Annotated in this window: 48 protein-coding genes (1 of these 48 only partly in view); 33 read left to right on the top strand and 15 right to left on the bottom strand. The window is 71.5% G+C overall.

Annotated features, from left to right (window positions below; translation table 11 throughout):
- The first annotated feature begins 172 nt into the window (after positions 1 to 172).
- The 3 genes from ACWEEU_RS19545 to recX all read left to right on the top strand — a co-directional run bounded on the left by ACWEEU_RS19545 (position 173) and on the right by recX (position 3244).
- Positions 173 to 970, top strand: coding sequence for a thioesterase family protein (locus ACWEEU_RS19545; RefSeq protein ID WP_451733848.1), 798 nt, complete (start codon positions 173 to 175; stop codon positions 968 to 970).
- 243 nt (positions 971 to 1213) lie between these two features.
- Positions 1214 to 2335: a recombinase RecA gene (recA, locus tag ACWEEU_RS19540; RefSeq protein WP_385747722.1), complete on the top strand. Its 1122-nt coding sequence runs from the start codon at positions 1214 to 1216 to the stop codon at positions 2333 to 2335.
- A gap of 3 nt (positions 2336 to 2338) precedes the next feature.
- Entirely contained in the window at positions 2339 to 3244 is a 906-nt protein-coding gene (gene recX, locus ACWEEU_RS19535; RefSeq protein ID WP_451733846.1) for a recombination regulator RecX, read from the top strand.
- Between the two features lie 108 nt (positions 3245 to 3352).
- Here recX and ACWEEU_RS19530 read toward each other — a convergent pair whose 3' ends face one another.
- The 8 genes from ACWEEU_RS19530 to ACWEEU_RS19495 all read right to left on the bottom strand — a co-directional run bounded on the left by ACWEEU_RS19530 (position 3353) and on the right by ACWEEU_RS19495 (position 9905).
- Entirely contained in the window at positions 3353 to 3769 is a 417-nt protein-coding gene (locus ACWEEU_RS19530) for a rhodanese-like domain-containing protein (protein ID WP_451733844.1), read from the bottom strand.
- Positions 3766 to 4332, bottom strand: coding sequence for a cysteine dioxygenase (locus tag ACWEEU_RS19525; protein ID WP_451733842.1), 567 nt, complete (start codon positions 4330 to 4332; stop codon positions 3766 to 3768). Before ACWEEU_RS19525 ends, ACWEEU_RS19530 begins: the two co-directional genes overlap by 4 nt.
- A gap of 62 nt (positions 4333 to 4394) precedes the next feature.
- Positions 4395 to 4442 (bottom strand): hypothetical protein, encoded by a 48-nt coding sequence (locus ACWEEU_RS19520; RefSeq protein WP_359100516.1) that lies wholly within the window; start codon positions 4440 to 4442, stop codon positions 4395 to 4397.
- Positions 4443 to 4577: 135 nt separating this feature from the next.
- Positions 4578 to 6200 carry an FAD-dependent monooxygenase gene (locus ACWEEU_RS19515; RefSeq protein ID WP_451733840.1) on the bottom strand — a complete coding sequence of 541 codons (1623 nt, stop codon included), beginning with the start codon at positions 6198 to 6200 and terminating at the stop codon, positions 4578 to 4580.
- 232 nt (positions 6201 to 6432) lie between these two features.
- Entirely contained in the window at positions 6433 to 7308 is an 876-nt protein-coding gene (locus ACWEEU_RS19510) for an amino acid ABC transporter permease (protein WP_451733838.1), read from the bottom strand.
- Complete coding sequence (locus tag ACWEEU_RS19505; RefSeq protein WP_451733836.1) at positions 7305 to 7970, bottom strand: amino acid ABC transporter permease; 666 nt, start codon at positions 7968 to 7970, stop codon at positions 7305 to 7307. Before ACWEEU_RS19505 ends, ACWEEU_RS19510 begins: the two co-directional genes overlap by 4 nt.
- 132 nt (positions 7971 to 8102) lie before the next feature.
- Positions 8103 to 8942, bottom strand: a complete 840-nt coding sequence (locus ACWEEU_RS19500) for a glutamate ABC transporter substrate-binding protein (RefSeq protein ID WP_385747737.1) — start codon at positions 8940 to 8942, stop codon at positions 8103 to 8105.
- 186 nt (positions 8943 to 9128) lie between these two features.
- Positions 9129 to 9905: an amino acid ABC transporter ATP-binding protein gene (locus ACWEEU_RS19495; protein WP_385747739.1), complete on the bottom strand. Its 777-nt coding sequence runs from the start codon at positions 9903 to 9905 to the stop codon at positions 9129 to 9131.
- A 294-nt stretch (positions 9906 to 10199) separates the two neighbouring features.
- Here ACWEEU_RS19495 and ACWEEU_RS19490 point away from each other — a divergent pair, with 294 nt between their 5' ends.
- A complete protein-coding gene (locus ACWEEU_RS19490) occupies positions 10200 to 10889 on the top strand; it encodes a response regulator transcription factor (RefSeq protein WP_385747741.1) in 690 nt (229 codons plus the stop codon).
- Positions 10890 to 10898: 9 nt separating this feature from the next.
- A complete protein-coding gene (locus ACWEEU_RS19485; RefSeq protein ID WP_451733834.1) occupies positions 10899 to 12296 on the top strand; it encodes an ATP-binding protein in 1398 nt (465 codons plus the stop codon).
- A 26-nt stretch (positions 12297 to 12322) separates the two neighbouring features.
- Here the strand turns inward: ACWEEU_RS19485 and ACWEEU_RS19480 are convergent, their stop codons facing one another.
- Positions 12323 to 13321: a TAXI family TRAP transporter solute-binding subunit gene (locus tag ACWEEU_RS19480; protein WP_451733832.1), complete on the bottom strand. Its 999-nt coding sequence runs from the start codon at positions 13319 to 13321 to the stop codon at positions 12323 to 12325.
- A 134-nt stretch (positions 13322 to 13455) separates the two neighbouring features.
- On the opposite strand from ACWEEU_RS19480, the gene ACWEEU_RS19475 reads away from it, so the two are divergent.
- The 3 genes from ACWEEU_RS19475 (at position 13456) to ACWEEU_RS19465 (ending at position 16298) form a co-directional block, all read left to right on the top strand.
- Positions 13456 to 13860, top strand: coding sequence for a pyrophosphohydrolase domain-containing protein (locus tag ACWEEU_RS19475; RefSeq protein WP_451733830.1), 405 nt, complete (start codon positions 13456 to 13458; stop codon positions 13858 to 13860).
- 57 nt (positions 13861 to 13917) lie between these two features.
- The gene (miaB, locus tag ACWEEU_RS19470) at positions 13918 to 15444 is read left to right on the top strand and encodes a tRNA (N6-isopentenyl adenosine(37)-C2)-methylthiotransferase MiaB (protein WP_385747749.1); all 1527 of its coding nucleotides are present in this window, start codon (positions 13918 to 13920) and stop codon (positions 15442 to 15444) included.
- A 143-nt stretch (positions 15445 to 15587) separates the two neighbouring features.
- Positions 15588 to 16298: a class III extradiol dioxygenase subunit B-like domain-containing protein gene (locus tag ACWEEU_RS19465; RefSeq protein WP_385747751.1), complete on the top strand. Its 711-nt coding sequence runs from the start codon at positions 15588 to 15590 to the stop codon at positions 16296 to 16298.
- Between the two features lie 10 nt (positions 16299 to 16308).
- Here ACWEEU_RS19465 and ACWEEU_RS19460 read toward each other — a convergent pair whose 3' ends face one another.
- Positions 16309 to 16566: an antitoxin gene (locus ACWEEU_RS19460; RefSeq protein WP_385747753.1), complete on the bottom strand. Its 258-nt coding sequence runs from the start codon at positions 16564 to 16566 to the stop codon at positions 16309 to 16311.
- Between the two features lie 172 nt (positions 16567 to 16738).
- Between ACWEEU_RS19460 and miaA the strand changes: the two genes are divergently transcribed.
- The 6 genes from miaA (at position 16739) to hflX (ending at position 25143) form a co-directional block, all read left to right on the top strand.
- Positions 16739 to 17677: a tRNA (adenosine(37)-N6)-dimethylallyltransferase MiaA gene (miaA, locus tag ACWEEU_RS19455; protein WP_385747755.1), complete on the top strand. Its 939-nt coding sequence runs from the start codon at positions 16739 to 16741 to the stop codon at positions 17675 to 17677.
- A 108-nt stretch (positions 17678 to 17785) separates the two neighbouring features.
- Positions 17786 to 18289, top strand: a complete 504-nt coding sequence (locus ACWEEU_RS19450) for a hypothetical protein (RefSeq protein WP_385747779.1) — start codon at positions 17786 to 17788, stop codon at positions 18287 to 18289.
- A gap of 120 nt (positions 18290 to 18409) precedes the next feature.
- Entirely contained in the window at positions 18410 to 19297 is an 888-nt protein-coding gene (dapF, locus tag ACWEEU_RS19445; protein ID WP_451733827.1) for a diaminopimelate epimerase, read from the top strand.
- A gap of 283 nt (positions 19298 to 19580) precedes the next feature.
- Positions 19581 to 21716 (top strand): RelA/SpoT family protein, encoded by a 2136-nt coding sequence (locus ACWEEU_RS19440; RefSeq protein ID WP_385747759.1) that lies wholly within the window; start codon positions 19581 to 19583, stop codon positions 21714 to 21716.
- A 181-nt stretch (positions 21717 to 21897) separates the two neighbouring features.
- Complete coding sequence (locus ACWEEU_RS19435) at positions 21898 to 23415, top strand: M1 family metallopeptidase (RefSeq protein WP_451733825.1); 1518 nt, start codon at positions 21898 to 21900, stop codon at positions 23413 to 23415.
- A 237-nt stretch (positions 23416 to 23652) separates the two neighbouring features.
- Positions 23653 to 25143 (top strand): GTPase HflX, encoded by a 1491-nt coding sequence (gene hflX, locus ACWEEU_RS19430; RefSeq protein ID WP_385747763.1) that lies wholly within the window; start codon positions 23653 to 23655, stop codon positions 25141 to 25143.
- A gap of 86 nt (positions 25144 to 25229) precedes the next feature.
- On the opposite strand, the gene ACWEEU_RS19425 is transcribed toward hflX, so the two are convergent.
- Positions 25230 to 26447, bottom strand: coding sequence for a trypsin-like serine peptidase (locus ACWEEU_RS19425; RefSeq protein WP_451733823.1), 1218 nt, complete (start codon positions 26445 to 26447; stop codon positions 25230 to 25232).
- Between the two features lie 289 nt (positions 26448 to 26736).
- Between ACWEEU_RS19425 and ACWEEU_RS19420 the strand changes: the two genes are divergently transcribed.
- From ACWEEU_RS19420 to ACWEEU_RS19405, 4 genes are all read left to right on the top strand, one after another.
- Positions 26737 to 28182, top strand: coding sequence for a diaminobutyrate--2-oxoglutarate transaminase family protein (locus ACWEEU_RS19420; RefSeq protein WP_451733821.1), 1446 nt, complete (start codon positions 26737 to 26739; stop codon positions 28180 to 28182).
- A gap of 378 nt (positions 28183 to 28560) precedes the next feature.
- Complete coding sequence (locus tag ACWEEU_RS19415) at positions 28561 to 30516, top strand: IucA/IucC family protein (RefSeq protein ID WP_451733819.1); 1956 nt, start codon at positions 28561 to 28563, stop codon at positions 30514 to 30516.
- Entirely contained in the window at positions 30411 to 31220 is an 810-nt protein-coding gene (locus ACWEEU_RS19410; protein WP_451733893.1) for a GNAT family N-acetyltransferase, read from the top strand. The genes ACWEEU_RS19415 and ACWEEU_RS19410 overlap by 106 nt, the downstream gene beginning before the upstream one ends.
- 173 nt (positions 31221 to 31393) lie before the next feature.
- A complete protein-coding gene (locus tag ACWEEU_RS19405; RefSeq protein ID WP_385747771.1) occupies positions 31394 to 33370 on the top strand; it encodes an ATP-dependent DNA helicase in 1977 nt (658 codons plus the stop codon).
- Between the two features lie 191 nt (positions 33371 to 33561).
- Here ACWEEU_RS19405 and lexA read toward each other — a convergent pair whose 3' ends face one another.
- Entirely contained in the window at positions 33562 to 34341 is a 780-nt protein-coding gene (lexA, locus tag ACWEEU_RS19400) for a transcriptional repressor LexA (RefSeq protein WP_385747773.1), read from the bottom strand.
- A 626-nt stretch (positions 34342 to 34967) separates the two neighbouring features.
- Between lexA and nrdR the strand changes: the two genes are divergently transcribed.
- Both nrdR and ACWEEU_RS19390 read left to right on the top strand, forming a co-directional pair.
- On the top strand, positions 34968 to 35519 hold the full coding sequence (nrdR, locus tag ACWEEU_RS19395; protein WP_385747775.1) for a transcriptional regulator NrdR: 552 nt from the start codon (positions 34968 to 34970) through the stop codon (positions 35517 to 35519).
- A gap of 160 nt (positions 35520 to 35679) precedes the next feature.
- Positions 35680 to 38574, top strand: coding sequence for a vitamin B12-dependent ribonucleotide reductase (locus ACWEEU_RS19390; protein WP_385747777.1), 2895 nt, complete (start codon positions 35680 to 35682; stop codon positions 38572 to 38574).
- A 277-nt stretch (positions 38575 to 38851) separates the two neighbouring features.
- On the opposite strand, the gene ACWEEU_RS19385 is transcribed toward ACWEEU_RS19390, so the two are convergent.
- On the bottom strand, positions 38852 to 39385 hold the full coding sequence (locus tag ACWEEU_RS19385) for a TerD family protein (RefSeq protein ID WP_385742781.1): 534 nt from the start codon (positions 39383 to 39385) through the stop codon (positions 38852 to 38854).
- 147 nt (positions 39386 to 39532) lie between these two features.
- Between ACWEEU_RS19385 and ACWEEU_RS19380 the strand changes: the two genes are divergently transcribed.
- From ACWEEU_RS19380 to ACWEEU_RS19360, 5 genes are all read left to right on the top strand, one after another.
- On the top strand, positions 39533 to 40138 hold the full coding sequence (locus ACWEEU_RS19380) for a YdbC family protein (RefSeq protein WP_361117428.1): 606 nt from the start codon (positions 39533 to 39535) through the stop codon (positions 40136 to 40138).
- Positions 40139 to 40218: 80 nt separating this feature from the next.
- Positions 40219 to 40878: a histidine phosphatase family protein gene (locus ACWEEU_RS19375; protein ID WP_451733815.1), complete on the top strand. Its 660-nt coding sequence runs from the start codon at positions 40219 to 40221 to the stop codon at positions 40876 to 40878.
- 105 nt (positions 40879 to 40983) lie between these two features.
- Positions 40984 to 41889, top strand: a complete 906-nt coding sequence (locus ACWEEU_RS19370; protein WP_385742785.1) for an ADP-ribosylglycohydrolase family protein — start codon at positions 40984 to 40986, stop codon at positions 41887 to 41889.
- 117 nt (positions 41890 to 42006) lie between these two features.
- The gene (locus ACWEEU_RS19365) at positions 42007 to 42708 is read left to right on the top strand and encodes a ribonuclease HII (protein ID WP_385742787.1); all 702 of its coding nucleotides are present in this window, start codon (positions 42007 to 42009) and stop codon (positions 42706 to 42708) included.
- Positions 42709 to 42776: 68 nt separating this feature from the next.
- Entirely contained in the window at positions 42777 to 43409 is a 633-nt protein-coding gene (locus ACWEEU_RS19360; RefSeq protein WP_385742788.1) for a hypothetical protein, read from the top strand.
- 205 nt (positions 43410 to 43614) lie between these two features.
- Here ACWEEU_RS19360 and ACWEEU_RS19355 read toward each other — a convergent pair whose 3' ends face one another.
- Positions 43615 to 44235 carry a hypothetical protein gene (locus ACWEEU_RS19355; RefSeq protein ID WP_018547365.1) on the bottom strand — a complete coding sequence of 207 codons (621 nt, stop codon included), beginning with the start codon at positions 44233 to 44235 and terminating at the stop codon, positions 43615 to 43617.
- Between the two features lie 333 nt (positions 44236 to 44568).
- Between ACWEEU_RS19355 and ACWEEU_RS19350 the strand changes: the two genes are divergently transcribed.
- The 7 genes from ACWEEU_RS19350 to ACWEEU_RS19320 all read left to right on the top strand — a co-directional run bounded on the left by ACWEEU_RS19350 (position 44569) and on the right by ACWEEU_RS19320 (position 55425).
- Entirely contained in the window at positions 44569 to 46719 is a 2151-nt protein-coding gene (locus ACWEEU_RS19350) for a RecQ family ATP-dependent DNA helicase (protein WP_451733811.1), read from the top strand.
- 191 nt (positions 46720 to 46910) lie between these two features.
- A complete protein-coding gene (locus ACWEEU_RS19345) occupies positions 46911 to 48425 on the top strand; it encodes a DUF4192 domain-containing protein (protein WP_451733809.1) in 1515 nt (504 codons plus the stop codon).
- A gap of 131 nt (positions 48426 to 48556) precedes the next feature.
- The gene (locus tag ACWEEU_RS19340) at positions 48557 to 49315 is read left to right on the top strand and encodes an NUDIX hydrolase (RefSeq protein ID WP_385742794.1); all 759 of its coding nucleotides are present in this window, start codon (positions 48557 to 48559) and stop codon (positions 49313 to 49315) included.
- A gap of 193 nt (positions 49316 to 49508) precedes the next feature.
- Positions 49509 to 51314 carry an ATP-binding cassette domain-containing protein gene (locus tag ACWEEU_RS19335; protein ID WP_451733807.1) on the top strand — a complete coding sequence of 602 codons (1806 nt, stop codon included), beginning with the start codon at positions 49509 to 49511 and terminating at the stop codon, positions 51312 to 51314.
- Positions 51315 to 51475: 161 nt separating this feature from the next.
- Positions 51476 to 52363, top strand: a complete 888-nt coding sequence (locus ACWEEU_RS19330) for a FadR/GntR family transcriptional regulator (RefSeq protein ID WP_356092658.1) — start codon at positions 51476 to 51478, stop codon at positions 52361 to 52363.
- Between the two features lie 530 nt (positions 52364 to 52893).
- On the top strand, positions 52894 to 54423 hold the full coding sequence (locus tag ACWEEU_RS19325) for an RNA polymerase sigma factor (protein ID WP_385742798.1): 1530 nt from the start codon (positions 52894 to 52896) through the stop codon (positions 54421 to 54423).
- 123 nt (positions 54424 to 54546) lie between these two features.
- The gene (locus ACWEEU_RS19320; RefSeq protein ID WP_451733804.1) at positions 54547 to 55425 is read left to right on the top strand and encodes a S1 family peptidase; all 879 of its coding nucleotides are present in this window, start codon (positions 54547 to 54549) and stop codon (positions 55423 to 55425) included.
- 109 nt (positions 55426 to 55534) lie between these two features.
- Here the strand turns inward: ACWEEU_RS19320 and ACWEEU_RS19315 are convergent, their stop codons facing one another.
- On the bottom strand, positions 55535 to 55765 hold the full coding sequence (locus tag ACWEEU_RS19315; RefSeq protein ID WP_199583870.1) for a DUF7455 domain-containing protein: 231 nt from the start codon (positions 55763 to 55765) through the stop codon (positions 55535 to 55537).
- Between the two features lie 439 nt (positions 55766 to 56204).
- On the opposite strand from ACWEEU_RS19315, the gene ACWEEU_RS19310 reads away from it, so the two are divergent.
- On the top strand, positions 56205 to 57671 hold the 5' portion of the coding sequence (locus ACWEEU_RS19310; RefSeq protein ID WP_385742802.1) for a DNA gyrase/topoisomerase IV subunit B. 657 nt of this gene lie beyond the right edge of the window; only the first 1467 of its 2124 coding nucleotides appear in the window; the start codon lies at positions 56205 to 56207; the stop codon falls past the right edge of the window.

Genomic DNA, 57671 nt, shown 5'->3' with positions numbered 1-57671 from the left:
CCTGGGGTGCCTGGGGTGCCTGGGGTGCCTGGGGTGCCTGGGGTGCCTGGGGTGCCTGGGGTGCCTGGGGTGATCGGGGTTCGGGGTGACCGAGGGGCCGCGTGCCGCTCCAAGATCCGCTACTGGCACGCTGGCCCTGCCCGATCCGTTCGGCCGAGAGGTGAGTGTCTTCGTGAGCACCGGCAGCTATTACGAGCCCATCGACGAGCACCGCTACAAGCCCACCGCGCACGCCGGCGGTGCCTGGGACACCGACGAACAGCACTTCAGCCCGCTGGGCGGTCTCGTCGTCCACGCCATCGACCGGCACATGGCCGGTCGGCCCGACAGCGGTCTGGTCCCGTCGCGGATCAGCTTCGACATCCTCGGGCGCCTGGCGCTCGACGAGTGCGAGATCCGGGTGGAGGTCATCAGGCCCGGTCGCACCATCGAGCTGGTCGAGGCCGTCGTGCTCATCGCGGAGCGGCCTGTCGTGCGTGGCCGTGTGTGGTTCCTCGCGGCCGGTGACACGGCGGCGGTGGCCGGGGGCGGGCCCGAACCGCTCACGCCGCCCGACGCGCTCGCGCCCTGGCCGATGGCCTCCCTCTGGCCGGGCGGCTACATCGCCTCCATCGACGTGCGGCCGGTCGCGCCCCCGAGCCCCGGCCGCGCGACCGTCTGGATCCGGAGCGGGCTCGACCTCGTCGCCGGACAGCCCGCGAGCCCCCTCGCCTCGTACGTCGCCCTCGTGGACACCGCCAACGGCATCGCCGTCCGTCAGCCGCCCACCGAGTGGATCTTCCCCAACGTCGACCTGACGCTCCACCTCCACCGCACCCCCGAGGGTCCCTGGACCGGCCTCGACACCTCGGTGGCCTTCGGACCCACGGGCCAGGGCGTGACCAGCACGGTGCTCCACGACATCCACGGCCCGGTCGGCCACGCCCAGCAGATGCTGACGGTGCGACCGGCCGGCGGGGGCGGGCGGTAGCCGAGGGGCGGACGGGGCTCGCTCGGCGGCGCCGCTTCACCCCCGGGCGGCGCTTGACACGAAAATCGAACATCCATTCTGATGGAAGCTCGGGCGAGGCTTCTGGCGGGTGTTCCGTGGTGGTTCGGGTAGAAACATCCCCCAGTTATCCACAGGCCGGACCGACGTCGGGGCGCATTGTCAGTGGCAGGCGTTAGCGTCTTTGACGTGAAGCGATCGACTCAAGCAAACCGGGTGGAACCCATGGCAGGAACCGACCGCGAGAAGGCGCTCGACGCCGCGCTCGCACAGATTGAACGACAATTCGGCAAGGGCGCTGTCATGCGCATGGGCGAGCGGTCGATGGAGCCCATCGAGGTCATCCCCACCGGGTCGACCGCCCTCGACGTCGCCCTCGGCGTCGGCGGCCTGCCGCGCGGCCGTGTCGTGGAGATCTACGGCCCGGAGTCCTCCGGCAAGACGACCCTGACCCTGCACGCCGTGGCCAATGCCCAGAAGGCCGGCGGCCAGGTCGCCTTCGTGGACGCGGAGCACGCCCTCGACCCCGAGTACGCGAAGAAGCTCGGCGTCGACATCGACAACCTGATCCTCTCCCAGCCCGACAACGGCGAGCAGGCGCTCGAGATCGTGGACATGCTGGTCCGCTCCGGCGCCCTCGACCTCATCGTCATCGACTCCGTCGCCGCGCTCGTCCCGCGTGCGGAGATCGAGGGCGAGATGGGTGACAGCCACGTCGGTCTCCAGGCCCGTCTGATGAGCCAGGCGCTCCGGAAGATCACCAGCGCGCTCAACCAGTCCAAGACCACCGCGATCTTCATCAACCAGCTCCGCGAGAAGATCGGTGTCATGTTCGGCTCGCCGGAGACCACGACCGGTGGCCGCGCGCTGAAGTTCTACGCCTCGGTGCGTATCGACATCCGCCGCATCGAGACCCTGAAGGACGGCACCGAGGCGGTCGGCAATCGCACCCGCTGCAAGGTCGTCAAGAACAAGGTCGCCCCGCCCTTCAAGCAGGCCGAGTTCGACATCCTCTACGGCCAGGGCATCAGCCGCGAGGGCGGTCTGATCGACATGGGCGTGGAGCACGGCTTCGTCCGCAAGGCCGGCGCCTGGTACACCTACGAGGGCGACCAGCTCGGCCAGGGCAAGGAGAACGCGCGCAACTTCCTCAAGGACAACCCCGACCTGGCCAACGAGATCGAGAAGAAGATCAAGGAGAAGCTGGGCGTCGGTGTCCGTCCCCAGGAGCCCGCTGCCGAGCCCGGCGCGGACGCGGCGGTCACCCCCGCTGCCACTGCCGCCGACACCAAGGCGGCCCCGGCGGCCAAGGCCACCAAGCCCAAGGCCGCCGCAGCCAAGAGCTGACCCATGACGCGCCGAACCGAGTGGACCGAGCACGAGTACGCCTCCCCCGGTGCCCCACGGGGGAGGGGCATCGGGGGCGACTCCGCCTCCGCGACGGCCGGTGACGACCAGGGGTACGGGCGGGGGTACGGGGAGGAGGCGCACGGGGGCCGCGGTCACTCGACCGGTGACCACGACCACGGGGAGCACGGGGAGTACGTGACCCAGGCGCACGGGGGCCATGGGAACGACGGGTACGGCGGGCGGGGCGACGCGTCGTACGACCGGCCCGGACAGGACGGCCCGGACCCGGCCGACGACCGCCGAGGCACCGCCAAGCGGCGTGGCCGGCGGCGCCGCTTCGGGGATCCGGGCGGTGAGACCGAGGACTCCCTCTCCTCGTCGAGGGCCGAGCGGGGGGAGTCCTCGCCGGACCCGGCCGAGCGCGCGCGGAACATCTGTCTGCGCCTGCTCACCGGCACGCCGCGCACCCGCAAGCAGCTCGCGGACGCCCTGCGCAAGCGGGAGATCCCCGAGGAGGTGGCCGACGAGGTGCTGTCGCGGTTCGAGGAGGTCGGACTGATCAACGACAGCGCCTTCGCGGACGCCTGGGTCGAGTCACGGCACCACGGCCGCGGCCTCGCCCGCCGCGCTCTCGCCCGTGAACTGCGCACCAAGGGCGTCGATTCGGCGCTGATCGACGAGGCCGTGGGGCAGCTCGACTCCGAGCAGGAGGAGGCGACCGCCCGCGACCTGGTGGACCGCAAGCTGCGGGCGACCCGGGGCCTCGACCGCGACAAGCGGCTCCGCCGCCTGGCCGGGATGCTCGCCCGCAAGGGCTACCCCGAGGGCATGGCCCTCCGCGTCGTCCGCCGGGCGCTGGAGGAGGAGGGGGAGGACACGGAGTTCCTGGAGGGCGACGGCTACTGAGGGGCGCTTTCGGCGAGGGTTCCGAGGGACCAGGGGAAGGGCAGCGGCTTCCGATCACGACGCCGCGTCCCTCCAACGGCCCGGCGCCGAACCGACCGTCCCTCAGTCCTACGCCGACTCCACCGGCAGCCCCGCCGCACGCCACGCCTGGAAGCCGCCCACCACGTCCGTCGCCCGGTGCAGTCCGAGCTGGTGGAGGGAGGCGGCGGCCAGGCTGGAGGCGTAGCCCTCGTTGCAGAGGACCAGGACGCGTACGTCGTGACCGGTGGCCTCGGGCAGACGGTGGCTGCCCTGGGGGTCGAGCCGCCACTCCAGTTCGTTGCGCTCGACGACCAGGGCGCCCGGGATCAGTCCGTCCCGCTCGCGCAGCGCCGCGTACCGGATGTCGACCAGCAGGGCGTCGCCGTCGCGCGCCGCCTCGTACGCCTCGCGTGCCTCCACGCGCCGGTACCCGTCGCGGACCCGCTCCAGCAACTCGTCGATTCCGACGGGCTGTTCGTCCGTGTCGGGGCGGCTGTCGCTCACTGCCAGTCCTCCGGGAGTTCCACCTGCTCCAGGCGCAGTACCTGACCCGAGCGACTGTAGCGGCGGATGCGCGGCAGCGGCGGGTAGTAGGCGTGCACCGAGACGGCGTGCCGGTCGGGGGAGTCGTTGAGCACCTCGTGCACGTGGTGGCGGCCGAAGGCGCGGCCCTGTCCGGCCGCCAGTCGGCGTTCGCGGTCGACGCCGTCGGTGAGTTCGAGGGTGCGCCAGCCGTCGGTGGGGAGCCGGGCGGCCAGCGCGTTCTCCTTCAGCTCGCCCGAGGCGGTGAGGAAGGCGCCGATGGAGTCGGCGTGGTCGTGCCAGCCGGTTCCGGTGCCGGGCGGCCAGCCGATCAGCCATGCCTCGCTGCCGCCGGGGCCCGTCAGCCGCACCCAGGTGCGGCCCTCGGGGTCGAGCGGGAGCGAGGCGATCAACTCCGTGTCGGCGGCCGTGCGCCGCACGAAGTCGAGCAGTTCCGCCTGCGTCGGAGCGTGATCCGGAGCCGGAGCCGGAGCGGCCGGGGGCGGAAGCGGGGAAGAGGACACGGGGGAGACAGACACGTGCACCGTCCTGAAAAGAGTTCGCCGAACGGGCGCACGACGGCGCCCGGAGAAAGGGGGATGCGAATTCAGCAGGACGGACGACACATGCAGCCCGCATAGCGGACGAGGTCCATATGGACCCTCCGCCACAGGCGCACACAGGTGTCGGTCACGATCCGGAGTACAACACGCGGCCGGACCCGATTCAACGTGTGGCCACCATATGGACAGGGCGGAAGGACGTGACGCCGGAGCGTTCCGGCGCACGGTCAGCGCGCGGCGGAACCCGCCCGCGCCTCCTCCTTCACCGCGTCCTCCTCCCCTTGCCCGGCGCCGCCGAGCGTGGCCTCCGCAGCCGCGTACAGATCGGCCGGGCGGACGCCGCTCAGCGCGGTGACCAGATGGCCGTCGGGGCGGACGAGCAGCACGCTGTGCGCGGGCGCGCCCGGGTACTCCTCGGCGACGAGCAGTTCCGCCCGGTGCGGCAGCGCGGTCACGGCGGCCGCGAGCCGGGGCATCACCCCGGCCGACATCCAGTGCTTGCGGTCCCACACCCCCGTGCCCGGAGCGATCAGGACGACCAGCAGCGCACCCCGGCCGAGCCGGTCGCGCAGCCTGACGAAGGAGCCGTCCTCCGCGGTGACCCGCACATCGGTGACCGTGGCGCCGGGCTCGGTGCCGACCGGGATCTCGCCCTCCAGATGGCGGGGCGCGAGAGGCGAGGCGGTGTACGCCCCCGGTTCGCCGAGCGCGCCACGTCCGAGGTGACCGTCGGCGAGCAGCGTGTCCTGGCTCCGGGACGCGCCGGGCACGTAGGCGCGCAGCCCGCCTCCGCCGCGCAGTACCGGCAGCAGTTGGTCGGCGGCGCGCAGCCGGGCGGCGACGACCGCGCGCCGCTCGGTCTGGTAGCTGTCGAGCAGGGCCTCGTGCGGGCCGTGGTGCCAGGCGGCGGCCAGCTTCCAGGCGAGGTTGTCGGCGTCCCGCAGCCCCTCGTCCAGGCCCTGGGTGCCGAGCGCGCCGAGCAGATGGGCGGCGTCCCCGGCGAGGAAGACCCGCCCCGCGCGCCAGCGCCGGGCCAGCCGGTGGTGCACGGTGTGGACGCCGGTGTCGAGCAGGTCGTACGCCGGGACGGAACCGCCGGTCCAGCCCGCGAGGGTCTCGCGGACGCGGGTCACCAGCAGATCGGGGGTGACCAGTTCCTTGCCCGGGGGCAGCAGCCAGTCCAGCCGCCACGTGCTGTCGGGCAGCGGACGGGCCGTGATCTCCGCACAGGGGGGACCGGAGGTACGCCACGGGGGCGTGCGGTGCAGCAACGCACGCCCCTCCCACGGGAGTTCGACGCGCAGCGCGGCGACCGCGTGCCGCTCCACCGCCGTACGGCCGGGAAAGCGGATGTCCTGGAGCTTGCGGACGGTGGAACGGGGGCCGTCGCAGCCGACCAGGTAACTGCCGCGCCACCACGTCCCGTTGGGGCCACGGGTGTGCGCGGTGACACCGGAGCGTTCCTGCTCCAGGGAGTCGAGGCGGCTGTCCACGGCCACCTGGACCAGCGGCTCGTCGACAGCCGCCGCCCGCAGGGCGCCGGTGAGGACGTGCTGGGCGACGTGCAGCGGCGCGGGTTCGTCCCGCTCGAAGCCGGTCTCGCCCACCACCTGCCGACGGCGCATGGCCCGCCAGCCGGTCCACCTGGTCCCGAGCGCGTCGGCGGACACCGAGGTGAGCCGTTCCACCAGCGCGGCCGTGTCCTCGCGCAGGACGACGGTGCGCGCGAGACGGGGTTCGTCCTTGCCCGGGCCTTCGTCCAGGACGACGGACGGCACCTCCTGGCGTGCCAGCGCCAGGGCGAGCGTGAGCCCCACGGGCCCCGCTCCGACGATGATCACCGGGTCCACGGCGCGACGCCCCCTGCCCACAGCGGTGCCCTGACGGACTCGGACGAACAGGAAGGTGAAGCGGGGTGCACGATCACAGAACGTATGCAACCCATTGGCAGAGTATGCGTCAAGTGACCGGGGCCCGTGGCGATCACACCTTCAAGGATCGGGCAACGGCGGCGTGTCCGCAACACGGCGGGGCGGTGCGTCTCCGTCACCGCCCCGCCTGTGAAACGCACGTGACGCCAGGTCAGATCGCCCTGCCCCCGTCGATGACGTCGACCGTCTCCTTGGCCAGCACCGTGCCCGTGCCGCGCTTGCTGCGCCGCAGCCGGCGCTCCAGCCAGGAGGCGAAGGAGGTGAGCGCCGCGTTGAGGACGATGTAGATGACCGCCACCACGACGAAGCTCTGGATCACGTTCGCGTAGTTCGCCGCGAGTGTGCTGCGCGCGCTGAGGAGTTCCGCGAACTGGAGCATGACTCCGCCGAGCGCGGTGTCCTTCACGATGACGACGAGCTGGCTCACGATGGCCGGGAGCATCACGGTGACGGCCTGCGGCAGCAGGATGCCCGCCATGGTCTGGCCCTTGCGCAGCCCGATGGCGTACGCCGCCTCCGTCTGACCCTTCGGCAGGGCGAGGATGCCGGCCCGGACGACCTCGGCGAGCACCGAGGCGTTGTAGAGCACCAGGCCGGTGACGACGGCGTACATCGGGCGTTCGTCGCTCGCGATGCCGGTGGAGCGGACGTACAGCTCGTTGGCGAACAGCATCAGGAGCAGTACCGGGATCGCCCGGAAGAACTCCACGACCACGCCGACGGGTATCCGCACCCAGCGGTGGTCCGACATGCGGGCGATGCCGAGCACCGCGCCCAGGGGCAGCGCGATGACCATGGACAGCGCGGCCGCCTCCAGCGTGCTGCCGAGCCCCGGCAGCAGATAGGTCGTCCACGCCTCGGAGGTGGTGAAGGGCTGCCACAGGCTCCACTTGAGCTGGCCCTTGTCGTCCATCTTGGCCACGGCCCACCAGGCCGCCAGGCCGAGGAGGACGATGAACAGGACGGAGACGACCACATTGCGCACCTTGGCGCGCGGGCCGGGCGTGTCGAAGAGGACGGAACTCATCGCTTCACCGCCAGTCGCTTGCCGAGCCAGCCGAGGAGCAGGCCGGTGGGCAGGGTCAGGACCACGAACCCGAGGGCGAAGACGGCACCGATGGCCAGCGTCTGCGCCTCGTTCTCGATCATCGTCTTCATGAGGGTGGCGGCCTCGGCGACGCCGATGGCGGCCGCGACCGTGGTGTTCTTGGTGAGGGCGATCAGCACGTTGGCCAGCGGGCCGATCACCGATCGGAAGGCCTGCGGCAGCACGATGATCCGGAGGGTCTGGGTGAAGCTCAGCCCGATGGCGCGGGCCGCCTCCGCCTGACCGACCGGGACGGTGTTGATGCCGGAGCGGATCGCCTCGCAGACGAACGCCGCGGTGTAGGCCGTCAGACCGAGCACGGCCAGCCGGAAGCCCTGGATCTTGAAGTCCTCGGTGCCCATGGTGACGCCGAAGATGTCGGCGAGACCGAGCGAGGTGAACAAGATGATGATCGTCAGCGGGATGTTCCGGATGATGTTGACGTAGGCGGTGCCGAAGCCGCGCATCAGAGGGACGGGGCTGACCCGCATGGCGGCCAGCAGGACGCCCCAGACGAGGGAGCCGACGCCGGAGAGGACGGTGAGCTGCACCGTCGTCCAGAACGCCCCCAGGACGTCGTAGCCTTCAAGAAAGTCGAACACGTTCTCCCGCGCTTCCGGGTGTGTGGCGTAGGGGTGGGTCGGCCCGCGCCGCCGTCCGGGAAGCGGTGGACGGCGGCGCGGGCCGGGGGACCGTGCGGGGCCTGCCCGGTCCTCGCGTCCGCGGCGAGGGGACTACTTGACGATCTGGCCGATCTTCGGGGCGGGCTCGTTCTTGTAGTCGGCGCCGAAGTTCTTCTCCACGGCCTTGTCCCAGGACTTGTCGGAGACCATCTGCTCCAGCGCCTTGTTGATCTTGTTGACGGTCGCGGTGTCGCCCTTCTTGACGCCGATGCCGTAGTTCTCGTTGCTGAGCTTGAGCCCGGTGAGCTTGAACTGGCCCTTGTACTTGTCCTGCGCGGCGTAGCCCGCGAGGATCGAGTCGTCCGTGGTCAGCGCGTCCACGGCGCCGCTCTGCAGACCGGCGAGGCACTCCGAGTAGCCGGGCAGGTTGCGCAGGTTGGCCTTCGGCGCGATCGAGTCATGGATGTTCTGCGCCGAGGTGGAGCCGGTCACGGAACACAGCTTCTTGCCGTTGAGGTCCGTGGCCTTGCTGATCTTCGAGTCCTTCTTCACCAGCAGGTCCTGGTGGGCCAGCAGGTACGGACCGGCGAAGTCCACCTTCTGCTTGCGCTCGTCGGTGATGGAGTAGCTCGCCGCGATGAACTTGACGTCACCGCGCTGGAGGGCGTTCTCGCGGTCGGCGCTCTTGGTCTCCACCCACTCGATCTGGCTGGGCTTGTAGCCGAGCTGCTTGGCGACGTACGTGGCCACGTCCACGTCGAAACCGGAGAAGGAACCGTCGGGCTGCTTGAGACCGAGACCGGGCTGGTCGTACTTGATGCCGATCTTGATCTTGCCGCCGCCGCTGCCCGAGGAACCGGCGTCGTCCTTCTTGTCGCCGCCGCACGCGGTGGCGGTCACGGCGAGAGCGAGCACGACGGCCGAGGCGGCGGTGACCTTGCGGAGCTTCATGTGGACATCCTTTGCGTGATGCGTGAGGGAGGGAACGAGGTCCGTACGGGCGCGGCCGGCCCGGCGGGCGGCCCAGGTGGCGCGAGCTGCCCGGTGATCAACGGGTGCGTCCGATCGGTACGGTGTCCGAATCGGTACGGCGTCCGATCGGGGACGGGCTCCGATCGGTTCGGTGGCGCGTTCCGGTCAGTGGTGCAGGATCTTCGACAGGAAGTCCTTGGCGCGGTCGCTGCGCGGATTGCTGAAGAACTGCTCCGGCGCCGCCTGTTCGACGATGCGGCCGTCGGCCATGAAGACCACGCGGTTCGCGGCCGAGCGCGCGAAGCCCATCTCGTGGGTAACCACGATCATGGTCATGCCCTCGCGGGCCAACTGCTGCATGACCTCCAGGACCTCGTTGATCATCTCGGGGTCCAGGGCCGAGGTGGGCTCGTCGAAGAGCATCACCTTCGGGTCCATCGCCAGGGCGCGGGCGATGGCGACCCGCTGCTGCTGACCGCCGGACAACTGCGCGGGGTACTTGTCGGCCTGGGTGCCCACGCCGACCCGGTCGAGCAGGGCGCGGGCCTTCTCCTCGGCCTGCTTGCGGTCCGCCTTGCGGACCTTGACCTGGCCCAGCATCACGTTCTCGAGCACGGTCTTGTGCGCGAAGAGGTTGAAGGACTGGAACACCATCCCGACGTCCGCCCGCAGCCGGGCGAGCGCCCTGCCCTCCTGGGGCAGCGGCTTGCCGTCGATCGTGATCGAGCCGGAGTCGGTCGTCTCCAGGCGGTTGATGGTGCGGCACAGCGTCGACTTGCCGGACCCCGAGGGCCCGATCACCACGACGACCTCGCCGCGGGCGATCGTCAGGTCGATGTCCTGGAGCACGTGCAACGCGCCGAAGTGCTTGTTGACGCTCTTCAGGACGACCAGGTCGTCAGTGGCGGCCGCGTCCTCCTTGGCCACCGATACTTCGGTCATCGCTCTCGGGCTCCGTCCTCCTCGGTTTCCGGTGGACCTTAGTGAGGCGCGGCGACCAGCGTCATCACATCTGAGGGGAATCTGAGCATCACGATCCGATAGCAACCGGACACGTGTCGTAGCACTTGCCCGCATCGTGAATATCGGCCGGATAACGGAAGCAGCGGGCAACCCGAACGCTCTTGACGCCGTCCTGGTCCATCGGCATCACTGCCATGGTGCACGCGTGCGTGCACCGCGTGACAACCGCACGCGAACCATGAACATACGCGCAACGAACCGGAGGGGGCCGGGATGAGACTGCTGCTCGTCGAGGACGACGACCACGTCGCCGCAGCTCTGTCCGCCGTCCTCACCCGGCACGGCTTCCACATCACCCACGCGCGCAGCGGCGAGGAGGCCCTCCAGGCGCTGGTCCCCGACAGCGAGTGCTTCGGCGTGGTCCTGCTCGACCTCGGCCTGCCCGACCAGGACGGATACGAGGTCTGCGGCAAGATCCGCAAGCTCACCGCCACCCCGGTCATCATGGTCACCGCCCGCTCCGACGTGCGCTCCCGCATCCACGGCCTCAACCTCGGCGCCGACGACTACGTGGTCAAGCCGTACGACACCGGCGAACTGCTCGCCCGCATCCACGCCGTCAGCCGCCGCACCGTCCAGGAGGACCCCGCGACCGGCGCCGAGAGCACCGCCCTGCTCCTTGGTCCGGTCCGCATCGAACTGCCCACCCGGCAGGTCAGCGTCGGCGGCGCGGTCGTCCCGCTCACCCGCAAGGAGTTCGACCTGCTCGCCCTGCTCGCGCAGCGGCCCGGCGTGGTGTTCCGGCGCGAGCAGATCATCAGCGAGGTCTGGCGCACCAGTTGGGAAGGCACCGGACGCACGCTGGAGGTCCATGTGGCCTCGCTGCGCTCCAAGCTCCGGCTGCCCGCGCTGATCGAGACCGTACGGGGCGTCGGCTACCGGCTCGTCGCCCCGGCCGGATAGCGGGCACGGGTGCGCGCCCGGCTCCTGCCGCTGCTCATCGTCCTGATGGCGGCCGTCCTGCTCTCCCTCGGCGTGCCGCTGGCCGTCAGCCTGGCCGCCGCCGAGCAGCAGAGGGTGGTCGTCGACCGCATCGACGACACCGCGCGCTTCGCCGCACTCGCCCAGTTCGTCACCGACGCGCCCCGGGGCGGCCGCGCCGCCGTGTCCGACGAGCGCCTGGAGACCCTCCAGCGCGAACTGGACAGCTACTACGACGTCTACGGCATCCGGGCCGGTGTCTTCTACCGCAGCCGTACGGCCATGGGCAGCGCCCCGGCCCACTGGCGCATACCGCGCACGGGCGAGCTGGGTGCCGCCTTCGACGAGGCGCTGCTCAGCCGGCGCAGCCACGACCCCGGTCAGGCGTGGCCATGGCAGCACAGCCGGCTGGTCGTCGCCTCACCGGTCATCCGGGACGGGGACGTGGTGGCCGTCGTGGTCACCGACTCGCCCACCGACCAGATGCGTACGCGCACCCTGCGCGGCTGGCTGCTCATCGGGGCGGGGGAGATCGCCGCGATGCTCCTGGCCGTCGGGGCGGCGCTGCGGCTGACCGGCTGGGTGCTGCGACCCGTACGGGTCCTGGACGCCACCACCCACGACATCGCCACCGGGCGCCTGAAGTCCCGCGTCGCGGCCGCCGGAGGGCCGCCCGAACTGCGGCGCCTGGCGCACTCGTTCAACGAGATGGCGGACAACGTCGAGGACGTCCTCGAACAGCAGCGCGCCTTCGTCGCCGACGCCTCCCACCAACTGCGCAACCCGCTCGCGGCCCTGCTGCTGCGCATCGAACTCCTCGCGCTCGAACTCCCCGAGGACAATGAGGAGATCGCCGCCGTCCGCACCGAGGGCAAGCGACTCGCGCAGGTCCTGGAAGACCTCCTCGACCTGGCTCTCGCCGAACACGCCGAGGCCGACCTCCGGCTGACCGACATCGGCGCGCTGGCCGAGGAGCGGGTCGTGGCCTGGACCCCGACCGCCCGCGCCAAGGGGGTACGGCTGACCGGCGACTGCCCGCCCACCACCGCCTGGACCGACCCGATCGCCCTGTCCAGCGCGCTGGACGCGGTGATCGACAACGCCGTGAAGTTCACCCCCGAGGACGGCGAGGTACGCGTCACCGTCTCCTCCCGCGGGGACTTCTCGACCGTCGTCGTCACCGACACCGGACCCGGTCTCACCGAGGACGAACTCGCCCGCGTGGGCGACCGCTTCTGGCGCAGCGGCCGGCACCAGAACGTCAAGGGCTCCGGCCTCGGCCTCTCCATCAGCCGCGCCCTGCTGGCGGCGGCGGGTGGCGGCATCGGCTACGGGCACCACGAGCCGGGCGGCCTGCGGGTGACGGTCACGGTGGCGCGGAACCCTTGAGCAGGCGGCTTCCCCCTCCGAGCCTGTCAGGGCTTGACGGACCGGTAGTAGCGCCGCGCTCCCTCGTGCAGGGCCAGCGGGTCGGTGTAGATGGCGGTGCGCAGGTCGACCAACTGGGCGGAGTGCACGCGTTCCCCGATGCGGTCACGGCTCTTGATCACGGTGCGGGTCACCCACTCGGTGAGCCGGGGGTCCATGTCCTTGCGGGTCACCAGCAGGTTGGACACCGCGATCGTGGCCACCGTGGCACCCCGCTGCACCGACGGGTACGCCGACTCCGGCATGTTGGTCGTCCGGTAGTAGCGCGACGCCTCGCCCTCGCTGTGCAGCCTGCCGACCAGCTTGCCGTCGATGGGCACGAACCGGAACGCCCACTTCTTCGCGAGCCCCGACAGCCCCTTCGTCGGCAGGCCGCCCGACCAGAAGAAGGCGTCCACCGTGCCGTCCCGCAGCAGGTCCGGCCCGTTGTCTATCCCGGCGGACACGGGGGTGATGTCCTTGTGCGGGTCGATGCCGGCGGAGCGCAGCACGCGCTCGGCTATCAGCTGGACCCCGGAGTCCTTCAGCCCCGTGGCCACCCGCTTGTGCCGCAGGTCGGCCACACTGGTGATCTTGGAATCGCCCGCCACGACGAGCTGGACGTAGTCGTCGTAGAGCCGGGCCACTCCGCGCAGCCGGTCCGCCTTCGCGGGGTTCTTCAGCTCGTAGGACTGCACGGCGTCGGCCGCCGCGATGGTGAAGTCCGCCTCGCCGTCCGCCACCCGGCGGACGTTCTCCTGCGAACCCGCGCTGCTCTTCAGCTCCACCTTCAGCCCGGGCATGTCCTTGGCCAGCGCGCGGCGCAGCTGCTCCCCGTACTCCTCGTACACCCCCCGGGACGTGCCCGTGCTGAAGACGACCTCGCCGGTGGGCGGTTCGTCGCCGAGGGGCAGCAGCCACCACGCCAGGAGCCCGAGGACCACGACCCCGACGGCCGTGCCCCACAGGACGGGCCGCCGGCCGGGCACGGGGAACGTTGTGGACATGCGGCAGATCCTGCCAGCCCGGACGTCGGCCTCGCCAGAGCCCCGGACGCACCTGTGGACAACTCCCCGGACCGGCCCGGAGGCCCTGTGGACAACCTCGTGCGCTGTCGGTGGCGGCGGTTAGAGTCGCCCGCATGAGCACCTCTCCCGCCCGCCTCGTCCGCGAGTTCCACCACGCCTTCGGTCTCGACGCCAGGGAGACCCCCACCGAGGTCTCCCCGCAACTGGCCGCGCATCGCGGGGAACTGCTCGCGGAAGAGGCCGCCGAGGTGGCAGAGGTCTCGGTCGGGGGCCCGCTGGACCACCTCGCCCAGGAGTTGGCGGACGTGGTCTACGTCGCCTACGGCACCGCGCTCGTCCACGGCTTCGACCTCGACGAGGTCATCGCCGAGATCCACCGCGCCAACATGACCAAGCTCGGCCCCGACGGCCAGGTCCTCCGCCGCGAGGACGGCAAGGTCCTCAAGGGCACCCACTACCGCGCCCCGGACGTCTCGGCGGTACTGCGCCGCCAGGGATGGACGCCCGGGGGCGCCTGACGCGGGCCCGCGCGAGCACTGCGATGGCGGCCCTCGCAGAGCGCCTACCCTTGATGCATGACCAGCAGCAGCGACCGGAGCCCCGTGGTGGACGTTCAATCATCGAAGACGTATGAAATCCGCACCTACGGGTGTCAGATGAACGTCCACGACTCCGAGCGGCTGTCCGGCCTGCTCGAGGACGCCGGGTACGTCCGTGCGCCCGAGGGGGCGGACGGCGACGCCGACGTGGTCGTCTTCAACACGTGCGCGGTGCGTGAGAACGCCGACAACCGGCTGTACGGAAACCTCGGCAGGCTGGCGCCGCGGAAGGCGTCGCGGCCCGGGATGCAGATCGCGGTCGGCGGGTGCCTCGCGCAGAAGGACCGCGACACCATCGTGAAGCGGGCCCCGTGGGTCGACGTCGTCTTCGGTACGCACAACATCGGCAAGCTGCCCGTGCTGCTGGAGCGCGCCCGCGTCCAGGAGGAGGCGCAGGTCGAGATCGCGGAGTCGCTGGAGGCGTTCCCCTCCACGCTGCCGACCCGGCGCGAGAGCGCGTACGCGGCATGGGTGTCGATCTCCGTCGGCTGCAACAACACCTGCACCTTCTGCATCGTCCCGGCGCTGCGCGGCAAGGAGAAGGACCGCAGGACCGGCGACATCCTCGCCGAGATCGAGGCGCTGGTCGCCGAGGGCGTCAGCGAGATCACGCTGCTCGGCCAGAACGTCAACGCCTACGGCTCCGACATCGGTGACCGCGAGGCGTTCAGCAAGCTGCTGCGCGCCTGCGGCAACGTGGAGGGCCTGGAGCGCGTCCGCTTCACCTCCCCGCACCCCCGCGACTTCACCGACGACGTGATCGCCGCCATGGCCGAGACCCCGAACGTGATGCCGCAGCTCCACATGCCGCTCCAGTCCGGCTCGGACACGGTGCTCAAGGCCATGCGCCGCTCCTACCGCCAGGACCGCTACCTCGGGATCATCGAGAAGGTCCGCGCGGCCATCCCGCACGCCGCCATCACCACCGACATCATCGTGGGCTTCCCCGGCGAGACCGAGGAGGACTTCGAGGAGACGCTGCACGTCGTGCGCGAGGCCCGCTTCACGCAGGCGTTCACCTTCCAGTACTCCAAGCGGCCCGGCACCCCGGCCGCGACCATGGAGAACCAGATCCCCAAGGAGGTCGTGCAGGCGCGCTACGAGCGCCTTGTCGCCCTCCAGGAGGAGATCTCCTGGGAGGAGAACAAGAAGCAGGTCGGCCGCACCCTGGAGCTGATGGTCGCGGAGGGCGAGGGCCGCAAGGACGGCGCCACCCACCGGCTGTCCGGCCGCGCCCCCGACAACCGCCTGGTCCACTTCACCAAGCCGGACGAGGAGGTCCGCCCCGGCGACATGGTCACCGTCGAGGTCACCTACGCCGCCCCGCACCACCTCCTCGCCGAGGGCCCCGTCCTCGCCGTGCGCCGTACCCGCGCGGGCGACGCCTGGGAGAAGCGCAACGCCGCCGAGGCCGCCAAGCAGCCCGGCGTGATGCTCGGCCTGCCCAGGATCGGCGTCCCCGAGCCGCTCCCGGCCGCGGCCGGCGGCTGCGGCTGCGACTGACCCGGACGCGACGCACCCGGGCGCCCGACGGCGGGCGCCCCTGCCGACACGCGGTGGCCCCGGCCCGGACATCCCCGGACCGGGGCCACCGGCACACCCCGGCCATGACGGATTCGCCCTCTTCCGGGGTTACGCTGCCGATCATGCTTGTCGCAGCCGCCGTCTGCCCCTGCCCGCCCCTGCTCGTCCCCGAGGTCGCCTCGGGTGCCGCACCCGAACTGGACGCCGCGCGCGCCGCCTGTGCGGACGCGCTGGGGGTCCTCGCCGCCGCCCGCCCGGACCGGCTGATGATCGTCGGCCCCGACGACCGCGGCGGGCTCTACGCGCAGGGCACGCCCGGTTCCTTCCGCGGCTTCGGCGTCGACCTGGCCGTACGGCTCGGCCCCGACGCGGATGCCGGACCCACCGACCCCGAGCTGCCGTACTCCCTGGCGGTGGCCGCCTGGCTGCTGGAGCGCTGCGCCTGGGCCGAGTCCCCGGTCGAGGGCGTCGGTGTGCAGGACACGCTCACGCCCGAGCGGTGCGCCGCGCTGGGCCGGGTGATCGGCGCCGAGGACGGCCGGACGGCCCTGCTGGTGATGGGCGACGGCAGCGCCTGCCGCACGGTGAAGGCGCCCGGCTACCTCGACGAACGCGCCGCCCCCTTCGACGCGCAGGCCGCCCGCGCCCTCGCGGCGGCCGACCCGGCGGCCCTCACCGCCCTGGACGCCGGGCTCGCCCGGGAACTGAAGGCTTCGGGCCGCGCCCCCTGGCAGGTCCTCGCCGGAGCGGCCGACGGCGCGGACCTCGGCGGCACCCTGCTGTACGACGACGCCCCCTACGGCGTCGGGTACATGGTCGCCTCCTGGAGCTAGTGCCGGGTCGTCAGGGCTTCGGAGGCGTCTGGGCGCCGCCCTCGCCCGGCTTCGGCCGGTCCTGCCGACCGAGCCGCTCCACGGCCTCCTTCGCCTTGTCCGTACCGGTGTGGATCTTGTCGCTGTACTTGCCCTTGGTCCGCTCGTCGACGAGGTGGGCGGCCTTGTCGATCCCGTCCTGGACCTTGTCGCCGTGCTCGCGGGCGAGGTCCGCCGCTTTCTCCTTGGCCGTGTCGAGACCGGCCTTCACGTTGTCGAACAGACCCATGACCCACCTTCCGAAAACACCCAATTGCGTGTGATGCGCCTGCTTGCGGGGGAACGCCTACCCGTGCTCACCGCGTGTCACACGCCGTATCCGCTCGGGATTCACATCTCGCCCGCCGCCCTCGAAGCGTCACGCGTGGGAGGCCGGGCCCGGGGTTTGCGAGACTGGTGCGGTGAGCAGTGCACCCCGCGCCCCCCGTGTCATCGCCGTCGTCGGACCCACCGCGGCCGGAAAATCCGATCTCGGCGTCTTCCTGGCCCAGCAGTTGGGCGGCGAGGTCATCAACGCCGACTCCATGCAGCTCTACCGGGGCATGGACATCGGCACCGCCAAGCTGACCGAGGAGGAGCGCGGCGGCGTGCCGCACCACCTCATGGACATCTGGGACGTGACGGTCACCGCCTCCGTTGCCGAGTACCAGAAGCTCGCCCGCGCGCGGATCGACGCGCTGCTCGCCGAGGGCCGCTGGCCCATCCTGGTCGGCGGGTCCGGCCTCTATGTGCGCGGCGCCATCGACAACCTGGAGTTTCCCGGCACCGACCCCGAGGTCAGGGCGCGCCTGGAGGAGGAGTTGACCCTGCGCGGACCCGGCGCCCTGCACGCGCGCCTGGCCGCCGCCGACCCCGACGCCGCCCGCGCCATCCTGCCGGGCAACGGCCGCCGCATCGTCCGCGCCCTGGAGGTGATCGAGATCACCGGCAAGCCCTTCACGGCCAACCTCCCCGGCCACGACTCGATCTACGACACGGTCCAGATCGGCGTCGACGTCGCCCGCCCCGAACTGGACGAGCGCATCGCGCGCCGCGTCGACGTCATGTGGGAGGCCGGGCTCGTGGACGAGGTGCGCGCGCTGGAGGCCAGGGGGCTGCGCGAGGGCCGTACCGCGTCCCGCGCGCTCGGCTACCAGCAGCTTCTGTCGGCGCTGAGCGGGGAGTGCACCGAAGACGAGGCGCGCGCCGAAACCGTGCGCGCCACCAAGCGCTTCGCGCGCCGCCAGGACACCTGGTTCCGCCGCGATCCCCGGGTGGAGTGGCTGAGCGGCGCCGCGGCGGACCGCGGGGAACTCCCTGAGCGGGCGCTCGCCTTGGTCGAACGACCGGTTACAGCCTGATCACGTCATGGCATCGGGATGCGCCGCCGGTCAACGCGGCCATCGGCGCCGTGCCATCATCGAGCTTCGATCGACCAGTGGAAGTCCTAGTTGGGAGGGCGCGTGGCGATGGAGGCCGGCCCTCGTGACACCGCACCAGGCACCGAGCACGTCACCACCGACGGTGACGGGCCGGACCGGGGCGAGGACCGACTGACCGACGACGGACCCGAGGACGTGACGGGCGGCGTGACCGCCGACGGACCCACGCCCGAGGAGATGTACGCGAGCGGTCCGGAGGTCGAGGTCGAGCTGCGGCCGCAGCGGCGGCTGCGCATCTGGCAACTGGCACCCATCGTGGGCCTGGCCGCGGTCGGCTCCCTGATGTTCGCCTTCCCGCTCGCCTTCGACTTCGGCGACAGCGGCGCGGTGATCGCCATGCTGGGCCTGCTGATCTGCTCCTGCGCGGCCGGCTGGGGCATGATGGCCGCCCGCCGCGTCGGCTACACCTGGCCGGGTCTGCCCGCGCGCGGCTCCGGCCGCCGCCCGGACTGGCGGGTCGTGCTCGCCTATGCGCTGGTGGTCGCCGTCGTCGCCGTCCTCGCCGTGTGGCGGGTGGCCCGGCTGCGCTGAGCGCGCCCCTCGGCAGGCGGCGGGGCGTTGTCCACAGGGTTTCCCCCGGGCGGCTGCGCGTTGTCCACAGGGCGACGGCCCGCACAACGGCCTCGCGCGTGACGCCGTACGATCGAATCCATGAGCACGCGGATCGCCTTCCTCAAGGGCCACGGCACCGAGAACGACTTCGTGATCGTCCCGGACCCCGACAACGCCCTCGACCTGTCCCCGGCCGCCGTCGCCGCCCTGTGCGACCGCCGCGCCGGCATCGGGGGTGACGGAGTGCTGCACGTGGTGCGGTCCGCCGCCCACCCCGAGGCCAGGGACATGGCCGACGAGGCCGAGTGGTTCATGGACTACCGCAACAGCGACGGCTCGATCGCGGAGATGTGCGGCAACGGCGTCCGGGTGTTCGCGCGCTACCTCCAGCACGCCGGACATGTGGGCGCAGGTGACCTCGCGATCGCCACCCGCGGCGGAGTGAAGCGCGTCCACATCGACAAGGCCGCCTCTCTCGACGGCCAGGGCGACATCACCGTCGGCATGGGCCGCGCGACCCTGCCCGACGGCGAGGTCACGGTGACCGTCGGCGAGCGGAGCTGGCCCGCGCGGAACGTCAACATGGGCAATCCGCACGCCGTCGCCTTCGTGGACGAGCTGGACCACGCGGGCGACCTGTACACGGCGCCGCCCGTGAGCCCCGCCGGTGCCTATCCCGAGGGCGTCAACGTCGAGTTCGTGGCCGACCGGGCCCCCCGGCACGTCGCCATGCGCGTGCACGAGCGCGGCTCCGGCGAGACCCGCTCCTGCGGCACCGGCGCCTGCGCCGTCGCCGTGGCCACCGCCCGCCGCGACGGCGCCGACCCGGCCGTGACCGGCCTGCCGGCCACGTACACCGTGGACGTGCCCGGCGGCCGCCTGGTCATCACCGAGCGACCCGACGGAGAGATCGAGATGACGGGCCCCGCCGTGATCGTCGCCGAAGGCGAGATCGATGCCGCATGGCTGGCGAACACACTCGGCTGACCAGGCCGGACCCCGGCTCCGACGTCTCGGGACGCCGGGGCGGCAACGGCTGCGCCACCGGCCCGGTTCGAAACCGCAGGCGACTTCAGGCCAGGTGGCGCAAATCTCAAACCTCGTTTCCATCGCTCGAATGGGTGATCCGTTTCACGCTCGGCGGGAGGCGGTCGGTCGCGCGTGATGGGCTCGGTAGCATCAAGCACCGGCACGGACGGGGGAACGTCGCCATCCCTGAGCCGCGTACGCCCTGCAGCCCCGTCCACCGGTCCACGAGCCGGAGGTGCCCATGAGTGCGGAGGCCACGAACCCTGCGACCGCCGGCCCGGTAGCGCCCACAGCGCCCACCGTGGCCCGCAAGAAGGCCCGGCCACGCATCGACCTGCGCCGCCTCGGCCGGGCCGCGCTGCTGGGCCCCACCACCCGGGGCAAGCTCCCGGCCGCCATCGGGCACGTGGCCGAGGCCCACCGCGCCCACCACCCCGACGCCGACCTCGACCCGCTGCGCCGCGCCTATCTGCTCGCGGAGTCCTCGCACCGCGGCCAGATGCGCAAGAGCGGCGAGCCGTACATCACCCACCCCCTCGCCGTCACCCTGATCCTGGCTCAACTCGGCGCTGAGACGACCACGTTGGTCGCCTCCCTGCTCCACGACACCGTCGAGGACACCGAGGTGACGCTGGACCAGGTGCGGGAGCAGTTCGGGGAGGAGGTCCGTTATCTGGTCGACGGCGTCACCAAGCTGGAGAAGGTCGACTACGGAGCCGCCGCCGAGCCCGAGACCTTCCGCAAGATGCTCGTCGCCACCGGCAACGACGTGCGCGTGATGTCGATCAAGCTCGCGGACCGCCTGCACAACATGCGCACCCTCGGCGTGATGCGCCCCGAGAAACAGGCGCGCATCGCCAAGGTCACCCGCGATGTCCTCATCCCGCTCGCCGAACGCCTGGGTGTGCAGGCACTCAAGACCGAGCTGGAGGACCTGGTCTTCGCCATCCTCCACCCGGAGGAGTACCGGACCGTCAGAGAACTCATCGCACGGAACGCGGCCCGCGCCGACGACCCGCTCGAAGAGATCGCCGAAGAGGTCCGCGCGGTGCTGCGCGAGGCCGACATCCCCGCCGAAGTCCTCATCAGGCCCAGGCACTTCGTCTCCCTGCACCGCGTCAGCCGCAAACGCGGCGAACTGCGCGGCACCGACTTCGGCCGGCTGCTCGTCCTCGTGAACGAGGACGCCGACTGCTACGGCGTCCTCGGCGAGCTGCACACCTGTATGACCCCGGTCGTCTCGGAGTTCAAGGACTTCATCGCCGTCCCGAAGTTCAACCTGTACCAGTCGCTGCACACCGCCGTCGCCCGCGCCGACGGCCAGATCGCCGAAGTCCTCATCCGTACCCACCAGATGCACCGCACCGCAGAGGCGGGCGTGATCGCGCTCGGCAACCCCTACACCGCGCCCGAGGAACAGTCCGCGGCGGCCGACGGCGAGCGCGTCGACCCCACCCGCCCCGGCTGGCTCTCCCGCCTCCTCGACTGGCAGCGCGCCGCGCCCGATCCCGACACCTTCTGGTCCACCCTGCGCGAGGACCTCGCCCAGGACCGCGAGATCACCGTCGTCCGCCCCGACGGCGGCACCCTGGGGCTGCCCGAGGGCGCCACCTGCGTCGACGCGGCCTACGCGCAGTACGGCGACGACGCCCACGCCTGCATCGGCGCCCGCGTCAACGGCCGCCTCGCCCGGCTCAGCACCGTCCTGCACGACGGCGACACCGTGCAACTCCTCATGGGCCAGGACCCCGCCTCCGAGCCCTCCCGCGAATGGCTGGAGCACGCCCATACCCCGGCCGCGCGCATCGCCATCCAGCGGTGGCTCGCGGCCCATCCCGGTGACGACGCGACGCCCGCCGAAGCACAGCCTCCCGCCGAGGAAGCGGCTCCGGGGCGTCCCACCGCCGGTGCCCCCGCCGAGCCCCCGCCGGGCGCCGATGTGATCGCGGACATGCCGGGGGCCGCCGTACGGCTTGCCGGGTGCTGTACGCCCGTGCCGCCCGACGACATCAAGGGCTTCGCCGTGCGGGGGGGAGCGGTGACCGTGCACCGCGCCGAGTGCGCCGTGGCGGAGCGCATGAGGGAGCGGGGGCGCACGGAGGTCGGTGTGCGCTGGGGGGACAGCGCCGGCTGCCGGGTCACCCTGGTCGCTGAATCGTTCGGCCGCCCGCATCTGCTGGCAGACCTCACCGAGGTGATGGCACTGGAGGGCGCCGAGATCATCTCCGCGACCGTGGCCCCGCCGACCGAGCAGCGCGTCCACCACAGCTACACGCTCCAACTCCCCGACTCGGCACGGCTCCCGGCGCTGATGCGCGCGATGCGCGACGTGCCGGGGGTGTACGACGTGAACCGGGCGCAGGGGCCCGCTTCCTGAGCGCCGGGGCGCGTGTCCCGAGTGCGAGCCGCCCCTCGGGGCGCGTCTGCGCCGCGCGCCGTGCGCCGGGACCCGACTCCTCCGATCACGGGGCTGTTCATGGGCCACGGACGCAACCCGATCGGGTGGGCCGGGCGCGCGCCGTCGCCGTGGCGCGGTGGCGCGCTGGTAGCGGTGGGGCATGTCGTTCAACCTCCACTCGCGTCCGATCCCCGGCCTCCGTCGCGCACGCCGCTCCACGGCGGGCCTGCTCGCCTCCGCCGTCGCGGTCTGCCTGGTCGCCGCCGGAGCCCCCGCCGAACCCCTGGGCGTCGGTGACCGGCTCTACCCGGCCCTGGGCAACCCCGGCTACGACGTGGCGTCGTACGACCTCGCCTTCACCTACTCCGGCCGCAACGACAAGCCGCTGAGCGCCGTCACCACCATCCGGGCCCGGACGACCGCCACGCTTCGCCGCCTCAACCTCGACTTCGCCCACGGCGCCGTCGAGTCCGTCGAGGTCGACGGGCGCCCGGCCGCGTTCACCGGCGCCGGGGAGGACCTGGTCGTGACCCCCGACCACCCGCTGCCCCTGGGGAGCTGGACCCGGATCACCGTGCGGCACACCAGCGACCCGGTCGCCGCGAAGGACCGGGAGGGCGGCTGGGTGCGCACCACGGACGGCCTCGCCATGGCCAACCAGGCCGACGCCGCGCACCTGGTCTTCCCGTGCAACGACCACCCGTCCGACAAGGCGATGTTCACCTTCCGGATCACCGCCCCGAACGACTACACGGCCGTGGCCAACGGACTGCCGACCGGCACCGCCCGGGGCACTCGCACCACCACCTGGTCCTACCGCTCCGCGCACCCCATGGCCACCGAACTCGCCCAGGTCTCCATCGGCCGCTCCACGGTCGTCCACCGCAAAGGCCCGCACGGACTGCCGGTGCGCGACGTCGTCCCCACCGCCGACCGCAAGACCCTCGAGCGCTGGCTCGCCAAGACGCCCGGCCAGATCTCCTGGCTGGAGAGCAAGGTCGGCCCGTATCCCTTCGAGACCTACGGCGTGCTGATGGCACAGGCCAGCACCGGGTTCGAGCTGGAGACGCAGACCCTCTCCCTGTTCGAGAAGGACATCTTCACCGAGCCCGCCTACCCGAAGTGGTACATCGAGTCGGTCATGGTGCACGAGCTGTCCCACCAGTGGTTCGGCGACAGCGTCAGCCCCCGCACCTGGTCGGACGTGTGGCTGAACGAGGGGCACGCCACCTGGTACGAGGAGCTGTACGCCCAGGAGAAGGCGGACCGGCCCATGGCGGACCGGATGAAGGCCGCCTACGGCGCCTCCGACCGCTGGCGCGAGGCCGGCGGCCCGCCCGGACGCCCCAAGCCGCCCGCCCCCGGCCAGAAGATCGGCATCTTCCGCCCCAACGTCTACGACGGCGCCGCGCTCGTCCTCTACGCCCTGCGCCAGGAGATCGGCCGCCCCGCCTTCGAGCGCCTGGAGAAGATCTGGGTCCAGCAGAACCGGGACTCCAGCGTCGGGACCGCCGACTTCGTCCGGCTCGCCTCCTCGATCGGCGGGCGCGACCTGAGCGGCTTCTTCCGGGACTGGCTCTACGGCGCGAAGACCCCGCCGATGCCCGGCCACCCGGACTGGAAGCCGGCCCCGCCCGCGCCGACCAAGGAAGCGGGGCGTCCCAAGGGCGGCGCCTGAGCCCCGGAGCCGGGCCGCAGCGCCTTCCGCCCCGGGCTTCTCCCGCCCCGCGATCCTTCCGCCCCGGGCTTCTCCCGCCCCGCGATAACGCGGTGACGGGACATGCCGCGCCGTGCGAACATCTTCGGGCGGCGCGGCACGGTACCCGGGGAATCTCCCGGGGTACCAGAACGTTGTCCCTGATGTCCGGCGCCCACTTCGGCGACCGGACCGCACCCCCTCCGACGTAAGGACCCAATGACCTCCTCTTCTTCCCCTTCCCAGGACTCCAAGCGCCGCGCGCACGCCTACCCCGAAGGGCTTCGGGCCGATGCCCTGATGGAAGAGGACGTCGCCTGGAGTCACGACATCGACGGCGAGCGGGACGGCGACCAGTTCGACCGCTCCGAGCGCGCGGCCCTGCGCCGGGTCGCGGGACTGTCCACCGAGCTGGAGGACGTCACCGAGGTCGAGTACCGGCAGCTCCGTCTGGAGCGGGTCGTGCTCGTCGGTGTGTGGACCACCGGCACCGCGGCGGACGCGGACAACTCCCTCGCGGAGCTGGCCGCCCTCGCCGAGACGGCGGGCGCCCTCGTGCTCGATGGCGTGATCCAGCGCCGCGACAAGCCCGACGCGGCCACCTACATCGGCTCCGGCAAGGCGCTCGAACTGCGCGACGTCGTGCTCGAGACCGGCGCCGACACCGTGATCTGCGACGGTGAGCTGAGCCCCGGCCAGCTCATCCAGCTGGAGGACGTCGTCAAGGTCAAGGTCATCGACCGTACGGCCCTGATCCTCGACATCTTCGCCCAGCACGCCAAGTCCCGCGAGGGCAAGGCGCAGGTCGCGCTGGCTCAGATGCAGTACATGCTGCCCAGGCTGCGCGGCTGGGGTCAGTCGCTGTCCCGGCAGATGGGTGGCGGTCGCGGCGGCCTCGCCACGCGTGGTCCCGGTGAGACCAAGATCGAGACGGACCGGCGCCGTATCCGCGAGAAGATGGCGAAGATGCGCCGGGAGATCGCGGAGATGAAGACCGGCCGCGAGGTCAAGCGGCAGGAGCGCCGGCGCAACAAGGTGCCCTCCGTCGCCATCGCGGGTTATACCAACGCGGGCAAGTCCTCCCTGCTCAACCGCCTCACCGGCGCCGGCGTCCTGGTCGAGAACGCGCTGTTCGCGACCCTGGACCCGACCGTCCGCCGCGCGGAGACCCCGAGCGGCCGGGTGTACACGCTGGCCGACACCGTGGGCTTCGTCCGGCACCTGCCGCACCACCTGGTCGAGGCGTTCCGCTCCACCATGGAGGAGGTCGGCGACTCCGACCTCATCCTGCACGTGGTGGACGGCTCGCACCCCGTCCCGGAGGAGCAGCTCGCCGCCGTGCGCGAGGTGATCCGGGAGGTCGGCGCCACCGACGTGCCCGAGATCGTCGTGATCAACAAGGCGGACGCCGCCGACCCGCTGGTCCTCCAGCGGCTGCTGCGGGTCGAGAAGCGGTCCATCGCGGTCTCGGCGCGCACCGGCCAGGGCCTCGAAGAGCTGCTCGCGCTGATCGACGACGAGCTGCCCCGCCCCTCGGTCGAGGTCGAGGCGCTCGTCCCGTACACGCACGGCAAGCTCGTCGCCCGCGCCCACACCGAGGGCGAGGTGCTCTCCGAGGAGCACACGGGCGAGGGCACCCTGATCAAGGTCCGGGTGCACGCGGAACTGGCCGCCGAGCTGGCGCCGTACACGCCCGCGGCCACGGCCTGACGCACACGACGAGGCCCCGCCGACCCTTCCGTTGAGGAGAGGGACGGCGGGGCCTCGTCATGCCCGGGGTTCGTCGCGCGCGGGACTCAGTTCCCGGCGAACTGCCTGCTGACCGAGTCGTACACGCCCTTGGCCACCTCACCGAGCCGGGGGCCCGCCAGCCAGCCCGAGGAGGCCGGGCCGATGGAGGTGTTGGAGACCAGCGTCGGCTTGCCGTCAACGCCCGCCTCCACCCAGCCGCCGCCGGAGGAACCGCCCGTCATGGTGCAGCCGATGCGGTACATCGTGGGGTCCGCCTTGGCGATCGACAGCCGGCCCGGCTTGTCGGTGCACTGGTACAGCCGCTGCCCGTTGAACGGCGCCGCCGCCGGATAGCCGCTCGCCGTGAGGCTCTGCACGTCGGTCGCCGCCGGGGCGTCGAAGTCCACCGGCAGCGCACCGCCGACCGTCTCCTCCAGCGACTTGCCGCCGCTGCCCTGCTCCGGCGTCACATGGATCACCGCGAAGTCGTACGAGGCGCCGTTGCCGCCGGTCTCACCGCCGCCGTCGATCCACTGCTGCGAGGTCTTCGCCGAGTCGGCCCACCACACCCCGTACGGCGCGACCTCCGCCCGCGAGGCGGTCTTCATCTCGGCGGGCGAGAGGCTCTGGTTGTTGTACGACGGCACGAAGGCGATGTTGCGGTACCAGCCGCCCTTCTTGCCCGCGTGCACACAGTGCCCCGCCGTCCAGATGAGGTTGGACTTGCCGGGGTGCGCCGGGTCCTGCACGACCGTCGCCGAGCAGACCATCGTGCCCTTGGGGGCGTCGAAGAACACCTTGCCCGAGGTGGCGGCGTTGACGTGGTACGGCGCCCTGACCGACTGCGCCTGCACCGGCTGCGGCGTCGGGTCCGTCACGCCCTGGTCGCCGGAGAGGTCGCCGTCACCGACGCTCTTGGCCGGGTCGTCGGCGTCGCGCATCCGGTCGGGGTCCCACAGACCCTTGATGATCGGGTTGATGAAGTCGTTGGCCTCGCGAAGCCAGTCGTCCCGGTCCCAGTTCTTCCAGGCGCCGTTCTTCCACTTGTCCATGTCGATGCCGTGCTCCCTCAGCTTCTTGCTGAGGTCACCCGGAACCCTGGCCCTGCCGTCGCCCAGAGCGCCCGCGCCCGCCGCTGCCGTCGGTGAACCGCTCGCGTTGTCGTCGCCGCCACAGGCGGTGGCCGTCATCGCGAGCGCGGAGGCGAGCGCGACGGCCACCAGCGTTCTGCGGCCGCCACCCCCTCCCCGGCGAACGACGGACGACGGACGTATGGATCGCATGGTCGTGACTCCCCCTGCTGTGAAGGAATATGGTGCTTCGGCCTGTCATCGGCGGTCTGCTCGGGGCGAGTTCGTGCCGAAGTCGTGGCCGACTGGGAACGGGAACACACACTATGCGGTCGCCGTGGGGGACTTCCGACAGGACCGCAACGGTTACGTCACGGCAAGGATCTTGGGGCAACCCGTAACCCGTGGGCCGGTGGGCGGTTGGTAGCGGTTGGGGGTCCGTGGCCGGTGCCCGGCCCCCGACCATCAACTCGCCTGTGGACAGCGGGGAGGACAGCGAGCCGTGGCCGTGACCGAGTCGGAGGCTGGAGGCGCGTACGGGGCAGCCCCGGCCGTGCACGAGGGGATTCTCGGGCGCCAGTCGGCGCGCGAGTCCGCGGCCCGCACCTATGCCCGCGCGCTGCCCATCGTGCCGGTGCGGGCACGCGGTCTGACCATCGAGGGCGCCGACGGCCGCCGTTACCTGGACTGCCTCTCCGGCGCCGGAGCCCTCGCGCTCGGCCACAACCACCCGGTCGTGCTGGAGGCCATCCGCACGGTCCTCGACTCCGGCGCCCCGCTCTCGGTCCTGGACCTGGCGACGCCGGTCAAGGACCGGTTCACCACCGAGCTGTTCCACACCCTGCCGCCCGGGCTGGCCGACCGCGCGCGGGTGCAGTTCTGCGGGCCCGCGGGCACCGACGCGGTCGAGGCCGCGCTCAAACTGGTCCGGGCCGCCACCGGCCGCACCGGCGTCCTCGCCTTCACCGGCGCCTACCACGGCATGACCGCGGGTGCCCTCGCCGTCTCCGGCGGCGCCGACGAGGTGCGGGTCGCCCGGCTGCCCTATCCGCAGGACTACCGGTGTCCCTTCGGCGTCGGCGGTGCGCACGGCGCCGAACTCTCCGCCCGCTGGACCGAGTCCCTCCTCGACGACCCCAAGTCCGGTGTCCCGCTGCCGGCCGGGATGATCCTCGAACCCGTCCAGGGCGAGGGCGGGGTGCTCCCGGCCCCGGACGACTGGCTGCGCCGGATGCGCCGGATCACCGCCGACCGGTCCGTCCCGCTCATCGCCGACGAGGTGCAGACCGGTGTCGGCCGGACCGGCGCCTTCTGGGCCGTCGACCACAGCGGCATCACTCCCGACGTGATGGTCCTGTCCAAGGCCATCGGTGGCAGCCTCCCGCTGGCCGTGGTCGTCTACCGCGAGGACCTCGACGTCTGGCGCCCCGGCGCCCACGCGGGCACCTTCCGGGGCAACCAGCTCGCCATGGCCGCGGGCACCGCGACCCTGGCCTACGTCCGCGAGAACGGCCTGGCCGACCGCGCCGCCGCCCTGGGCACCCGGATGCTGGCTCAACTGCGGGAACTGCAGAGCCGGTTCCCCTGCGTCGGGGACGTACGGGGACGCGGGCTGATGATCGGTGTCGAACTGGTGAACCCGGAGGCCCCGAGCGCGGCTCCCGGTGCCGACCCCTGCGCACCGGGCACCACAGCCGCCCCTCACCAGGCCGACCCCGAACTCGCCCTCGCCGTCCAGCGGGAGTGCCTCGACCGCGGCCTGATCGTGGAACTCGGCGGACGCCACAACTCCGTCGTACGCCTCCTGCCGCCGCTCACCATCACCGACGAACAGGCGGCGGCGGTCCTGGACCGCCTCACCGACGCGGTGACGGCCGCGGCCCGCCACCACCCGGGCCACGCCACCCCGCCCCGACGGCCCGCCATCCCGGCCGAACGCACCGGCTAGCACACGCCGCCCGAACCCCTCGGCCGAACGCCTCGACCCGACTGGCCCGACCGACGGCGGTACTCCCGACACCCCGGTCAGCCACAGCGGTTGCGAAGCGGTGTCCGGCCACGGTGGTCCGAACACCACCGCCGACCCCAGCGGCCCGGACCCACCCCGCAGCCCACGCCGCCGAATTGTCCCGCCCACCGAAGCGGGACCAACGGGCCACCCCCCCCGGCCCGGACACCACCGTCGCGCCGAACCGGCCGCACGACGGACGGGCGACCACACCCGGACGCCCCCACCCCCGCGCCACACAACTCCCTCATCCCTGCCCTCCCGACCCATCGCCACCCTGAACCACCCCGCACACCCGCACAGCCCCGAGGAGCCGTCTTGACCGCCACACCCGCACCCGACGGCCGTTCCGAGACTCCCGACGAACCGCTCGATCCCGGCGCACCGTCCGCTCCCACACCCGCTCCGGCGCCGCTCGCCGAGGCCGTCCCGCAGCAGAAGCGACGCGCCCCGGACCCCGTGCGGCAGGGGGAGTCCGGCGCCGACCCGCTGGAGCACCCGGACCCGCTCACCGTCGCCCAGGCGGCGGCCGTCGAGAACCTGCTGCGCTGCTGGGTCCGCGAGACCGGCGTCGCCGTACCGGACGAGAGCACGCTCCATCTCCCGCTGCCCGCAAGCGGCACCGCTCTGACCGTGCCCGTCCGCCACTGGTCCCCGGCCGGCTGGCACCGCTTCGGGCTGCCCCGCCTCGACAGCGCCCCCGAACAGGCGCCGCCCGTCGACGCGGTGACCCTCGCCGCGCTGCTCTTCCGGGAGACAGCAGGACAGAGCAGCGACACCTCCGGCCCCGAGCGGCCCGCCGGTGACGGCGCCGACCTCGTCGCCAGGGTCGCCGACTCGCTGCGCAACACCGCCGCCTTCCTGGGTGAACGCCGCGCGCATCCCGCCGACGGCCCCGACCTCTTCCTCGCCGCCGAACAGTCCCTCCTCCTCGGCCACCCCCTGCACCCGGCTCCTAAGAGCCGCGAGGGACTCACCGAATCCGAGGCCCGCCGCTACGCTCCCGAGACCCACGGCTCCTTCCCGCTGCACTGGATGGCCGTGTCCCCCTCCCTTCTCGCCGCCGACTCGGCGTGGACCGAGCGCGGTCGAAGCGTCACCGCCTCCGAACTCACCCGGCGCCTCGCCGGAATCGACCTCTCCCTCCCCGAGGACCACGCCGCCCTGCCCCTGCACCCCTGGCAGGCCCGCGAACTACGGCACCGCCCCCCTGTCGCCGCGCTCCTCGACGCCGGCCTGCTCCGCGACCTCGGCCCGCTCGGCCCCGACTGGCATCCCACCTCCTCCGTCCGCACCGTCCACCGCTCCGGCGCCCCCGCGATGCTCAAGCTCTCCCTCGGTCTGCGCATCACCAACTCCCGTCGTGAGAACCTGCGCAAGGAACTGCACCGGGGCGTCGAGGTGCACCGCCTGCTGCGCACCGGCCTGTCCGAGGAGTGGCGCGCCGCGCACCCCTCGTTCGACATCGTCCGCGACCCGGCCTGGCTCGCCGTGGACGGCCCGGACGGACAGCCGCTGCCCGGGCTGGACGTGATGATCCGGCACAACCCCTTCCTCCCGGCCGACGACGCGGGCTGCGTCGCCGGACTGGTCTCCCCGCGCCCGCTCGCCGCACCCGGCACCGACGCCGCACCGGCCCAGGACCCCTGGCCGCTGCGCTCCCGGCTGGCCCGGCTCGTCGCTCGCCTCGCCACCCGCACCGGCCGCCCGGTGGGAGCCGTCGCCGCGGAGTGGTTCCTGCGCTATCTCGAACAGGTCGTCCGTCCCGTGCTGTGGCTCGACAGCGAAGCGGGGATCGCCCTGGAGGCGCACCAGCAGAACACCCTGCTGCTGCTCGACCGGGACGGCTGGCCCGTCGGCGGCCGCTACCGCGACAACCAGGGCTATTACTTCCGTGAGTCCCGCCGGGCCGAACTCGACGCCCGGCTGCCCGGGATCGGGAAGCAGAGCGACACCTTCGTCTCCGACGAGGTCACCGACGAGCGCTTCGCCTACTACCTCGCCATCAACAACGTGTTCGGCCTGATCGGCGCGTTCGGTTCGCAGGCGCTGGCCGACGAGCGCCTCCTGCTCGCCGCCTTCCGCCGATTCCTGGATGCCGCCGCCTCGGGACCTGCCGCGCTGCGCAGCTCCCTGCCCGGCCACCTCCTCGACTCACCCGTCCTGCGCTGCAAGGCCAATCTGCTGACGCGGCTGCACGGCCTGGACGAACTGGTCGGCCCGGTCGACACGCAGTCCGTCTACGTCACCATCGCCAATCCCCTCCATTCCTGACGTTCCCTTCCGGGGCCGTTCCCCTTCCTTTCCTCTCTTCCGCGAGTCACCCTCCTTCCAGAGCGGAGCAACCGGTGTCTTCCACAAGCGAGTTCCTCACCGTGCGCAGGCCGGGTCCGCTCCTGGCGGGCGACGACCCGCTCGACGCCCCCGCGACCTGGGGCGCGGTCGCCACCCCGGTGGGCCGGTTCGAGCTGGTCCCGGTGCGCCCGGCGCGGGATCTCGCGCTCGTCCACCGCTGGATGAACGACCCGGTGGTGGCCGCCTTCTGGGAGCTGGCCGGACCCGTGAGCACGACCGAGAGCCATCTACGGGCGCAGCTCGACGGTGACGGACGCAGCGCGCCGTGTCTGGGCGTCCTGGACGGCACGCCCGTCGGCTACTGGGAGATCTACCGGGCCGACCTGGACCCCCTGGCCCGGCACTACCCGGCCCGCCCTCACGACACGGGTATCCACCTGCTGATCGGCGACGCCTCCCACCGGGGGCGAGGGCTGGGGTCGGTCCTGCTCGAGGCCGTCGCCGACCTGATCCTGGACCGCCGTCCCTTCTGCACCCGTGTCGTCGCGGAACCGGACATGCGCAACACCCCCTCCGTGGCCGCTTTCCTGAGCGCCGGATTCCGGCGCGCCGCCGAGGTCGACCTGCCCGGCAAGCGAGCCGTCCTCATGGTCCGTGACCGGCCCCGCCCCCTCTTCCTGTGACGCAGGGTCGCGGGTCCGTCACATGTTGTACGTGCGGCGATCCCCGCTAGTTCCGCCCCGTCGAAAAAAGATCCGAGAAAGTCCGCCCGGGAAGGCGCAGTGATCACCCCCTCCGCTCCCGTCCCCTGTTCGGTCGGCCGATTGTCAGTCGGGGGCCGTAGGGTGGTCGGGCTATGACGAAGCCCTCACTCCCCGAACTCCTCCACGCCGCCGTCGCCGCCGTCGGCGGCACGGAGCGCCCCGGCCAGGTCACGATGGCCGAAGCGGTCGCGGAAACGATCGACGACGGTTCCCATCTGCTGGTCCAGGCCGGCACAGGCACCGGAAAGTCGCTCGGCTATCTCGTGCCCGCGCTCGCCCACGGGGAGCGGGTCGTCGTCGCCACGGCCACGCTCGCGCTCCAGCGCCAGCTCGTGGAGCGCGACCTGCCGCGCACGGTGGACGCCCTGCACCCGCTGCTGCGGCGCCGCCCGGAGTTCGCCATGCTCAAGGGCAGGTCGAACTACCTCTGCCTGCACCGGCTCCACGAAGGTATGCCGCAGGACGAGGAGGACGGCCTCTTCGACCAGTTCGAGGCGGCCGCCCCCACCAGCAAACTGGGCCAGGACCTGCTCCGCCTGCGCGACTGGTCGGACGAGACGGAGAACGGCGACCGCGACGACCTCACCCCCGGTGTCTCCGACCGCGCCTGGGCGCAGGTGTCGGTGTCCTCGCGGGAGTGCCTGGGCGCGACCAAGTGCGCCTACGGCGCCGAGTGCTTCGCGGAGATGGCTCGCGAGCGCGCCAAACTGGCCGAGGTCGTCGTCACGAACCACGCCCTCCTCGCGATCGACGCCATCGAGGGCGCCCCGGTGCTGCCCCAGCACGAGGTGCTGATCGTGGACGAGGCGCACGAACTCGTCTCCCGGGTCACCGGCGCCGCCACCGGCGAGCTCACGTCCGGCCAGGTCAACCGCGCTGTCCGCCGCGCGGCCAAGCTGGTCAACGAGAAGGCCGCCGACCAGCTCCAGACCGCCGCCGAGGGCTTCGAGCGGCTGATGGAGCTGGCGCTGCCCGGCCGCCTGGAGGAGATCCCGGAGGACCTCGGCTACGCCCTGGCCGCGCTGCGCGACGCCGCCCGCACGGTCATCACCGCGCTCGGCTCGACCCGCGACAAGTCGGTCCAGGACGAGGACGCGGTGCGCAAGCAGGCGCTGGCCTCCGTGGAGACGGTGCACGGTGTGGCCGAGCGGGTGCTGAACGGCTCGGAGTGGGACGTCGTCTGGTACGAACGCCACGACCGCTTCGGTGCCTCCCTGCGCGTGGCCCCCATGTCGGTCTCCGGGCTGCTCAGGGAGAAGCTCTTCGCGGACCGCAGCGTCGTCCTCGCCTCGGCGACCCTCAAGCTCGGCGGCGACTTCAACGGCGTCGGCGCGTCCCTGGGGCTCGCCCCCGAGGGGCAGGAGGGCGAGGACCTGCCGCAGTGGAAGGGGATCGACGTCGGCTCCCCGTTCGACTACCCCCGGCAGGGCATCCTCTACGTCGCCAAGCACCTCGCCCGCCCCGCGCGGGACGGCGACCGCACCGACATGCTGGACGAGCTGACCGAGCTGATCCAGGCCGCCGGCGGCCGCACGCTAGGTCTCTTCTCCTCGATGCGGGCAGCTCAGCTCGCCGCCGAGGAGCTGCGGGTGCGCATCCCCGAGTTCCCGATCCTGCTCCAGGGCGAGGAGACGCTCGGTGAGCTGATCAAGAACTTCGCGGCGGACCCCAAGACCTGCCTCTTCGGCACGCTGTCGCTGTGGCAGGGCGTCGACGTGCCGGGGCCGAGCTGTCAGCTCGTCGTGATGGACAAGATCCCGTTCCCGCGCCCGGACGACCCGCTGATGAGCGCCCGCCAGAAGGCGGTGGAGGACGCGGGCGGCAACGGCTTCATGGCGGTCGCCGCCACCCATGCCGCCCTGCTCATGGCGCAGGGCGCCGGCCGCCTGGTGCGGGCCACCGGCGACCGGGGTGTCGTAGCGGTGCTGGATCAGCGCCTGGCCACCGCGCGGTACGGCCAGTATCTGAAGGCGTCACTGCCCGAGTTCTGGTACACGACGGACCGTAACCAGGTGCGCAAGTCGCTCGCGGCGATCGACGCGGCGGCGAAGCAGACGGAGGGCGAGTAGGCGCAAAGGAAGGGGCGGCCGAGGGGGGTGACCGCACGGACCGCGGGCGAACGCGCGACCCCATGAGGCACCGAGAGGCGACACTCGACCGTACGAGACGGAGGGGAAAGGCAGGGGCCCCGGAACCGGCGCAGGGGTTCCGGGGCCCGGTCAGGGGGACGGGCTGCGAGGGGCCCGGTCCGCCGCGAGGGTCACACGCGGCGGAGTACCGCGACGACCTTGCCCAGGATCGTCGCGTCGTCGCCGGGGATGGGCTCGTAGGCGGCGTTGTGCGGGAGGAGCCAGACGTGGCCGTCCTCGCGCTTGAAGCGCTTCACGGTCGCCTCGCCGTCGAGCATGGCCGCCACGATGTCGCCGTTCTCCGCGACGGGCTGGCGGCGCACGGCGACCCAGTCGCCGTCGCAGATCGCGGCCTCGATCATGGAGTCGCCGACGACCTTGAGCACGAACAGTTCGCCGTCACCGACCAGCTGCCGGGGCAGCGGGAAGACGTCCTCGACCGACTCCTCGGCGAGGATCGGACCGCCCGCCGCGATGCGGCCGACCAGCGGGACGTACGAGGCGGCCGGCTTGCCCGCCGTGTCCGTGGGCTGCACGGTCACGGCCTGGTCCGAACCCCGGACCTCGTAGGCGCGCGGGCGGTGCGGGTCGCGGCGCAGGAAGCCCTTGCGCTCCAGCGCCATGAGCTGGTGCGCGACGGAGGAGGTGCTGGAGAGGCCGACGGCCTGGCCGATCTCGCGCATGGACGGCGGGTAGCCCCGCCGCTGCACGGAGTCCCGGATGACCTCGATCACCCGGCGCTGCCGGTCGGTGAGTCCCGAGCTGTCCGCGCGGATGCCTGGAGGTCGTCCCGGGAGGGAGCGCTTGTGTCCCTCGGGATTCGCGGCTTCGTTCATCGCGTGCACCGGCTCGGTCCGGCCGTCGGCTCGGCCTTGGGCAGTGATGGTGGCACTGTCGGCGGTGGTGGTCACGTCGGCCCCTCTCGATCGGTCTCCCTGCTGCACAACGGTAGTTGCTTTCGAAAGGTTGCGCCAAACACACGTTCGAGTGAAAAAGTGCGATTCGACTGACGCGATCAAGTGTCCAGGTGTATGGCTTACGCGCTCCCGGTGGGCAAAATGCCCATTGCTGTACTCTTCACCACCGGGCGGGCGTCCTCGCGCGCCTCGATCAGTGTGCCATCCGGGGTTCTACCGGCAGCTTCCGGGTGATGTCGGACCTCGACGGAGTTCCCGGTCGACCTCTCCCGGGTCCCGCCGCGGGCCGAAGCCGGACGCCCGCGCGCAAAGAGTTCCGGGTGGTGTTCACCGTAGCCCCGGGCCTCTCCTCGGGTCGCACGGGAGCCCCGCGTGTCCCCTCGATGCGCCCCCGCGCCTGCCCTTTACCCGTTTTCGCGCGGCGACACGCGTATCTGCCTCGGTGTTCGAGGTGATCCCCACATGTAGTGGTTGGATGGCTACAGATACCCACAAGTTGTGTTCGTTGCCGGTCCTGGGGTCTTCCGCACCTCCGCGATCGCCTATGCTTAGGTGCTGCTTCGCGGGGCTCCTGAGGTCCGGCGAGGCCATCGAGTCTGCTGTGAGGAGGGTTGGAGATCATGCACTGCCCCTTCTGCAGGCACCCCGACAGCCGTGTGGTCGACAGTCGTACGACCGACGACGGCACGTCGATCCGCAGGCGCCGCCAGTGCCCTGACTGCTCCCGTCGTTTCACGACCGTGGAGACGTGCTCGCTCATGGTGGTCAAGCGGTCCGGAGTCACCGAGCCGTTCAGCCGGACCAAGGTCATCAACGGCGTGCGCAAGGCATGTCAGGGACGGCCGGTCACCGAGGACGCGCTCGCGCAGCTCGGGCAGCGGGTCGAGGAGGCGGTACGGGCCACCGGAAGCGCCGAGCTGACCACCCACGACGTGGGGCTGGCCATACTCGGTCCGCTGCAGGAGCTCGACCTCGTCGCCTACCTGCGATTCGCCTCCGTCTACCGGGCGTTCGACTCGCTCGAGGACTTCGAGGCCGCGATCGCGGAGCTGAGGGAGACGACGCGCGGCCCCGCCGCGGACGGCGAGGAAACGGAAGCGGGGCGCCAGGAGGACCAAGCCGGGCAGCCGAGGACCCCTCAGGTCCCGGTGCCCGCGCACGCCGCCGAATGACCGGTCGGCCGGAGGACGGGAACGATCCCCGAGCCCGGCCGGAGGGCGGCTCACGAAGACCTGTCGCGGGTGGCGCCGAAGGTGCCCGCGACGCAAGACAGAACACGTGTCCTGGGAACATCGGGGCACTTCAGGGCGTTTTGCCCGACAGGGAGGCGGCATGACAGAGACGGCGAGCGGTCCGGCACGAGGTTCCCGAGCGAAGGGCACCAAGGCCACCAAGGGACTGCGCATCGAGCGCATCCACACGACCCCCGGCGTGCACCCGTACGACGAGGTCGAGTGGGCGCACCGCGACGTCGTCATGACCAACTGGCGCGACGGCTCGATCAACTTCGAGCAGCGTGGCGTCGAGTTCCCCGACTTCTGGTCGGTGAACGCGGTCAACATCGTCACCAGCAAGTACTTCCGCGGTGCCGTCGGCACCCCGCAGCGTGAGGTGAGCCTCAAGCAGCTCATCGACCGCATCGTGAAGACGTACCGGAAGGCCGGCGAGGACTACAAGTACTTCGCCTCGCCCGCCGACGCCGAGATCTTCGAGCACGAGCTGGCCTACGCCCTTCTGCACCAGATCTTCAGCTTCAACAGCCCGGTCTGGTTCAACGTCGGCACGCCGCAGCCCCAGCAGGTCTCCGCCTGCTTCATCCTGTCCGTCGACGACTCCATGGAGTCGATCCTCGACTGGTACAAGGAAGAGGGCATGATCTTCAAGGGCGGTTCGGGTGCCGGTCTGAACCTGTCCCGCATCCGCTCCTCCAAGGAACTGCTCTCCTCCGGCGGCAACGCCTCCGGCCCTGTCTCCTTCATGCGGGGCGCCGACGCCTCCGCCGGCACCATCAAGTCCGGTGGCGCCACCCGCCGCGCGGCCAAGATGGTCGTCCTCGACGTCGACCACCCCGACATCGAGGACTTCATCCAGACGAAGGTCAGCGAGGAGGAGAAGATCCGCGTCCTGCGCGACGCGGGCTTCGACATGGACCTGGGCGGCGACGACATCACGTCCGTCCAGTACCAGAACGCCAACAACTCCGTCCGCGTGAACGACGAGTTCATGAAGGCGGTCGAGGGCGGCACCAACTTCGGCCTGCGCGCCCGCATGACCGGTGAGGTCATCGAGGAGGTCGACGCCAAGGCGCTGTTCCGCAAGATCGCGGAGGCGGCCTGGGCCTGCGCTGACCCGGGCATCCAGTACGACGACCAGATCAACCACTGGCACACCTGCCCCGAGTCCGGCCGGATCACCGCGTCGAACCCGTGCAGCGAGTACATGCACCTGGACAACACGTCCTGCAACCTCGCCTCGCTGAACCTGATGAAGTTCCTCAAGGACGACGGCAAGGGCAACCAGTCCTTCGAGAGCGAGCGCTTCCAGAAGGTCGTCGAGCTGGTCATCACCGCGATGGACATCTCGATCTGCTTCGCGGACTTCCCCACCGAGAAGATCGGTGAGAACACCCGCGCCTTCCGCCAGCTCGGCATCGGCTACGCCAACCTCGGCGCCCTGCTGATGGCCACCGGCCACGCGTACGACTCCGACGGCGGCCGCACGCTCGCCGCCGCCATCACCTCCCTGATGACGGGCACCGCCTACCGCCGCTCCGCAGAGCTGGCCGCGATCGTCGGCCCGTACGACGGTTACGCCCGCAACGCCGACGCCCACAAGCGCGTCATGAAGCAGCACGCCGACGCCAACGCGACGGCCGTCCGCACGGACGACCTGGACAGCCCGGTGTGGGCCGCCGCCACGGAGGCCTGGCAGGACGTCGTGCGCATCGGCGAGCAGAACGGTTTCCGTAACTCCCAGGCGTCCGTGCTCGCCCCGACCGGCACCATCGGTCTGGCGATGTCCTGCGACACCACCGGTGTGGAGCCCGACCTCGCGCTGGTGAAGTTCAAGAAGCTCGTCGGCGGCGGCTCGATGCAGATCGTCAACGGCACGGTCCCGCAGGCCCTGCGCCGCCTGGGCTACCAGGAGGAGCAGATCGAGGCGATCGTCGCCCACATCGCCGAGCACGGCAATGTGATCGACGCCCCGGGCCTCAAGACCGAGCACTACGAGGTGTTCGACTGCGCCATGGGCGAGCGCGCCATCTCCCCGATGGGCCACGTTCGCATGATGGCCGCGATCCAGCCGTGGATCTCCGGCGCCATCTCCAAGACGGTCAACATGCCGGAGACGGCGACCGTCGAGGAGGTCGAGGAGATCTACTTCGAGGCCTGGAAGCTGGGCGTCAAGGCGCTCGCGATCTACCGCGACAACTGCAAGGTCGGCCAGCCGCTCTCCGCCAAGAAGAAGGAGGACGAGAAGGCCGAGGTGACCGCGAAGGCCGAGGCGACCATCCGCGAGACGGTCGAGAAGGTCGTCGAGTACCGTCCGGTGCGCAAGCGCCTGCCCAAGGGCCGTCCCGGCATCACCACGTCCTTCACGGTCGGCGGCGCCGAGGGTTACATGACCGCCAACTCCTACCCGGACGACGGTCTCGGCGAGGTCTTCCTGAAGATGTCCAAGCAGGGTTCGACGCTCGCGGGCATGATGGACGCCTTCTCCATCGCCGTCTCCGTCGGCCTCCAGTACGGCGTGCCGCTGGAGACCTACGTCTCGAAGTTCACCAACATGCGCTTCGAGCCGGCCGGTATGACGGACGACCCGGACGTGCGGATGGCGCAGTCGATCGTCGACTACATCTTCCGCCGCCTGGCGCTGGACTTCCTGCCCTTCGAGACCCGCTCCGCGCTCGGCATCCACTCCGCCGAGGAGCGTCAGCGTCACCTGGAGACCGGTTCCTACGAGCCGGCCGACGACGAGGTCGACGTCGAGGGTCTGGCCCAGTCCGCCCCGCGCCAGACCGAGCTGAAGGCGGTCGCGACGCCCAAGGCCGAGGCCGAGTCGGTCAAGCCCGCCCCCAAGCAGGCCCACACCAGCGCCGAACTCGTCGAGATGCAGCTCGGCATCCAGGCCGACGCCCCGCTCTGCTTCTCCTGCGGCACCAAGATGCAGCGAGCCGGCTCCTGCTACATCTGCGAGGGCTGCGGCTCGACCAGCGGCTGCAGCTAGCGGTGACGCCCTGAGGGGCGCCGACTGAGCCGCAGGGCGGGGAAACCTCCAACGAGGTCTCCCCGCCCTGCGGCGCTTCTCCGCCGGGCCATGGCCTGATCGTATTGAGGGCCATACGGCGATTCCGGCTCGTGCGGTTGCCGACGGCGGTCTCCAGCAACTCCCGGCCATGGCCGGGGTGCTCGTCCCGTCGGCCCACGACCATGCCGAGAAGGCCGTCGATCTCGAACTCCTTGCCGGGGCCCGTTCCGTCGCCCCTTACTCCCTCAGCCCGGCGTCAGACCCCCCGCGCCCGTCCCATCACCCGCGTGAACGTCGTCGGGTCCTCCGTGAAGCCGTGGACGCCCGCCCGGAACGTCCACTCGCCCAGGTCGTCGCGGACGAATTCCGCGACCGTGGCGGCCGTCGCGTCGGGGACGGAGGTGAAGTCGTCTTCGGCGAGGACCGTGTAGCCGGTGCGGACGCGCAGGGCGGGGGCGAGTATCCGGGTGAAGGTGAGGGGGCCGTCGTCCTGGCGTATGACGACGCCGACCACCACGCGCGCGTAGCGGCGGTCGAGGCGGTGGAGTTCGAGGGTCATGACCTCGTCCCAGCCGAAGCCCTTGCCGTCCGGGCTGTCGCGGTTGAGGAAGATCGTGCCGTCGGGGGAGCGGCTGTCGAAGTGCACCAGATGGGCGGGTTCTCCGTGGGGGTCGTCCGCCGTGTACGTCGCGGCGACGAGGTCCAGGTCGGAGGGTGGGCGTCCCGCGGGACTGGGATTCCACTTCAGCGCCACCTCGACACCGCGGATTCCCTTGCCGAATCCGGTCACAGGTTTCCCCTCTCCCGAAGGCCCGCTTTCTCAACTTCCGCTGCAATATGGCTCGTTGTTCATCCTGCCACGCGAACAGGGCGCCCGCGCGGGGGATATGAGCCGGAGCGTGACCGACGCCACGTCGCGTGGCCTTACGATGGCGCAGTGCTGGTCAAGTGGATTCGCTGCACCGTCGTGGACCGCCGGGGGTTCGAACGGGGACAGCGGAAATGGGCGGGGCTTCTGGGGGAGCCGGGATTTCGGGGACAGGGCGGAGGCTGGAGCCGGCAGCGGCCGGGTGTGGCACACATCTTCGCCTTCTGGGAGAGCCGCGCCTTCTACGACTCCTTCATGGCGCGCTCGCACGACCGCCTCGCCGCGTCGCAGTCCGGCACGTTCAAGGACAGCCAGGTCAAGCTGTTCGAGTACCGCTTCGACGTGAAGACCGGCTTCGAACCCCGGTTCACCGACGCGGACCTGATCCGGGTCGCCCTCTGCCGCGCCCACGAGGAGCGCGTCGAGCATTTCACCCTCATGCAGGAGAAGGTCTGGAACCCCGCCATGGCGGGCTCGCCCGGCATGATCAGGGGCATGTTCGCCGAGGCACCCGCGCACGAGTTCCTGGTGCTGTCCATGTGGCGCTCGGCCGCCGAGCACGGCAAGTACCGCACCGAACGTGTGGAGCGCCTCGCCCTGCGCGCCCAGACCGAGGCGGACATCGCCGCCCTCTCCGGCGACATCGTGGAACTCGAGCCGTCCTGGACGGTCTGAGACGCCCGAAGCATGTGACCTACGCCGTATGAAGCCGGTATGCGTGCGCGACCGCCCCCGGCGCGATCTAGGGTGCTGGCATGGCACGACCACGGCGCATCATTCTTGTCCGACACGGGGAGTCAACGGGCAACGTCGATGACTCCGTGTACGAGCGCGAGCCCGACCACGCCCTCGCCCTGACCGAGCGCGGCCGACGCCAGGCCGAGCACACCGGCGAGCGGCTCCGCGAGATCATCGGCGACGAACGCGTGAGCGTGTACGTCTCCCCCTACCGCCGCACCCACGAGACCCTGGACTCCTTCCACCTCGATCCCGCGCGCATACGCGTACGCGAGGAGCCCCGGCTGCGCGAGCAGGACTGGGGCAACTGGCAGGAGCGCGGCGACGTCCGCCTCCAGAAGGCGTACCGCGACGCCTACGGCCACTTCTTCTTCCGCTTCCCCCAGGGGGAGTCCGGCGCCGACGTCTACGACCGGGTCGGCGGCTTCCTGGAGAGCCTGTTCCGCAGTTTCGAGGAGCCCGACCACCCGCCGAACGTCCTCCTGGTGACGCACGGCCTGGCCATGCGGCTGTTCTGCATGCGCTGGTTCCACTGGACCGTGTCCGAATTCGAGTCCCTGTCGAATCCCGGGAACGCCGAGCTGCGGATGCTCGTTCTCGGGGAGAACGGCAAGTACGCCCTCGACCGTCCCTTCGAGCGCTGGCGCGAACCGGTGCCCTACTGGATCGGCAGTTGAGGGCACACAAGGCTGCCGGGGCCGCAGGGCACGACACGGCTTCCGAGGCCGTGTCGCCGAATATCGCATGATCGAACAACGGGTCCACGGATAGGCTGGCCGAAGATGACCTCCGAATCCTCCTCTTCCGGGCGCCTCGACCGCGCCCTGGCCAGCCTGCGCGGACTCGCCGTGGGCGACGCGCTCGGCTCGCAGTTCTTCGTCCCGGTGAACCTCCCGCTGCTCAAACGGCGCGAGCTGCCCGACGGGATGTGGCAGTGGACCGACGACACGGAGATGGCCTGCTCGGTCGTGTCCGTCCTCGCCGCACACGACCGGGTCCACCAGGACGCCCTGGCCCACTCCTTCGCCCACCACCACGACTTCGACCGCGGCTACGGCCCCGCCGTGAACCGGCTGCTGCGCCTCGTCCGCGAGGGCGCCGACTGGCGCGAACTGGCCGCCCGGCTCTTCCAGGGCCAGGGCTCCTGGGGCAACGGCGCCGCGATGCGCATCGCCCCCCTCGGCGCCTGGTACGCCGACGACCCCGAGCAGGCCACCCACCAGGCGGAGATCTCCGCCTACCCCACCCACCAGCACCGGGAGGCCGTGGCGGGCGCCATGGCGGTGGCGGCCGCGGCCGCCCTGGCCGCCTCCCCGGACGGCCCGCCGACCCCGCAAGCGCTCCTGGACGGCGTCATCGCCCTGGTGCCCACAAGCGCCGTGGAGGCGGGCCTCAGGCGCGCCCGGGACATGCTCGACTACGAGGACGCGGCCACCGTCGCGGCCGTCCTCGGCTGCGGTCGCCGCACCAGCGCCCACGACACCGTCCCGTTCGCCCTGTGGTCCGCCGCCCGCGCCCTCACCGACTTCGAGCGGGCCTTCTGGACGACCGCCCAGGTGGGCGGCGACGTGGACACGACCTGCGCGATCGTCGGCGGCGTCCTGGCCGCGGGCACGGCGGGCGCCCCGCCCGGGACGTGGTCGGAGCGGACCGAGGAGCTGCCCGCGTGGGTGCCTGCCAGCCGCTGACGGCACCGGACGACGGCTGCCGGGAACGCCGTACGAACCGGCCCCGGCCGCCCGGGACCCGGTAGGGGAGGGGCGGGGTGTCGCGCCCCTCGCCGGGCGGCGTACGCTAAGGGCGCCATGCCGTACGAACCACCCACTCATACCGTCGAGCGCTCCCTGCGCGCCACGACCGGAGCGAAGGTCATCGCCGGCGTCGACGAGGTGGGACGCGGCGCGTGGGCCGGGCCCGTCACGGTCTGCGCCGCGATCACCGGACTCCGGCGACCGCCCGAGGGACTCACCGACTCCAAGCTGCTCACGGTCAAGCGGCGTACGGAACTGGCCGGGATACTCCAGACCTGGGTCACGGCCTACGCCCTGGGACACGCCTCCCCCGAGGAGATCGACGACCTGGGTATGACCGCCGCGCTGCGGCTTGCCGCCGTACGGGCTCTGGAGTCGCTCCCGGTACGTCCCGACGCCGTGATCCTCGACGGCAAGCACGACTACCTCGGCGCTCCCTGGCGGGTGCGCACGGTGATCAAGGGCGACCGGTCGTGCGTGGCCGTCGCGGCGGCCTCGGTGATCGCCAAGGTGCGGCGCGACAAAATGATGGCCGAACTCGGTGCCGGCCATGCAGACTTCGGATTCGCGGACAACGCCGGGTATCCCTCACCCGTGCACAAGGCCGCACTGGAGGAGCGGGGACCCACCCCGTACCACCGCCTGTCGTGGGCGTATCTTGATGCGCTGCCCCAGTGGCGGCACCTCAAGAAGGCCCGCAGCTGGGCCGACGGAGGCCCTCCGGAGATCGAAGGCCAGCTCGGCTTCGACTTCTGATGGTTCCGCCCGCACCGATGTGCCACCCGGACGTCGGTGTCGTTTCAACGTTTGATAAAAATCAGCTCATGCCTCTCATTCCCGAGGAGCCTCAGATTCACGAGAGTGCCCAGGGTTCCAGCGCCATGGCGGCCACCGGCCGCGTCGCGCCGACCCCTCGCCCCGTACCCGGCCCCCGCCCCGCGGCTTCGGCCCGCCCCGGTCGTCCCGGCCCTCCGCGGCCGGCTCCGCCGGTGCAGCGCACGCCGCGTGACGTGGCTCCGGCCAAGCCGAGCCCGTCGGGCCCGGCCGCTCCCGCCGCCCCCGCGGCGACCCCGCAGATCCAGTTGATCCCGGCCTCGGCCGAGGGCGCGCTCGACGCCGCCGAGGAGGCGCTGGACCTGCTGCTCGACTCGGGCCGTGCCCCGGGTGAGGTGCTGGTGATCACCACCGGCCCCCAGCACCCGTGGACCGAGCACGAGCTGTCCTTCGGTGAGGCGTCCTACTGGGCGCAGCACGACGCGGGCGACGACGTGTTCTACGCGGACGCGGCCTTCGCCCCCCGCGCCGCCATCCGTCCCGTGGTCGTCGTGGCCGTGAACGGGGGCGGCACCGAAGCCGCCGCCACCGCCCTCGCCGCGGCCCACTCCCGGGCCGGGGCCCTGCTGATCGTCTGCGGCGACCCGCAGCAGATCAACGCGGTCCTGGGCGCCGGGGTCTGATCCCGAGCGGCACGGGCCATCGGTCGCTCCGGTGGCGTCCGCGCCGCCCTGCGGTCTCCGCCGTGCCCGGATCGCCGTCCGGTGGCCGGTCCCCGTCGTGGGGCCGGCCACCGGACGGCAATTCGCGTTCACGGTGCCTGACATCGCTGTGGCGGCGGCGCTGCGCCACCGCCGCCTCGCGGCCGTGTGCGCTCTGAGCCCCAGGTCAGCGTGCCGCCGCCCGGCGCAGCACCTCGGAGACCGGACCCCCGGTACGCGGTGCCAGCGGCGGGACCTCGGACAGGGCGAACGCCTCCGGCGCCGAATGGGCATGGGGACTCCGGCCCCCGCGTCCCTCGCCGAGCACCTGCCAGCCCTCCTGGGTCAGCGTGATGTAGGCGCCACAGCGCAGCCCGTGCAACGTGCACGCGTCGCGCAGCCCCCACATCCAGGCGCCGTCCTCCTCGGTCCAACGCGCCTCGCCCTCGCGGCAGTAGAGCAGCACGGCGGTGCGCACCGGAGTGCGGCGGCGCAGATCGTGCGGGATGATCCGGCGCAATTGGTCGAGCAGGGCGTTGCGGAACATCCAGCCGTCGGCCGGGGCGGGACGACGGGTGAACGAGGCGCTGGCACAGAGCCGTTCGTCCGGATCGAGCACGGCCACGACGGCCGTGGACGGTCTGGGGCGATGGCGGACGTGCAGCCCGCCCACGACCTCGCGCGGGTTGCGCAGCAGCGGGATTCCGGCGGCGGCCCACTCGGCGGGTTCGAGCAGACGGCTGGCGGAAGCGGCGGTCACGGACGTCGACAACGAGGCCGCCGAGGACGAGGCGAATCCGAAGGTCACGTTCCTCCCTTCGGCTACGCGCCCACACTGCGGGCGAGGTCGGATTCGGGGGAGCGCGCACCGCAGTAAAGCCCAGCCGGAACACGGGCGAGCCGTGCGGGGAGCGGACTTCAATTCTTCCTGTCGAACTTGGATGCGGCAACGAGCAATTGGGGCCGCCGACGGTTATCTGGTGGTGCGTTACTTATATCCCTACCCCCGGCGACCACCGCCGACGCCTCGAGCGACCGTTTCGCGCCCTTTCCGCGCTCCGGCGCCGACGCCCGCGCGCGAGGGGGTGTGTCACACCGGCCGGATTCGCCGATTGTCAGTGCCATCGGGTTGCATGGAGGCATGGACGATCTCAAGCTCCGCGCCGAAGCCGATGCCGTCCTCGCCGAGCTGGTCGGCGACCGGGAGGGCGCGGCGCGGCTGCGGGAGGACCAGTGGCAGGCCGTGGCCGCGCTGGTGGAGGAGCACCGGCGGGCGCTGGTCGTGCAGCGCACCGGCTGGGGCAAGTCGGCGGTGTACTTCGTGGCCACCGCGCTGCTGCGCCGCCGGGGCGCCGGCCCCACGGTGATCGTCTCGCCGCTGCTGGCGCTCATGCGCAACCAGGTCGAGGCGGCGGAGCGGGCCGGCATCCGCGCCCGCACCATCAACTCGGCCAACCCGGAGGAGTGGGACTCCATCCACGAGGAGGTCGAGCGTGGCGAGACCGACGTCCTCCTGGTCAGTCCCGAGCGCCTCAACTCCGTGGACTTCCGCGAGAACATGCTGCCCAAGCTGGCCGCCACGGCCGGTCTGCTGGTGGTCGACGAGGCGCACTGCATCTCCGACTGGGGACACGACTTCCGGCCCGACTACCGACGGCTGCGCACCATGCTTGCCGAGCTGCCGACGGACGTGCCCGTCCTGGCCACGACGGCGACCGCCAACGCGCGCGTGACGGCCGACGTGGCCGAGCAACTGGGCACCGGCGGCGCGGACGCCCTGGTGCTGCGCGGGCCACTGGACCGGGAGAGCCTGCGGCTCGGCGTCCTGAAGCTGCCGGACGCCGCGCACCGGCTGGCCTGGCTGGGGGAGCGGCTGGGTGATCTGCCGGGCTCCGGGATCATCTACACGCTGACGGTGGCGGCGGCCGAGGAGGTCGCGGCCTATCTGCGCCAGCGCGGCTATCCGGTCGCCTCCTACACCGGCAAGACCGAGAACGCGGACCGCCTCCAGGCCGAGGAGGACCTGCTGGCGAACCGCGTGAAGGCCCTGGTGGCGACCTCGGCCCTCGGCATGGGCTTCGACAAGCCGGACCTGGGCTTCGTGGTCCACCTGGGCTCGCCCTCCTCCCCGATCTCCTACTACCAGCAGGTGGGCCGCGCGGGCCGAGGCGTGGAGCACGCCGACGTCCTGCTGCTGCCCGGCCGCGAGGACGAGGCGATCTGGGCCTACTTCGCCTCGGTCGGCTTCCCGCCCGAGGAGCAGGTACGGCGCACCCTGTCGGTGCTGGAGCAGGCGGACCGCCCCCTGTCGCTGCCAGCCCTGGAGCCACTGGTGGAGCTACGGCGCTCCCGGCTGGAGACCATGCTGAAGGTCCTGGACGTGGACGGCGCGGTCAAGCGCGTGAAGGGCGGCTGGATCGCCACCGGCCGCCCATGGGCCTACGACGCCGAGCGGTACGCGCGCGTGGCCCACCAGCGCGAGACCGAACAGCAGGCGATGCGGGACTACGTCACGACCCCGACCTGCCGGATGGAGTTCCTGCAACACCAGCTCGACGACGAGAAGGCCACCGCCTGCGGCCGCTGCGACAACTGCGCCGGACCCTGGCTCGACCCCGCCGTCGCCCCTGACGCCCTCGCTGCGGCGCGGGGCGAACTGGAACGCCCCGGCGTCGAGATCGAGCCCCGCCGGATGTGGCCCACCGGTATGCCCGCGATCGGCGTAGACCTCAAGGGCCGCATCCCCGCGGACCGGCAGGCCGCCGTCGGCCGCGCACTCGGCCGGCTCTCGGACATCGGCTGGGGCAACCGGCTGCGCCCCCTGCTGTCGCCCCAGTCACCGGACGGCCCGGTCCCGGACGACGTCCTCTCCGCCGTGGTGACGGTGCTCGCCGACTGGGCCCGCTCACCGGGCGGCTGGGCGAGCGGGACGGCGGACGCGACACCGCGCCCGGTGGGCGTGGTCGCGATGCCCTCCCGCACCCACCCCCACCTGGTCACCTCCCTCGCCGAAGGCGTCGCCCGCATCGGCCGCCTCCCCCTCCTCGGCACCCTCACCCTCACCGACGACCACCCCACCCCCCGCAGCAACTCCGCCCAGCGCCTCCGCACCCTCACCACGTCCCTGACGGTCCCACCCGACCTCGCCTCCACCCTCGCGGCCACCCCCGGCCCGGTCCTCCTCGTGGACGACTACACGGACTCGGGCTGGTCCCTGGCGGTGGCGGCGCGGCTGCTGCGGCAGGCGGGGGCGGAGAGGGTTCTGCCGTTGGTGCTGGGGGTGGGCGGGTAACGGGCTGCGGCGGCCCGGGTACGGCGTGGGTCGGGCGGCCGTCCGCGACATCTTGGCGTGTCCCTGATCCGACTTATCCACAGGGGTCAGCAGGATGGGGCGAATTGCGAGATCGTCAGCGCATGACGAATCACAGCGAAACGACTGGATCGTTCGAGAACGGTGAGAACGGGGACTTTTCGGGAACGGGGGTGCGAGGTGATGGGACGGCAGGGGCGCCGGTCGGGGCGCGGGAGGTTCCGGACGCGCAGGTCACGCTGCGTACGCCGGCCGAGCTGGCCGACGCGCTGCCGTATCTGCTCGGGTATCGCCCCGAGGACAGCATGGTGCTGGTGGCGCTGTACGACACCAACGGGCCGGGGAGGTTCGGCGGGCGGGCTCGGCTGGGGATTCCCGCGAGCGAGGAGGACTGGGGTGCGGCGGCTCGGCAGGTCGCCAGGGGGCTGGTGCTGGGCAGCGAGCGGCGTGGGGCGCGTGCGGAGCGGATGGTCGCGTACGTCTGCCAGGAGCCGCGGGCGGGTGAGTCCGGGCAGGACGTGATGCGCAGGCTCCGCCCGCTGGCCCAGCTGCTGCGCACCGAGTGCGGGAGCCTGGACGTCCCCGTGGTCGAGGCGCTGTGTGTCTCGGGCGGTCGCTTCTGGTCCTACGTGTGCCCGGTCGACGCGTGCTGTCCGGCCGAGGGCACCGCGATGGGCCTGCCCGGCACCTCGGTCCTCGCTGCGGCGGCCACCTACGCCGGACTCCAGGTGCGCGGCACGCTGCGGGAACTCCGCGCCAGGATGCTGCCCTGGGAGACCTCCGCCGCCCTGGAACAGGAGGTCGCCCTGGACGCGGCGGGACTGTCGCTGGTGCCCCGCATCCTGGACGAGGCGAGCCGCGAGGAGGTGGCGGTGGAGACCCTGGACCTCACCGAACGGATCATCCGGCGCTTCGCGGAGGCACCCCCGGTCTCCGGCACGCACCCGGCGGACCTGCGCGACGACACGCTGCTCGCGCACGACGAGGCGGCCGCGCTGATCCTCGGGCTGCAGGACCGTACGACGCGTGACCGTGCGGCCGCCTGGATGGAGGGCGACGAAGGGGCACCTGCCCTGCGGCTCTGGCGCGCCCTGGCCCGCCGCTGCGTCGGCCCCTACCGCGAGCACGCCGCCGCCCCGCTGACACTGGCCGGCTGGGTCGCCTGGTCCACCGGCGACGAACTGGAGGCACGGGAGGCCCTGGCGATGGCCCTCGGCGCGGACCCCGACTACCTCTTCGCCCGCCTGCTGCATCAAGCCTGCAACGAAGGGATCGACCCGGAGACGGTCCGGCGCTGTCTCCGCGTGGAACGGGCGAACCGGCTGCGAGGGGCGGGTCCGGAGAACGGCGACGTGGAGCCAGGGCCGCCGCCCGGGACAAGTGAGCCACAGGCGGCGTGCGTCCCCGCGCCCGCCTGTGCTGAGGGAGGGGACGAACAAACTCCAGCCGGCGACCGCGCTGAGAGCGAAGCCGCAGCACCCTCCGCCACCCCCAACTCGCGCCGCCGACGCCGGGGTCGGCCCCCGGGCCGCATGGGTTCCGGCACCAGCGGCTCCGCTCGCGCGGACACCGTCCGCCGACGACCCCCGCACCGGCGTCCGGACGCCACCTCCACCGCACCGGCCCGGCGAGGAGGCGCGAGGCGGGACACCACCCGTACCTGCGCGACCGACGGGGAGACCAAGTGAGCGTGGCCGTGCCGCCGCCGGAAAGTCGACCGGGACCGATGCCACCGCCCTCATGACCACAGCCGCCGACGTGCACGACAGCGACCGGAGAAGGGAGTGTTTATCGTCAAGGAGACGACTATGATCGCCTTATGCCCTACGACCCGTCAGCGTTTCCGCCATTCGCCGTCACCGTGGACCTGGTCGTGCTGACCGTTCGCCGTCATGCCCTGTGCGCGCTGGCGGTACGTAGAGGCGAGCAGCCCTTCCAGGGGCGTTGGGCGCTCCCCGGCGGATTCGTGCGAGCCGACGAGGACCTGTCCCAGGCGGCGGCACGGGAACTGGCCGAGGAGACCGGGCTCCGGGCCCACGACCCCGCCGTCCCGGCCCAGGACCACGGCGCGCATCTGGAACAGCTCGCCACCTACGGCGATCCGAAGCGCGACCCGCGTATGCGGGTGGTCAGCGTGGCGCACCTGGCCCTCGCCCCGGACCTCCCCGCACCCCGCGCGGGCGGCGACGCGAGCAACGCGCGCTGGGCACCGGTCGAGGAACTGCTCCAGCAGGGCGGCTACGGCCGGGACGGCGAGCCCGTCGCGCCGCTCGCCTTCGACCACGGCCAGATCCTCGCCGACGGGGTGGAGCGGGCCCGATCCAAGATTGAGTACTCGTCGCTGGCCACGGCGTTCTGCCCGCCCGAGTTCACGGTCGGAGAGCTGCGCCGCGTCTACGAGGCGGTCTGGGGCGTGGCTCTCGATCCGCGCAACTTCCACCGCAAGGTCACCGGGACGCCGGGCTTCCTCGTGCCGACCGGCGGGACGACCACCCGCCAGGGCGGCAGGCCGGCCCAGCTCTTCCGAGCGGGAGGCGCCACCCTGCTCAACCCGCCGATGCTCCGCCCGGAGGTCTGAGGCGAGCGCGTCGCGGGGTCACCCGGGCGACCGCAGTCCACCGGGAAGCACGCGAAAGTCCCACGGAGCCCTGACCGCAGGCGCCTGGCACCTCACCCGAACGGCGCACACGAGTTGCGCGCCCCCGCACGTCACGATAAAGCGAATCGGGTCATAGCCGAAAAAACGGACTTGGCGCGCTATCTTGCTTCGGGTGATCCAGGCCGTCGGACTGACCAGCAATCCCCGCAAAGCGCAACCGCCTGCCGTGAACGACGTCTCCTTCGAGGCGCAGGCCGGGCATCTCACCGTCCTGCTCGGAGCGGCGGGGGCGGGCAAGACGACCGTGCTCGGGCTGATGCTCGAACTCCGGCAAGGACGTGGCATCACCTACTTCCGAGGGCGCCCCCTGCACCGGATCGCCCATCCGTCCCGCGAAGTGGGTGTCGTACTCGGCGACGTACCCGGACACCCCGCCCGCACCGTCCGCGGCCACCTGCGGATGCTCTGCGCGGCGACCGGAGTCCCCGCCCGGCGCGCCGACGAAGTCCTCGAAGCGGTGGGGCTCGTCAGCCTGCGCGAGGAACGGCTCGGCACCCTCTCGCGCGGTATGGACCGCCGCCTGGGCCTCGCCTGCGCCCTGCTGCCCGACCCGCACACACTCGTCCTGGACGAGCCCGCCGCCGACCTCTCGTCCGCCGAAGCCCGCTGGATGCACACGACACTGCGCGCCTACGCCGACCAGGGTGGCACCGTGCTCCTCACCACCGCCGACCCCAAAGAGGCGGCGCGGACGGCCGATCACGTCGTCACCCTCGACGGCGGCCGGGTGGTCGCGGATCAGGAGGGGCGGGAGTTCGCCCGGACCAGACTCCGCCCCCGGGTCGCCGTGCGCAGCCCGCAGGCGGAGCGCCTCGCGACGCTGCTCGCCAAGGAGGCGCGTGTCGAGCGACGTTCCGTCGAGATCGTGGCGGAGGGCGGCAATCGCCTCTCCGTGTACGGCAGTACGACCGCCGACATCGGTGAGACCGCCTACCGGCACCGCATCATGGTCCATCAACTCGCCGACCTAGTAGGTGACATGGGGCCGGGTGGAGACCTCGCGGTCGCTGCCGACGGGGAGGGGCGGTCGACCGCCGAGGCCCCCGATGCCGAGAGTTCCGCCACCGACGACAGCTCCCCGGCGGCCGAAGCCGGCCTGCCCGACAGAGTTTCGTCCCCCTTGCTGCCCCCCATCCCGGTCCGCTCCGCCCTCGGCCCACTCCGCCCCCTGCGCTACGAGCTGCGACGTGCCGCCGGGATCCGTACCGGGTTCCTCACCAGCGGAGTCGTACTGCTGGTGTCCGCGCTCGTCGCCGTACTGCTGGCGCGGATCGGGCACACCCCACAGGAGCGGCTGTTCGCTGCCTGGCCGAGGGAGTTCCCGTTGCCGCCCGTGGCGCTGGCGGCCGGGCTGCTCGGCGCGCTGTCCTTCGGGGACGAGTTCCGTTACCCCGCGCTGGCGGTGGACCGCGTGACAGTGCCCCGGCGACTGGGACTGCTCGGCGCGAAGCTCCTCGTCTCCGGAACCACCGCCGCCATCCTGGCCTTTCTCACCCTCGGCTGCGACGCCGAGGCGCTCTATCTTCTCTACGGCCGGGAATTGACCCAGGTTCCTGAGGGCTGGCCGGCGATGGGCGTGAGTTGGTTCGCGCTCGTGATCGGGTGTGCGTGGGCCGGTGTGCTGGCGGCCGGTGTCTTCCGGTCGACCACGGCGGGACTCGCGGCCGTGCTCGCGGTGCCGGTGGCCGTCGTACCGCTGATGCGGCAGGTGTTCGAAGGGTCGTCCGTGCGCACCGCCGCCGGAATCACGGTCCGGATGCACGATCTCCTGCTGCTCCAGTGGCCCTTGGGGGGCGACCGTTATGTGCTGGCGGTGATCCGGGTCGTCGCCCAACCCGTGGGCGGGTCAATGGTGTTGTCACTCGGCGCGTTGCTGTGCGCGTATCTGTTCACGACGCCGCGCGTCAGGGTCAGGTGAGGCTCGGCGGACGGTTCCCGCTCCACTGTGCGCACAACTCCCCGCAGAAAGCCCGTTTCTTTACGATAAGGCGTCAATTGCGACGGAGTGAGCGATCACCCTTTCGTGTGCTTTTCACCAAAGCCCTCAAGGCAGTTGGAGGCAACGCCGACAAAGGATGCGTGAGTACCCTTGCGCACACCATGATGACCGCCGCCCGCTCCGCCGACTCCGGTCTGGCCGGCCCGGGCGAAATCGACCGTTACCCCTACGCCGAGGCTCCGGTGGCCGAGCGCGCCGCCGTCCCCGCCTGGGAAGGGGCAGATTCCGAGCTGGGCCGCGTCGGCCGGCGTGCCGCGGGCAGCCGCGGGCGCGGATTGCACGGCCAGCTCGTCCAGCAACTGGGTCAGATGATCGTCTCGGGCGACCTCGGGGCGGACCGCCCGCTGGTGCCCGAGGAGATCGGCCAGCGTTTCGAGGTCTCCCGCACCGTCGTCCGTGAATCCCTCCGGGTCCTGGAGGCCAAGGGCCTCGTCAGCGCCCGTCCGAACGTCGGCACCCGGGTGCGTCCCGTCAGCGACTGGAACCTCCTCGATCCCGACATCATCGAATGGCGGGCCTTCGGTCCGCAGCGTGACGACCAGCGCCGCGAGCTGAACGAGCTGCGCTGGACGATCGAGCCGCTCGCCGCCCGCCTCGCCGCCGGGCACGGCCGGGAGGAGGTGCAGCAGCGCCTCTCCGACCTGGTCGAGATCATGGGCCACGCCCTCTCCGGCGGGGACGCGCTGACGTTCTCGCGGGCCGACACCGAATTCCACGCCCTGCTCATCCAGATCGCGGGCAACCGGATGCTGGAGCACCTGTCCGGGATTGTCTCCTCCGCGCTGCATGTCTCCGGCGGTCCCGTCACGGGCTGCGACCGGCCCACCGAGACCTCGCTCGCCCAGCACGGCCGGATCGTGGACGCGCTCGGCGCGGGTGACGGCAACGCGGCGGAGGCGGCCATGCGCCAGCTCCTCACCGTCCACCCCGAGGTGGAGCGCGTGGTCCCGGCGCCGCGCGAGCACTGACCGGCACCGCGAGCGAAGACGCGAGCGGACGCGACCTCGACGCGAGCGAGGCGAGCGAAGCGGTCGTCGGTGAGTGGTGCCCCGCGCCGGGCCGGCGCACCACGAATGAGGGCAGTTTCGTCGGTGGTGGTGATGGCGGTGCCGGGCTCGGGGCCCCGCCGTCGCGACCCCGCCGCCCAAGGCACGCGGTACGTCGCGGGGCGGGGCGGACCGCCGGGAGCGGCGGCCCCGGTCCCGGCCGAAAGCGGGCTCGTCTCGTTAGGATGAAAAGAACCCGTTCTGCTCGGGTCCGACAACTTTTGACCGCTTACGGGGTGTGACTCGGGCCACGCAGATTGGGCGTAACGCTCGTGGAAACAGCGCGATGACCTAATAGGTGAAAGCCGCGGAGGGAATACGGACGCCGTAAGAGGCGCTGTGTAGCTTCCCGGCCCCGCCCGCGCCGTCGGCCCATCCCCAGGCCGGTGGTCGGCTCCTGTTCGTGTCGGACGGAGCCGGAAGCCGTTTTCCAACGTTCCGAGAGGTTGTTCGTGTCGGCCAGCACATCCCGTACGCTCCCGCCGGAGATCGCCGAGTCCGTCTCTGTCATGGCGCTCATCGAGCGGGGAAAGGCTGAGGGGCAGATTGCCGGCGACGATGTGCGTCGGGCCTTCGAAGCCGACCAGATTCCGGCCACTCAGTGGAAGAACGTTCTGCGCAGCCTCAATCAGATCCTTGAGGAAGAGGGTGTGACGCTGATGGTCAGTGCCGCAGAGCCCAAGCGCACCCGCAAGAGCGTCGCAGCGAAGAGCCCCGCCAAGCGCACCACCACCAAGACGGTCGCGGCGAAGACGGTGACCACCCGCAAGGCCACGGCTTCCACGACCGCCCCGGCCGCCTCCGCGGCGGGCGACGACGAGGACGCCGCCCCCGCCAAGAAGGCCGCGGCCAAGAAGACCACCGCCAAGAAGACGGCGGCGAAGAAGACCACGGCCAAGAAGACCGCGGCGAAGAAGACGGCTGCCAAGAAGGACGACGCCGAGCTTCTCGAGGACGAGGTCATCGAGGACACCAAGGTCGCCGACGAGCCGGAGGGCACCGAGGCCGCCGGCTTCGTGCTGTCCGACGAGGACGAGGACGACGCGCCCGCGCAGCAGGTCGCCGCGGCCGGCGCCACCGCCGACCCGGTCAAGGACTACCTGAAGCAGATCGGCAAGGTCCCCCTGCTCAACGCCGAGCAGGAAGTGGAGCTGGCCAAGCGCATCGAGGCGGGTCTGTTCGCCGAGGACAAGCTCGCCAACTCCGACAAGCTCGCCCCGAAGCTCAAGCGCGAGCTGGAGATCATCGCCGAGGACGGGCGCCGCGCCAAGAACCACCTGCTGGAGGCCAACCTCCGACTCGTGGTCTCCCTGGCCAAGCGCTACACCGGCCGCGGGATGCTCTTCCTGGACCTCATCCAGGAGGGCAACCTCGGTCTGATCCGCGCGGTCGAGAAGTTCGACTACACCAAGGGCTACAAGTTCTCCACGTACGCCACTTGGTGGATCCGTCAGGCGATCACCCGCGCCATGGCCGACCAGGCCCGCACCATCCGTATCCCGGTGCACATGGTCGAGGTCATCAACAAGCTCGCCCGTGTGCAGCGCCAGATGCTCCAGGACCTGGGCCGCGAGCCCACCCCGGAGGAGCTGGCCAAGGAACTCGACATGACCCCCGAGAAGGTCATCGAGGTCCAGAAGTACGGCCGCGAGCCCATCTCCCTGCACACCCCGCTGGGCGAGGACGGCGACAGCGAGTTCGGTGACCTCATCGAGGACTCGGAGGCCGTCGTCCCCGCCGACGCCGTCAGCTTCACGCTCCTCCAGGAGCAGCTCCACTCGGTGCTCGACACCCTGTCCGAGCGCGAGGCCGGCGTCGTCTCGATGCGCTTCGGTCTCACCGACGGTCAGCCGAAGACCCTCGACGAGATCGGCAAGGTCTACGGCGTGACGCGTGAGCGCATCCGTCAGATCGAGTCGAAGACCATGTCGAAGCTGCGCCACCCGTCGCGTTCGCAGGTCCTGCGCGACTACCTGGACTAGTCCAGGCCGTACGACGACGAAGGCCCGGTTCCCCCCTGGGGGGACCGGGCCTTCGCGCTGCGCGCGGACGCGAAGTGGATCACTGTGGGTGTCCCATCGCCACCCTGAGTGAGGAGATGCTCGATGCGTCGTACTGTTGCCCGGATGCTGATCAGGCCGCTGGTCCTGGCGGCCGCACTGACCGCGATACCCCTGGCCGGGACGGCCTCCGCGACCGCCGGCAGCGTGGTGGTCGGCGGATTCCCGATCGATGTCTCGACGGCGCCGTGGACGGTGGCGCTGTCCAGCCGTGACCGGTTCGGAGGCACGCGGGCGGGACAGTTCTGCGGTGGGGTGGCGGTCGCGCCGACCACGGTGCTCACCGCGGCGCACTGTCTGTCCGAGGACGCCCTGGGCGGTCCCCCCGAGAGCGTCCCCGACCTCAGGGTCATCGCGAACCGCACCGACCTGCTGTCGAAGGACGGCGAGGAGATCGCCGTGCGGAAGGCCGAGGTCGATCCGGATTACGACGCGGCGACCAACTCCGGCGACTTCGCCGTGCTCACGCTCGCCCGGGCGCTGCCGGAAAGCTCCGTCGTGCGCATGGCGCAGGCGGGGGACGCGGCCTACAAGGCCGGTACGGAGGCACTGGTGTCGGGATGGGGTGACACCAGCGGACAGGGCGCCTACGCGAAGCGCCTGTACGCGGCGCGCCTGCACGTCCTCGCGGACGACGTCTGCGCCCGCGCCTACCCGGGCGGGGCGGAGGGTGCCTACCGCGCGGACACGATGCTGTGCGCGGGGGAGGCCGTGGGTGGTCCCGACGCCTGCCAGGGCGACAGCGGCGGTCCGCTGGTCGCCGGTGGGCGGCTGATCGGGTTGGTGTCCTGGGGGAGCGGCTGCGGGCGCCCCGGAAGCCCTGGCGTCTATACCCGGGTGTCCGAGGTCGCGAAGGTGATGGAAGCGGCTCAGGGAGCCGCCAGTCGCCGCGAAAGCGCCTTTGATGGAAGCCGAGGGGCCTAGCCGAGAGGTCTCGTCCCCCTACGAGCGACGGGCGGCCGCTTCCGCGAGGGGAGCGGCCGCCCGTTCACCGGCCTGGTGCCGGGGCTGGCTCGTCGGGTGGGTGCGAGATTCAGCGCTCTTCTTCGGAGGCGGTGCCCGGAATGGACGTCAGCCGCTCCGTCTCGTCCTGTATCTCAGCGGCGATCTTCTTGAGTTCCGGCTCGAACTTGCGACCGTGGTGGGCGCAGAAGAGCAGTTCGCCGCCGCTGAGCAGGACGACGCGCAGGTATGCCTGGGCGCCGCAGCGGTCGCAGCGATCGGCGGCCGTCAGGGGGCTCGCGGGGGTCAGAACAGTAGTCACGTCGCCTCTTCTCTAGCTCGACGAGCTGTCGTACCAGGGTCAACATCCAACCAGCCCGAAAACGTTCCCGCTCGGGGGTTTCCGTCGGAAAAATCTTTCCGGGTGGCTGTCTGCTGCCGGTTGGCGGCGAATGTGCCGTAGTGCGTTTCTTGTGTACTTACGGGTTCGCGCTCATTCGGTCTCGGTCCTCCCGGCTGGGTTGCCGGTTGTTCATGAGGACGTGCCCGGAGCCTAAATGGTTCATGCCTCGAAGGGAACGTGATGTGGACTTCACTCCATCGAGGGATCGAACGCTCGTACGAGTGTGGACTACGCTGAGTTCCCCGACGAGGGTGGCGTTACACCGGCTCTACCAGGCATCGGTACCCTCTGAGCGGCGACCGAAGCCGGCCCCTTACCCATCAGGGGCTCATCTGAAATTCAGCGAGGAGCGAACCGCGTGACCGCCGATACGTCCGTGCCGTCCACAGCGCTGCTGGCAGGAGCAGACCGCGACGGTTCCAACTACACCGCGCGGCACCTGCTCGTCCTCGAGGGTCTCGAGGCCGTGCGCAAGCGCCCGGGCATGTACATCGGCTCGACCGACAGCCGTGGTCTGATGCACTGCCTCTGGGAGATCATCGACAACTCCGTGGACGAGGCCCTCGGCGGCTACTGCGACCACATCGAGGTGATCCTCCACGACGACGGCTCCGTCGAGGTGCGGGACAACGGCCGCGGCATCCCCGTGGACGTGGAGCCGAAGACCGGCCTGTCCGGCGTCGAGGTCGTCATGACCAAGCTGCACGCGGGCGGCAAGTTCGGCGGCGGCTCCTACGCGGCCTCCGGCGGTCTGCACGGCGTGGGCGCCTCCGTGGTGAACGCGCTCTCCGCGCGGCTCGACGTCGAGGTCGACCGCGGCGGCCACACCCACGCGATCGGCTTCCGGCGCGGCGTGCCCGGCGCCTTCACCGGCGAGGGCGCCGACGCCAAGTTCGAGCCCAAGAGCGGGCTCGTCAAGACCAAGAAGATCGCCAAGGCCCGGACCGGCACGCGCGTGCGGTACTGGGCGGACCGGCAGATCTTCCTCAAGGACGCCAAGCTCTCCCTGGAGAACCTGCACCAGCGGGCACGCCAGACCGCGTTCCTGGTGCCGGGCCTGACTATCGTCGTGCGCGACGAGATGGGCCTCGGCGAGGGCGGCAGCAAGGGCGAGGAATCCTTCCGCTTCGACGGCGGCATCAGCGAGTTCTGCGAGTACCTCGCCACCGACAAGCCGGTGTGCGACGTGCTCCGCTTCTCCGGCCAGGGCACGTTCAAGGAGACCGTCCCGGTCCTGGACGAGCACGGCCAGATGACCCCGACCGAGGTCACCCGCGAGCTGGGCGTCGACGTCGCCCTGCGCTGGGGCACGGGGTACGACACGACCCTGAAGTCCTTCGTCAACATCATCGCCACCCCCAAGGGCGGCACCCATGTCGCAGGCTTCGAGCAGGCGATCACCAAGACGATGAACGAGATGCTGCGCGCCAAGAAGATGCTGCGCGTGGCCGAGGACGACGTCGTCAAGGACGACGCGCTGGAGGGCCTGACGGCGGTCGTCACGGTGCGGCTGGCCGAGCCGCAGTTCGAGGGCCAGACCAAGGAGGTCCTCGGCACCTCGGCCGCCCGCCGCATCGTGCACAACGTGATCTCCAAGGAACTCAAGGCGTTCCTGACCTCCAGCAAGCGGGACGCGGCCGCCCAGGCCCGTGTCGTCATGGAGAAGGTCGTCGCCGCCGCCCGCACCCGCGTGGCCGCGCGCCAGCACAAGGACGCCCAGCGGCGCAAGACCGCCCTGGAGTCCTCGTCCCTGCCCGCCAAGCTGGCCGACTGCCGCAGCGACGACGTGGACCGCAGCGAGCTGTTCATCGTCGAGGGCGACTCC

The organism is Streptomyces sp. NPDC005004 (assembly GCF_053600675.1).
This window is presented reverse-complemented; position numbering and strand designations above follow the sequence as displayed.

What these genes read in the sequence shown, in the direction of transcription:
- recA (WP_385747722.1), top strand. Translation starts at nt 1,214, where the DNA reads ATGGCAGGAACCGACCGCGAGAAGGCGCTCGACGCCGCGCTCGCACAG.
- recX (WP_451733846.1), top strand. Translation starts at nt 2,339, where the DNA reads ATGACGCGCCGAACCGAGTGGACCGAGCACGAGTACGCCTCCCCCGGT.
- ACWEEU_RS19510 (WP_451733838.1), bottom strand. Translation starts at nt 7,308, where the DNA reads ATGAGTTCCGTCCTCTTCGACACGCCCGGCCCGCGCGCCAAGGTGCGC.
- ACWEEU_RS19500 (WP_385747737.1), bottom strand. Translation starts at nt 8,942, where the DNA reads ATGAAGCTCCGCAAGGTCACCGCCGCCTCGGCCGTCGTGCTCGCTCTC.
- ACWEEU_RS19495 (WP_385747739.1), bottom strand. Translation starts at nt 9,905, where the DNA reads ATGACCGAAGTATCGGTGGCCAAGGAGGACGCGGCCGCCACTGACGAC.
- ACWEEU_RS19490 (WP_385747741.1), top strand. Translation starts at nt 10,200, where the DNA reads ATGAGACTGCTGCTCGTCGAGGACGACGACCACGTCGCCGCAGCTCTG.
- ACWEEU_RS19480 (WP_451733832.1), bottom strand. Translation starts at nt 13,321, where the DNA reads ATGTCCACAACGTTCCCCGTGCCCGGCCGGCGGCCCGTCCTGTGGGGC.
- ACWEEU_RS19475 (WP_451733830.1), top strand. Translation starts at nt 13,456, where the DNA reads ATGAGCACCTCTCCCGCCCGCCTCGTCCGCGAGTTCCACCACGCCTTC.
- miaB (WP_385747749.1), top strand. Translation starts at nt 13,918, where the DNA reads ATGACCAGCAGCAGCGACCGGAGCCCCGTGGTGGACGTTCAATCATCG.
- ACWEEU_RS19465 (WP_385747751.1), top strand. Translation starts at nt 15,588, where the DNA reads ATGCTTGTCGCAGCCGCCGTCTGCCCCTGCCCGCCCCTGCTCGTCCCC.
- ACWEEU_RS19460 (WP_385747753.1), bottom strand. Translation starts at nt 16,566, where the DNA reads ATGGGTCTGTTCGACAACGTGAAGGCCGGTCTCGACACGGCCAAGGAG.
- ACWEEU_RS19450 (WP_385747779.1), top strand. Translation starts at nt 17,786, where the DNA reads ATGGAGGCCGGCCCTCGTGACACCGCACCAGGCACCGAGCACGTCACC.
- dapF (WP_451733827.1), top strand. Translation starts at nt 18,410, where the DNA reads ATGAGCACGCGGATCGCCTTCCTCAAGGGCCACGGCACCGAGAACGAC.
- ACWEEU_RS19440 (WP_385747759.1), top strand. Translation starts at nt 19,581, where the DNA reads ATGAGTGCGGAGGCCACGAACCCTGCGACCGCCGGCCCGGTAGCGCCC.
- ACWEEU_RS19435 (WP_451733825.1), top strand. Translation starts at nt 21,898, where the DNA reads ATGTCGTTCAACCTCCACTCGCGTCCGATCCCCGGCCTCCGTCGCGCA.
- hflX (WP_385747763.1), top strand. Translation starts at nt 23,653, where the DNA reads ATGACCTCCTCTTCTTCCCCTTCCCAGGACTCCAAGCGCCGCGCGCAC.
- ACWEEU_RS19425 (WP_451733823.1), bottom strand. Translation starts at nt 26,447, where the DNA reads ATGCGATCCATACGTCCGTCGTCCGTCGTTCGCCGGGGAGGGGGTGGC.
- ACWEEU_RS19405 (WP_385747771.1), top strand. Translation starts at nt 31,394, where the DNA reads ATGACGAAGCCCTCACTCCCCGAACTCCTCCACGCCGCCGTCGCCGCC.
- nrdR (WP_385747775.1), top strand. Translation starts at nt 34,968, where the DNA reads ATGCACTGCCCCTTCTGCAGGCACCCCGACAGCCGTGTGGTCGACAGT.
- ACWEEU_RS19390 (WP_385747777.1), top strand. Translation starts at nt 35,680, where the DNA reads ATGACAGAGACGGCGAGCGGTCCGGCACGAGGTTCCCGAGCGAAGGGC.
- ACWEEU_RS19375 (WP_451733815.1), top strand. Translation starts at nt 40,219, where the DNA reads ATGGCACGACCACGGCGCATCATTCTTGTCCGACACGGGGAGTCAACG.
- ACWEEU_RS19370 (WP_385742785.1), top strand. Translation starts at nt 40,984, where the DNA reads ATGACCTCCGAATCCTCCTCTTCCGGGCGCCTCGACCGCGCCCTGGCC.
- ACWEEU_RS19365 (WP_385742787.1), top strand. Translation starts at nt 42,007, where the DNA reads ATGCCGTACGAACCACCCACTCATACCGTCGAGCGCTCCCTGCGCGCC.
- ACWEEU_RS19360 (WP_385742788.1), top strand. Translation starts at nt 42,777, where the DNA reads ATGCCTCTCATTCCCGAGGAGCCTCAGATTCACGAGAGTGCCCAGGGT.
- ACWEEU_RS19350 (WP_451733811.1), top strand. Translation starts at nt 44,569, where the DNA reads ATGGACGATCTCAAGCTCCGCGCCGAAGCCGATGCCGTCCTCGCCGAG.
- ACWEEU_RS19340 (WP_385742794.1), top strand. Translation starts at nt 48,557, where the DNA reads ATGCCCTACGACCCGTCAGCGTTTCCGCCATTCGCCGTCACCGTGGAC.
- ACWEEU_RS19320 (WP_451733804.1), top strand. Translation starts at nt 54,547, where the DNA reads ATGCGTCGTACTGTTGCCCGGATGCTGATCAGGCCGCTGGTCCTGGCG.